The sequence below is a fragment of the Lactobacillus sp. ESL0791 genome (assembly GCF_029433255.1).
Taxonomy (GTDB): domain Bacteria; phylum Bacillota; class Bacilli; order Lactobacillales; family Lactobacillaceae; genus Lactobacillus.
Genome location: NZ_JAQTHU010000001.1, coordinates 1959382 through 2017052, shown reverse-complemented (window position 1 = coordinate 2017052; position 57671 = coordinate 1959382). Strand labels below are relative to the sequence as shown.

General features: G+C 38.1%; 44 protein-coding genes and 1 pseudogene (1 of these 45 running past the window's edge). 34 read left to right on the top strand and 11 right to left on the bottom strand.

The window, feature by feature from the left end:
- The 4 genes from PT285_RS09670 to PT285_RS09655 form a co-directional block, all read left to right on the top strand.
- Positions 1-1307, top strand: the 3' portion of a protein-coding gene (locus PT285_RS09670; RefSeq protein ID WP_277150078.1) for an aryl-sulfate sulfotransferase. Its footprint begins 118 nt before the window's first position; the window shows 1307 of its 1425 coding nt (coding positions 119-1425); the start codon falls outside the window, past its left edge; its stop codon occupies positions 1305-1307.
- Positions 1308-1328: 21 nt separating this feature from the next.
- Positions 1329-2213 (top strand): LysR family transcriptional regulator, encoded by an 885-nt coding sequence (locus PT285_RS09665; protein ID WP_277150076.1) that lies wholly within the window; start codon positions 1329-1331, stop codon positions 2211-2213.
- Positions 2214-2362: 149 nt separating this feature from the next.
- Positions 2363-3583 (top strand): nitrate/nitrite transporter, encoded by a 1221-nt coding sequence (locus tag PT285_RS09660; protein ID WP_277150074.1) that lies wholly within the window; start codon positions 2363-2365, stop codon positions 3581-3583.
- Between the two features lie 154 nt (positions 3584-3737).
- Positions 3738-4646 (top strand): LysR family transcriptional regulator, encoded by a 909-nt coding sequence (locus PT285_RS09655; protein WP_277150072.1) that lies wholly within the window; start codon positions 3738-3740, stop codon positions 4644-4646.
- Positions 4647-4902: 256 nt separating this feature from the next.
- Here PT285_RS09655 and PT285_RS09650 read toward each other — a convergent pair whose 3' ends face one another.
- Complete coding sequence (locus PT285_RS09650; RefSeq protein WP_277150070.1) at positions 4903-5547, bottom strand: transcriptional regulator; 645 nt, start codon at positions 5545-5547, stop codon at positions 4903-4905.
- 168 nt (positions 5548-5715) lie between these two features.
- On the opposite strand from PT285_RS09650, the gene PT285_RS09645 reads away from it, so the two are divergent.
- The 8 genes from PT285_RS09645 to PT285_RS09610 all read left to right on the top strand — a co-directional run bounded on the left by PT285_RS09645 (position 5716) and on the right by PT285_RS09610 (position 16382).
- A complete protein-coding gene (locus PT285_RS09645; protein WP_277150069.1) occupies positions 5716-6057 on the top strand; it encodes a Rid family hydrolase in 342 nt (113 codons plus the stop codon).
- 12 nt (positions 6058-6069) lie between these two features.
- Positions 6070-7269: a MalY/PatB family protein gene (locus tag PT285_RS09640; protein WP_277150067.1), complete on the top strand. Its 1200-nt coding sequence runs from the start codon at positions 6070-6072 to the stop codon at positions 7267-7269.
- A gap of 22 nt (positions 7270-7291) precedes the next feature.
- The gene (locus PT285_RS09635; RefSeq protein WP_277150065.1) at positions 7292-8620 is read left to right on the top strand and encodes a Na+/H+ antiporter NhaC family protein; all 1329 of its coding nucleotides are present in this window, start codon (positions 7292-7294) and stop codon (positions 8618-8620) included.
- A gap of 34 nt (positions 8621-8654) precedes the next feature.
- Positions 8655-9839 carry a MalY/PatB family protein gene (locus PT285_RS09630; protein ID WP_277150063.1) on the top strand — a complete coding sequence of 395 codons (1185 nt, stop codon included), beginning with the start codon at positions 8655-8657 and terminating at the stop codon, positions 9837-9839.
- A gap of 398 nt (positions 9840-10237) precedes the next feature.
- Complete coding sequence (locus tag PT285_RS09625; RefSeq protein WP_277150061.1) at positions 10238-11722, top strand: FAD-binding protein; 1485 nt, start codon at positions 10238-10240, stop codon at positions 11720-11722.
- A gap of 29 nt (positions 11723-11751) precedes the next feature.
- Positions 11752-12963 carry a nitrate/nitrite transporter gene (locus PT285_RS09620; protein WP_277150059.1) on the top strand — a complete coding sequence of 404 codons (1212 nt, stop codon included), beginning with the start codon at positions 11752-11754 and terminating at the stop codon, positions 12961-12963.
- 40 nt (positions 12964-13003) lie between these two features.
- The gene (locus tag PT285_RS09615) at positions 13004-14866 is read left to right on the top strand and encodes an FAD-dependent oxidoreductase (protein ID WP_277150057.1); all 1863 of its coding nucleotides are present in this window, start codon (positions 13004-13006) and stop codon (positions 14864-14866) included.
- Between the two features lie 73 nt (positions 14867-14939).
- The gene (locus PT285_RS09610) at positions 14940-16382 is read left to right on the top strand and encodes an FAD-dependent oxidoreductase (protein ID WP_277150055.1); all 1443 of its coding nucleotides are present in this window, start codon (positions 14940-14942) and stop codon (positions 16380-16382) included.
- Between the two features lie 137 nt (positions 16383-16519).
- Here the strand turns inward: PT285_RS09610 and PT285_RS09605 are convergent, their stop codons facing one another.
- Positions 16520-17638 carry a hypothetical protein gene (locus PT285_RS09605; RefSeq protein WP_277150053.1) on the bottom strand — a complete coding sequence of 373 codons (1119 nt, stop codon included), beginning with the start codon at positions 17636-17638 and terminating at the stop codon, positions 16520-16522.
- Positions 17639-18064: 426 nt separating this feature from the next.
- Entirely contained in the window at positions 18065-18862 is a 798-nt protein-coding gene (locus tag PT285_RS09600; protein WP_277150051.1) for a hypothetical protein, read from the bottom strand.
- A gap of 139 nt (positions 18863-19001) precedes the next feature.
- On the opposite strand from PT285_RS09600, the gene PT285_RS09595 reads away from it, so the two are divergent.
- The 8 genes from PT285_RS09595 to PT285_RS09560 all read left to right on the top strand — a co-directional run bounded on the left by PT285_RS09595 (position 19002) and on the right by PT285_RS09560 (position 28427).
- Entirely contained in the window at positions 19002-20390 is a 1389-nt protein-coding gene (locus PT285_RS09595; RefSeq protein ID WP_277150050.1) for an MFS transporter, read from the top strand.
- Positions 20391-20623: 233 nt separating this feature from the next.
- Positions 20624-22243 (top strand): ABC transporter ATP-binding protein, encoded by a 1620-nt coding sequence (locus tag PT285_RS09590; protein WP_277150048.1) that lies wholly within the window; start codon positions 20624-20626, stop codon positions 22241-22243.
- A gap of 180 nt (positions 22244-22423) precedes the next feature.
- Positions 22424-24031, top strand: a complete 1608-nt coding sequence (locus PT285_RS09585) for an ABC transporter ATP-binding protein (protein ID WP_277150046.1) — start codon at positions 22424-22426, stop codon at positions 24029-24031.
- 348 nt (positions 24032-24379) lie between these two features.
- Entirely contained in the window at positions 24380-24766 is a 387-nt protein-coding gene (locus PT285_RS09580; RefSeq protein ID WP_277150044.1) for a PTS sugar transporter subunit IIA, read from the top strand.
- Positions 24767-24780: 14 nt separating this feature from the next.
- On the top strand, positions 24781-25272 hold the full coding sequence (locus PT285_RS09575) for a PTS sugar transporter subunit IIB (RefSeq protein ID WP_277150042.1): 492 nt from the start codon (positions 24781-24783) through the stop codon (positions 25270-25272).
- A gap of 4 nt (positions 25273-25276) precedes the next feature.
- Positions 25277-26050, top strand: a complete 774-nt coding sequence (locus PT285_RS09570; protein WP_277150040.1) for a PTS sugar transporter subunit IIC — start codon at positions 25277-25279, stop codon at positions 26048-26050.
- A 22-nt stretch (positions 26051-26072) separates the two neighbouring features.
- On the top strand, positions 26073-26888 hold the full coding sequence (locus PT285_RS09565; RefSeq protein WP_277150038.1) for a PTS system mannose/fructose/sorbose family transporter subunit IID: 816 nt from the start codon (positions 26073-26075) through the stop codon (positions 26886-26888).
- 27 nt (positions 26889-26915) lie between these two features.
- A complete protein-coding gene (locus PT285_RS09560) occupies positions 26916-28427 on the top strand; it encodes a carboxylesterase/lipase family protein (RefSeq protein ID WP_277150036.1) in 1512 nt (503 codons plus the stop codon).
- A 233-nt stretch (positions 28428-28660) separates the two neighbouring features.
- Here PT285_RS09560 and PT285_RS09555 read toward each other — a convergent pair whose 3' ends face one another.
- On the bottom strand, positions 28661-29362 hold the full coding sequence (locus PT285_RS09555; protein WP_277150034.1) for an IS30 family transposase: 702 nt from the start codon (positions 29360-29362) through the stop codon (positions 28661-28663).
- Positions 29363-29494, bottom strand: a pseudogene (locus PT285_RS09550) (helix-turn-helix domain-containing protein); the annotation flags it as partial.
- Between the two features lie 432 nt (positions 29495-29926).
- On the opposite strand from PT285_RS09550, the gene PT285_RS09545 reads away from it, so the two are divergent.
- The 4 genes from PT285_RS09545 to PT285_RS09530 all read left to right on the top strand — a co-directional run bounded on the left by PT285_RS09545 (position 29927) and on the right by PT285_RS09530 (position 36644).
- Positions 29927-32680, top strand: coding sequence for a sigma 54-interacting transcriptional regulator (locus tag PT285_RS09545; protein WP_277150032.1), 2754 nt, complete (start codon positions 29927-29929; stop codon positions 32678-32680).
- Positions 32681-33237: 557 nt separating this feature from the next.
- Entirely contained in the window at positions 33238-34404 is a 1167-nt protein-coding gene (locus PT285_RS09540) for a galactokinase (RefSeq protein ID WP_277150030.1), read from the top strand.
- 15 nt (positions 34405-34419) lie between these two features.
- On the top strand, positions 34420-35895 hold the full coding sequence (gene galT / locus PT285_RS09535; protein WP_277150684.1) for a UDP-glucose--hexose-1-phosphate uridylyltransferase: 1476 nt from the start codon (positions 34420-34422) through the stop codon (positions 35893-35895).
- 92 nt (positions 35896-35987) lie between these two features.
- On the top strand, positions 35988-36644 hold the full coding sequence (locus PT285_RS09530) for a BspA family leucine-rich repeat surface protein (protein WP_277150028.1): 657 nt from the start codon (positions 35988-35990) through the stop codon (positions 36642-36644).
- A gap of 47 nt (positions 36645-36691) precedes the next feature.
- Here PT285_RS09530 and PT285_RS09525 read toward each other — a convergent pair whose 3' ends face one another.
- A complete protein-coding gene (locus tag PT285_RS09525) occupies positions 36692-38134 on the bottom strand; it encodes an SLAP domain-containing protein (protein WP_277150027.1) in 1443 nt (480 codons plus the stop codon).
- 14 nt (positions 38135-38148) lie between these two features.
- Positions 38149-39114, bottom strand: coding sequence for an SLAP domain-containing protein (locus PT285_RS09520; RefSeq protein WP_277150025.1), 966 nt, complete (start codon positions 39112-39114; stop codon positions 38149-38151).
- A gap of 224 nt (positions 39115-39338) precedes the next feature.
- On the opposite strand from PT285_RS09520, the gene PT285_RS09515 reads away from it, so the two are divergent.
- The 4 genes from PT285_RS09515 to PT285_RS09500 all read left to right on the top strand — a co-directional run bounded on the left by PT285_RS09515 (position 39339) and on the right by PT285_RS09500 (position 44823).
- Complete coding sequence (locus PT285_RS09515) at positions 39339-40916, top strand: ABC transporter ATP-binding protein (protein WP_277150023.1); 1578 nt, start codon at positions 39339-39341, stop codon at positions 40914-40916.
- A 70-nt stretch (positions 40917-40986) separates the two neighbouring features.
- On the top strand, positions 40987-42558 hold the full coding sequence (locus PT285_RS09510) for an ABC transporter ATP-binding protein (RefSeq protein WP_277150021.1): 1572 nt from the start codon (positions 40987-40989) through the stop codon (positions 42556-42558).
- Positions 42559-42617: 59 nt separating this feature from the next.
- Positions 42618-44210: an ABC transporter ATP-binding protein gene (locus PT285_RS09505; protein ID WP_277150019.1), complete on the top strand. Its 1593-nt coding sequence runs from the start codon at positions 42618-42620 to the stop codon at positions 44208-44210.
- Entirely contained in the window at positions 44203-44823 is a 621-nt protein-coding gene (locus tag PT285_RS09500) for a Type 1 glutamine amidotransferase-like domain-containing protein (RefSeq protein WP_277150017.1), read from the top strand. The genes PT285_RS09505 and PT285_RS09500 overlap by 8 nt, the downstream gene beginning before the upstream one ends.
- 88 nt (positions 44824-44911) lie before the next feature.
- On the opposite strand, the gene PT285_RS09495 is transcribed toward PT285_RS09500, so the two are convergent.
- Positions 44912-45793: a helix-turn-helix domain-containing protein gene (locus PT285_RS09495; RefSeq protein WP_277150015.1), complete on the bottom strand. Its 882-nt coding sequence runs from the start codon at positions 45791-45793 to the stop codon at positions 44912-44914.
- Positions 45794-45897: 104 nt separating this feature from the next.
- Between PT285_RS09495 and PT285_RS09490 the strand changes: the two genes are divergently transcribed.
- The gene (locus PT285_RS09490; RefSeq protein ID WP_277150014.1) at positions 45898-47511 is read left to right on the top strand and encodes an ABC transporter ATP-binding protein; all 1614 of its coding nucleotides are present in this window, start codon (positions 45898-45900) and stop codon (positions 47509-47511) included.
- A 920-nt stretch (positions 47512-48431) separates the two neighbouring features.
- Here PT285_RS09490 and PT285_RS09485 read toward each other — a convergent pair.
- Entirely contained in the window at positions 48432-49352 is a 921-nt protein-coding gene (locus PT285_RS09485) for a LacI family DNA-binding transcriptional regulator (RefSeq protein ID WP_277150012.1), read from the bottom strand.
- Positions 49353-49463: 111 nt separating this feature from the next.
- Between PT285_RS09485 and PT285_RS09480 the strand changes: the two genes are divergently transcribed.
- The gene (locus PT285_RS09480; protein ID WP_277150010.1) at positions 49464-50096 is read left to right on the top strand and encodes an HAD family hydrolase; all 633 of its coding nucleotides are present in this window, start codon (positions 49464-49466) and stop codon (positions 50094-50096) included.
- A gap of 82 nt (positions 50097-50178) precedes the next feature.
- Here PT285_RS09480 and pepC read toward each other — a convergent pair whose 3' ends face one another.
- A complete protein-coding gene (gene pepC / locus PT285_RS09475) occupies positions 50179-51528 on the bottom strand; it encodes an aminopeptidase C (RefSeq protein WP_277150008.1) in 1350 nt (449 codons plus the stop codon).
- Positions 51529-51694: 166 nt separating this feature from the next.
- The gene (locus PT285_RS09470; protein WP_277150006.1) at positions 51695-52453 is read right to left on the bottom strand and encodes a MurR/RpiR family transcriptional regulator; all 759 of its coding nucleotides are present in this window, start codon (positions 52451-52453) and stop codon (positions 51695-51697) included.
- A 154-nt stretch (positions 52454-52607) separates the two neighbouring features.
- Between PT285_RS09470 and PT285_RS09465 the strand changes: the two genes are divergently transcribed.
- From PT285_RS09465 to PT285_RS09450, 4 genes are all read left to right on the top strand, one after another.
- Positions 52608-53924: a 6-phospho-alpha-glucosidase gene (locus tag PT285_RS09465; protein WP_277150004.1), complete on the top strand. Its 1317-nt coding sequence runs from the start codon at positions 52608-52610 to the stop codon at positions 53922-53924.
- A 12-nt stretch (positions 53925-53936) separates the two neighbouring features.
- The gene (locus PT285_RS09460; protein ID WP_277150002.1) at positions 53937-54683 is read left to right on the top strand and encodes a carbohydrate deacetylase; all 747 of its coding nucleotides are present in this window, start codon (positions 53937-53939) and stop codon (positions 54681-54683) included.
- A gap of 66 nt (positions 54684-54749) precedes the next feature.
- Positions 54750-56315, top strand: a complete 1566-nt coding sequence (locus tag PT285_RS09455; protein WP_277150000.1) for a PTS transporter subunit EIIC — start codon at positions 54750-54752, stop codon at positions 56313-56315.
- A 13-nt stretch (positions 56316-56328) separates the two neighbouring features.
- Positions 56329-56805 (top strand): PTS glucose transporter subunit IIA, encoded by a 477-nt coding sequence (locus PT285_RS09450; RefSeq protein WP_277149998.1) that lies wholly within the window; start codon positions 56329-56331, stop codon positions 56803-56805.
- Positions 56806-57671 lie beyond the last annotated feature (866 nt).

Below are 57671 nucleotides of genomic sequence, written 5' to 3'. Positions count from 1 at the left end.
GTAAGGTTGTCCATGAGTGGAAAGATTTTCAGGGTTTCCCGAATAAAATGGTTCCGGGCGGCAAAATTTTTGGTTCATTGCGTTGCCGCGATCGTTATGCTGCGTACCAAGATTATGCCGACCTAACTGAAGTAGATTTTGATGGTAAAACTATTTGGAGTTTTAATCATAATCAAGAAGTTACTGATGAAGACGTAGGCAAAGGTTGGGTTGCCCGCCAGCACCACGATTACCAAATAGAGGGTAATCCGGTGGGGTACTATGTACCAGGCCAAGAATCAAAAGATAATTTCAATAAGGTTTTGCTATTAACACATAATAATGTGAAAAAAGCGAAGATTTCACCGCAGTCGTTGCTGGAAGACGTTCTGCTTGAAGTTGACCGCTCGGGCAAAGAATTGTGGTCATGGCACATCATGGATCATTTCCGTGAATTTCATTTAGACAATATTGCAAAAAATGCCATGTTCCGTGATCCAAATACTCAGCAAAGCGGTAAGGATGGTGAAGGAGATATTTTCCACGTTAATTGTGCCAGCTACTTGGGACCAAATCATTGGTATGATGAAGGCGATGAGCGCTTTAATCCGAATAACATCATTATGGATTCGCGTGAAGCAAATATTATGTGGATTGTTGACCATGAAAGCGGTAAAATAGTTTGGCAAATAGGGCCTGATTATACAACAACCCTTGCCTTGCGAATGCTTGGACCACTGGTTGGGATGCACCATTCTCATATGATTCCTAAAGGCTTGCCGGGTGCAGGCAATATCATGGTCTTTAATAATGGTGGCTGGGCCGGCTATGGTTTGCCTGACCAAACTTCAAAGACGGGAATGAAGACCGCGAGAGTCGATACCTCAAAAGTGATTGAATTTAATCCAATTACGTTAGAAGTTGTCTGGTCATTTGGTACCGCTGATTTTGACAGTAAAACGCCATTTCATGAGCACCACTTCTATTCACCACTGGTTAGTGATGCACAACGTTTGCCAAATGGTAATACCTTAATCGACGAAGGGACCGAAGGACGTTTCTTGGAAGTTACGAAAGATAAAGAAGTTGTTTGGGAATATATTTATCCACATGTTGATGATTACTTGGTTTATCGTGCTTATCGTGTTCCTTACGAGTGGGTTCCGCAGCTTACTAAAGAAGAACCGAAAGCAATCACGCCGCCGGCAATTGCCGATTTCCAAGTACCGGGCGCTGAAAATCCTAACTTTAAGGATGATGTGACCGTTTCGGTTCCGGGTACTGCTGGTTATGGTAAAGGTTCAGCTTTTTGTGTTGATAAACTTTAATTAGTAATAGGGGTTAAGCCAATGAAGCTCGTCCAATTACAATACTTTCTCAAAGTTGCTGAATGTCACTCAATTTCTAAAGCCAGCTGTGAATTGTTTGTTTCTCAGCCGGCCTTAAGTGAATCAATTAAGGCATTTGAAACTGAAATGGGTTTGCAAATTTTTGAACGTACACGTAAGGGCGTAAAGCTGACAGAAAAGGGTAAAAAAGTTTACAGCATTGTTCAGAAAGTTCAACGTGATGTGGATGAGTTGCAGCGGTTCGCAATTAATAATGAAGATGTCAGGGCAATTGATTTAGCAGTTGTCCCGATGGTTTCAGGAACAATTTTTCTGGAAATCATTAATAAGATTTACCAACAATTTCCAAAATTGGAAATTTCTCCAGAAGAGCTACGGCCGCGGGAATTATTAGAACGCTTACGCGATGGCAAGGTCGATATTGCTTTATGCAGCAAGCGTAAAGATGATGCAGCTTTGTTCGATACGATTGTTACAGAAATGCACCTGCAGCATAAGAAGCTGCTAGATATTCCTTTACGGGTTTATGCGGCAAAGGATAGTCCACTAGCAAGCAAGGCAGTTATTGGTAAAGAAGATGTCAAAGGTTTAACTTGTTTTGTTCTTAATGGCTATAAAAATTGGGCAGAGCATAAACAACAATATGTGTTATCAAGTCGGGATATTATTTTTAACGCGGTTGCACATAATCGCGGATATACAGTAATGCCGGAAATGGCATCAATTGGGAATAATTATTTTGTTTCTGGTCAAATTTGTATAATTCCTTTAAAAGAAGAAGAAACTGTTCCTCTTGAGCTGATCTATCCTGCTAAGAATAATGTCACAAGTTTAGATAAAAAAATTTGTTCAGTCATTGAACAATCTATTCTTGATAGCTATTAAAATTCAATATGATGAGGGGATCTAATTCTAAGTTTTATTGGGTTAGATCCTTCTTTTTGCAGTTTTACAATTAATATAATCATAACTTTTGACTATTTTGAAAAACAAAAAATTTTCTAATTTTAGCATTTTAAGTGAGGAAGGTAATTATGAACGAACAAAAAAGAGAGGTTAAACTTATGAACGAAGGGAAACGTCCGCCGCTATCAAGTTACCGCTGGGTAATTCTTGGTATTATTGCGTTGATGGACATGATCAGCAATTATGTCCAATTTCAAATATCTGCCTTAGCTACCCAAATTATGCCAGCACTACATATTTCACAGGCGCAATTTTCTAGTTTATTAATGGCACCAATGCTGGTTGCTGTATTTTTAAGCATTCCTAGTGGGATGTTGGCAGATAAATTTGGTGCTAAACGCGTTGTGACCGTCGGCTGCATCGTTTCAGTAATTGGTGCTTATGGCCGGCTGGTTGCCCACAATTTTATCAGTATGATGTTAATGCTGATGCTGTTTGGCATTTATATGGCACTTCTTAACGCCAATACAATTAAAATTTTTAGTACATGGTTTAAACAGGATACCAATATTGCAATGGGCATCTTTTTTGCTTCAGCTAGTGTAGGAATTACGTTGTCTCAGTTGACGAGTTCGTTGTTTGCCAGTGTTAATGCCGCTTATCTTTTTTCTTCAACTGTCTTGTTAGTTCTAACGGTTTTGTGGATTATTTTTGTTAAAGATACACCGAAAGGTGAAGTTGTTCCTAAAGGCGAACCTGTTACTAAATATTTGAAAATTGTTGTCAAAAGCAAAAAAACTTGGCTTGTTGGTATCTCTGGAGGAATTGGTTCGGCGGCAACGATGTCATTTACCGGTATTTTGCCGCAAGCCTTGATTAATGGTAAGGCAATTGCCGTTGCGTCGGCAGGAGCGATTGCTTCTGTTGCAACAATAGGAAGTTTGATTGGCTCACTAGTTGCACCCGCTGTTACCCATAAGTTAAATAGAGCAAAACCGTTTATGGTGTTGACGAGAATTGTTGCTGCCATTTCTATCTTCATTACTTGGTTTATGCCAGCGGGCGGTTTGATGGTGACTAACCTAGTAATCGGCGGCTTATTTGGTGCTGCTAATGGGCCGTTGATGCAGGGTATGGTTGCGGAGTTTCCAGAAATTGGTTCTAAATATGCTGGCAGTGCTGGCGGCTTAGTCGGCACAGTTCAATTATTATTGTCATATGTAGTTACAGTTGCTATTTCAGCGATTGCGGGACAAAATTACCTTATTACTTTTGCCATTCAGGCAATACTAACGGCTAGCACGATGGTCTTTATTCTGCTTTTACCGGATGCTAATCATGTACAGTGATCTTAGCAATTGAAAAATAAATATGTATAAAGCGGTCTATTATTTTAGAACGCTTTTTTTGAAGTTGGAGCTAAATAATCTAGCAAGTTATATATAAGTGGTTTTCTAGTAAGTATGATAATGATAAACTAGTAATTAAGGGAAGTGGCTGAAAATGAACTTTACGCAACTACGTTGTTTTATTAGTGCAATTGATAATTCAAGTTTTACGATTGCTGCTGAGCGGCTGAATTTTTCGCAGTCGGCCGTTTCTAAAAATATTAAGGACCTAGAAAACACGATTGGTGTGCCGTTGATTAACCGCGCGCACCACCGCATCTCACTGACCAATGCCGGCAGATATTTTTATAAAGTTGCACGCAATGTTGTTGATGATATGGATTACACGATTGCCTATTTGCAGAGTAAAAAAGGTAAAACCGATAATTTGGTAAAAATCGGCTTTTGTAACACGCCATTAGAACAAAAAATCATGCCGCTTTTTCTTGATAATCTGAAGAAGGCGGACAGCAGATTAGACGTGCAGCTCGTTTTTGCCTTGAATAATTCCATTTCCGAACTGCTGAACCACCATATTGATCTGTGCTTCATTGCCCGTGATAGTGTTGATTCCGTTGCCGATATTGAATTTGAGCCGATAATTCCCGGCCGCTTTGTGATTGCCTGTCCCCAAGGGTCACCATTAGCGCAAAAAACAATGATTAGCATGAATGATTTAAAGGGACAGGACCTATTTATGATTGATCCCAACGGTTCGTTAAGTTTTCAGGCCAAGTTCCAAAACTTTTTGATTCCGGAACTAGGCATTGAAAAAATCAAATTTGTTCAGGATTTCTTTGCCATGGGTATTTATGTGAAGGCAGGCTGGGGTGTTGGCTTATTGCCGAATTTCATTGCTGATTACCAAACACCGGGAATTATCCACGTGCCCTTTGATTATGGGGAGATTCCCCCGTATGGCATTGCCCACATGGCCTTGACCGACAGTCAAATTGAGATTGCACCGATTATTAGTGCTTATAAAAAAGCCGTTACAAGTTTTACGGGAAATAAGGACTGTTAATAACGATAAAAAGTAAAAAGCGCAGTAGATCAATTTTTATGATCTGCTGCCTTTTTATTCTATAAAAATAAAATATAACTTACTATTCGCCCTAATATCATATTTGTAACTTAATTCTTTTAAATCACAGCCACAGTTTTCTATAGATTATAAATTTTAATTTTGTCCTATTAAGATAATTTAGTCATGATAAAACTTCGAAGCTAATTACTTTACTTTCAAGGTTCAGATTAGTTTTTTTAAAAAGTAATTTTGTTTATTTGAAATTTTTAAGATAGCGATAAATTGTTGGCTCTGAAATACCTAAAATTTTTGCTACCGTTGAAACAGCTCCTTTCATAGAAAAAACACCATTTTGATAAAGTTTACCGATAATTTCTTGCTTTTTCTCAGGACTAATGATTATGTCAGAATTGATTAAATTAGGATTGATTACAGAGTAAATAATATCTTCAATTGAATTGGATAAAGATTCTGAAGAAGGTTTATCATCTTTATTATTTAATAAATTAGGTATATCTAAAGAATTTAACAAATCTACTATGGCACGTTTTATGTTGGAGATACTATGATTAATACATAATAGTCCTTCTAAATTTCCTAATTTATCTTTTATAAAGAAAGTTGCACCAACGATATCATTATTAGTTTTAGTAGTTGTTAAATATTTAACCTTATAATTATATTTCTCATACTCTTTATTTTTAATCATTTTTAAGGCCAAATTCGTTAAAGGTGAATCAAAATTTCGTCCACTAATATTACTGTTTACTAAAGCGATAACATGTGCGTTCTCTCCATTTTTATCAACTGCATGAATAATTATTTCATAGTCTTTTCCTAAAGCTGCGCCAAGAAATTCAGCTAAATCTTTTAAAAATATTTTCTTATATTGGTCCATTACAATAGCTCCTTATATTTATTTTACGCGTTGACTTGATAAAAAACAATTACGTTAAGAATATTATTAATCATATTGACAATAAATTATTATCGTGATAAATTATATTTGCAATTGCAATATAGCGCTTACAACAAAAGCATGCATATTAAAAAAGAAGGGAATTTTATGGCAGCATTTGAAAATGTTCGAAGTGTGGATAACCTGATTATTGTCTCAGGCCAACTTCCTATCGATGAACAAGGAAAGACTGATAAAGCAGGTTCATACCATAATCAAGCTTTAGAATCTTTAAGAGAAATTGAAAAAGTAGCTTTAAAAGAGGGACTTAATAAAAACAATATAGTAAAAACCACCTTATTTTTAACTGATATAAACAAGTTATCTGAAGTTAATGATGCATACAATGAATTTTTTGATGAAAGAAAACCGGCTCGTAGTGCTTTACAGGTTGTTGCATTGGCACAAGGAGTCAGTGTAGAAATTGATGCAATATTAAAGAAAGATTGAGGTACTAATTAAATGAAATATAATTTTGAAACTTGTATTTCGCGTAAGGGAAAGGGCTCATATAAATGGGATGAGATGAGTCAGCAAAATCCGAATTTACCTGATGACGTTTCACCTTTATCAGTAGCGGATATGGAATTTAGTGTAGCACCAGAAATACTCGATGGATTAAAACAAAGATTGGAAGATAATCCAATTTTAGGTTATGAAGTTCCAACTAATGATTATTATGATGCAGTAATAGGATGGATGAAAAAAATTCATAATTGGCAAATAAAAAAAGAGTGGATAGTTCCGAATGGTTCTGTAGTTCCGGCTCTTGTTACATCAATCAAAGCTTTTACAAAGCCTGAAGACAGTATTCTAATAATGACGCCTGTTTACTATCCTTTCTATGATGTAATTAATTATACGCATAGGAAGATTATTACTAGCCCATTAAAATTTAACGGCGAAAAATATACAATAGATTTTACTGATCTTGCGGCAAAAGCATCTGATATTAATGTTAAAATGTTAATTTTATGTAGCCCACACAATCCTGTAGGAAGAGTATGGACTAAGGAAGAACTCAAAAAAATAGCTAATATTTGTTTAACAAATAAAGTTTTAGTTTTGTCTGATGAAATTCATAGTGATTTGTTAATGCCTGGAAGTATACATACACCGTATGCTACTATTTCTGAAAATGCTGCGGATAACTCGGTTATATGTACAGCACCAAGTAAAACATTCAATACAGCAGGCATGCAGGCTGCTAATATTATTATAAAAAATCCATATTTACGAAATCTGTTCGAAGATCAACAACGCCGAAAGGGCGATAGTGGTATGCCAGTAAATTTGATGGGATTACAAACTGTACAGCTTGCTTATTCTAAAGGTGAACCTTGGTATCATGAAATGCTTAAAGTGATAGATAGTAATAGACAATACTTAGAAGACTATATTGGAAATAATATACCTGAAATTAAAGTTTTACCAATGGAAGGAACATATTTACAATGGTGGGATTGTACAGGCCTAGGCTTTAGTGATTATCAAACACTAAATAAATTTATGAAGCAAAAAGCATTTCTCTTTTTTGATGATGGTTACATGTTTGGTGAAGCAGGTTCACAATTTGAGCGAATTAATATCGCATGTCCGCAAGCTACGTTACAAAAAGCTATGGAACGATTGACAAAAGCAGTTAAAAAATTGAGAAACTAGAGTTATATCAGGAGAAAAGGCGATGAATGAATCAAGATCGGAGAAGAATTATAAAGGTTGGGCTTTTATTCCGTTACTTATATTTTTAATTTTATATGTTGGAATTGGAATTTTTTTTACAATTAAGGGCGCTGAAAATCCGTTCGATATGATGCCTCGATGTGTGGCTGCCGCCGCTGCAATTGGATTTGCATTGCTTTGTTATGACCGCAAAACGGCAACAGATAAAAAAATAACTATTTATACCAAAGGAGCCGGTAGAGAAGGTGTAATGACCTTAGCTCTGATTGTTTTATTAGCAGGTGGTTTTCAGGCTGCTGCTGAAAAAATTGGTGCCCAATCAGCTATTGTAAATATGGGAATAAATTATATTCCACAACATTTTTTAGTACCGGGTATTTTTATTATAGCTGTAATTATTTCTACATGTACTGGTACATCTTTAGGAACTCAAGTAACTGTTATTCCAGTTGCAGTTGCATTAGCAAATAGTGCACATTTAAATGTTGCAATGGCTGGTGCTGCAGCAATTGCAGGAGCATATTTTGGTGACTCTACTTCTTTCATTTCAAGTACTTTAATTTGCGCAGTTAGTGAAGTAAATGCAAAAATTAAAAATGTTGTAAAATATGATATTTTAACGGTAATGCCAGCTTTTATTCTAACGATAATTTTATATGCATTAGTTAGTGGGAATGGTTCTACTATTGAAACTATACATAGAGGATATAATTTACTCAACATTTTACCATATGCGATAATTATTGTAGCTTCAATAATTGGATTAAGTGTAGTTTATACGTTAATGCTGGGAATTATTTCGACTGGAGTAATTGGAATCATAAACGGAAATATTTCATTTTTTGAATTAACTAAATCTGTAGGTTCTGGTATGGAAAAAATGTATTTTTTAGTAGTATTCTCTTGCCTTATTTCTGGCTTAATTCAATTGATTGAATATTATGGCGGTATTGATTGGCTTGTGAATACAATGCAAAGTAAAGTTAAAACCTCTAAAGGTTGTGAGTATCTGATAACTTTTTTGACTGCTTTTATTTCAGGTTCTACATTAAACAATACAGTAGCTGTTATTATTACTGCTCCAATTGCAGATCGATTACGTAAAATTTATTATATCTCTTCTACAAGAGTAGCCAGTTTGTTAACTGTGTTGGCAAGTGCAATATTATCGTTAATTCCATATGATAGCAGTGTATTGTTAGCAGGACAATATGGAAATGTTTCATATTTAGATTTAATGAAATATTCATATTATCCTGTACTTGTTATAGTAGTAGTTATTGTGATGATCCAATTTGGAATAGGAAATAAAAAATCTGATAGCAAATGAATAGTATTAAGTAAATTAAAAAAAGGAAAATATAATGAATAAACAAGAATTTTTAGATGAATATTTAGTTGATAGACATAATACAAACTCGATGAAATGGGATACATTAAAAGATACATATGGTGATTCAAATTTAATTTCAATGTGGATTGCCGATACTGAGTTTAAGCCAGCACAACGTGTTACGGATGCTATGATTCAGCGTGTACTCCATGGGCCAATGGGGTATTCGATAGTGCCTGATAGTTACTACAAAGCATTTTCAGATTGGATGGAGATAAGATATAATTTTCCAATAAAGAAAGATTGGATTAGATTTTCAACTGGAGTAGTTACAGGTATAGCATATTGTGTAAATGCCTTTACACAAGTTGGTGAATCCATTATGATTTTAAGTCCAGTTTATTATCCATTTGCAGATGTTATTAAGAAGAACCGTCGTAATCTAGTAGAAGTTGATTTGAATTACGATAATAAGGGTCATTTTTCAATGAATTATGATAATATTGAAAAAACAATTGTCGATAATGATGTAAAGATGTTTTTACAGTGCTCGCCACACAATCCTGCAGGACGAGTATGGACTGAAGATGAGTTAGCTAAAGTTTTAGAAATTTGTAAAAAGCATAATGTATTAGTTGTATCTGATGAAATTCATCAAGATTTAGTGTTATCAGGACACAAGTTTATACCTTCTGCAACTGTGGCAAATGGTAAATATCGAGATAATCTTGTTACTTTAAATTCTGGCTCCAAGAGCTTTAACTTAGCTGCTTTAAATCATTCACATATTATTATTACAAACCAAAAATTAATGGAGCAATATGATCAACTAGCTCATGCTATTAATAGAACAGAAGTAGATGAAATGGGAGTTGTTGCAACTGAAGCGGCATACAGATATGCATCATCATGGCTTGCACATGTTTTAGAAATCGTTGAAGACAATTATAATTATTTAAAGAAAGAATTGAGAAATAGAGCACCTAAGATTACAGTTTGTGACTTAGAAGGAACCTATTTGGTAATGATTGATTTAAGAAAATATGTTGCTCTGGATGAAGTTCATGATTTTGTTGTAAAAAAATGTCATTTAGCAGTAGATTATGGCGAACAATTTGGTGAGAAATATTTGGGCTTTGTACGATTAAATATGGCAACCGATCCAAGATATGTTAAAGCTGCTGTTGATAATATTGTTTCGGCTGTAGCTGAATAAACAAAAAGTCTATATTTAAAATAGATCATTTTTAAGAAGTGAGGATACCCTAATTATAGTTTTACTGCTAGCTTTATGATTGGACAGTAATTATATGCTGACAATTATTATCATGCTAATAAAAGTAAAGAATGCTTTTTAATCACAGAAACTATATTATAAATCATAAAAACCGTTACAAGTTTTACAGGAAATAAGGACTGTTAATAAAATTTTAAAAATGTTTTTTAATTTGCACATTGCTGTTTACTGATAAATGTAAGCGTGATGTGCTTTTTTATTGCAGCATTCCATTTAGTAATGCTTGATTCTGGATTTAGTGCAAAGATTCACTTTAATTATGTTATCTTAAATGCGGATGAAAAATGCAACCTTTGTAAATGAAGTGAGGAAGCAAAATGGAAAAAACTTATGATGTAGTTGTTGCCGGTGCCAGCAATGCCGGTGCGATGGCAGCAATGGCAGCCGCAGAAAAGGGCGCCAAGGTCTTGTTGATTGATAAAATGGGCAGTTCAGAGTACCTATTTCGTTCATTCTTTGCTGCATTAGACAGCAATGCGCAAAGAAGAGCCGGAATTAAGGTTGACAAAGCTAAGTTAATGAACTTTTTAACATTGTTTTATCAAGGAAATGTTGATGAGCGTCTGCTCTGGACGTGGGCCAACCATACCGATGAAACGGCGAACTGGCTGGAAGACAACATTATGAAGCCGCATGGGGCAGTTCTTAAAACGCAGCCCGATTCACACTACGAAACAATTGTCAACACGGCTTTCAATACCGAATTGGCACTGGCCACACCGGAAGACGATTGGGCACATTACGGTGCCTGGATGATTGCCAAGGTCAAGGAATTGGGCGTAACCCTTAAGTACAATACCAAGCTGGAAGAGCTGGTAACTGATGCTGGCGGCAAAGTGACGGGGATCATTGCCAGTGACCGGAACTCCGGAGCAAAAACTGAATACCAGGCAAGTAAAGGTGTTATTATTTGTACCGGCGGTTACGGCGCCAACGTGGAACTGATGAAGAAGTGGGATCCGCTTGGCTACAAGAAAAACGTTTATTCAGATGGCCCGCGTGACGACGGTTCCGGTATTTTAGCCGGTTTAAAAGTGGGCGCGGCTCGTGATGAGGAACCAGCCGAAATCATCTTCGATCGCGGGGCAGTTCCTGTTGGCACTGATGCAGAAGACCATTACGTGATTGACTTCAAGGACAATGGCTATTTCTGGATGGGTGCCTACCCGCTGCTTAAGGTTAATTTGAATGGTGAACGGTTCGAGAATGAGAGTGTTCCTTACCAATTTGACACCAACGCCGCTGCTAAGCAGCCGGGCTACCTTGAGGCCGCAATTTGGTCGGAAGAAACCATGGATCATTTGGCACAATTCAGAACCCAGGGTTGCTCGCGTTTAGGCTTCCCCGGCATTTATAATACTGAAGAAAATAAGGCAGAAATTCAGCGCCGGATTGATGACGGTATGGTGCAGAAGGCCGACACAATTGAAGAATTAGCTGAAAAGCTGAACTTGCCCAAAGACCAACTGTCTGCGACTGTCAAGGAATTTAACAAGATGTGCAGTCAGGGCCAAGATACTGACCTGGGTAAAGAAAAATTCCGGCTGTTTCCAGTTGAAAACGGTCCGTATTACGGCGTGATTTTTGGCGGGCGTTTGCTAGCAACGTTAGACGGTTTACGGATCAACACCAAGATGGAAGTAATTGACAAGAAGGGCCACGCCATTCCGCATCTGTATGCAGCTGGTAATGCCAGCGGCGGCTTCTTCTGGGGCAGCTACCCAGACCGGGTTCCGGGTCTTACCTGCAGCCACGCTCAGACTTTTGGGCGCTTGGCTGGTCAATCTGCTGCAGAAAATTAATGATAAATAAAAAGGAGTTTTAAAAAAAGATGGATCAACAAAAACAATTACCGAAGCTTTCGAATTATCGCTGGGTGATTTTGGCGATTGCAGCACTGCTTGATGTCATCAGCAGTTACGTTCAATTTCAGATTTCCGCGCTAGCAACGCAGATTATGCCAGAATTGCATATTTCGATGGCGCAATTTTCCAGTTTGACAATGGCGCCCATGCTGATTGCGGTTTTCCTCAGTATTCCTGCGGGAACGCTGGCTGATAAATTCGGGGCTAAGAAAATTGTGACAGTTGGCTTGATAATCTCTGTTATCGGTGCGTTTGGCCGTCTGTGGGCCAAGAACTTCGGTACAATGATGATCATGCTGCTGATGTTTGGTGTGTATATGGCATTATTGAATGCCAATACGCTGAAGATTTTTGGTACTTGGTTTAAGCAAGATACTAATTTTGCTATGGGCATTTTCTTTGCCTCAGCGAGTGTCGGGATTATGCTTTCCCAAATTACAGGGCCGATGTTTCCGAGTGTGCAATCAGCTTATATCTTTTCGTCAGTCGTGTTACTTATCTTAGCTGTCTGCTGGATATTATTTGTTAGGGACACACCTAAAGGTGAAGAGATTCCCAAGCAGGAAGTTCAGGCTGATAAGTCTGCATCATCATTCAGTTTCTTCAAGAATGCCGCTAAGAGTAAGAATACGTGGATTGTTGCTCTTTGTGTTGGCTGTGGCATGGGTGCTAGTGAAGCCTTCTCAAGTGTTTTACCGCAAGCCTTTGTTGCCAAAGGAATGACGCTGGGACAAGCGGGCTTTGTTGCTGCGGTTGCGACTGTCGGCAGTATGTTCGGTAGTGCCTTTGGCCCGGCAGTGATTAATAAACCTAAGCGGGCTAAGCCATTAATGGTGCTCATCACTGTTTTAGGCGGACTTTCCATGGCAATTACTTGGTACCTGACCGGTTCAGTTTTGACTGTTAACTTGGTGATTGGTGGCCTTCTTGGCGCCATGACCGGCCCAATTATGCAGGCGATGCCGATTACTTTCCCAGAAATTGGGCCTAAGTATGCTGGTTCTGCTGGTGGGTTAGTTGGTACTGTTTCACTACTTCTTTCATATTGTGTTCCAGTAATTATTTCTGCTATTTCCGGAAGAAATTACCTGCTGATCTTTATCATTCAAGGTGTGGTCTTTGCTTTAACCTCGATCTTCATGATCATGTTGCCGGATCCGAACAGAAATAGAAAATAGTTATGGTTGTCGATTTTTTACTAAAAAGGAATTTATGAGTATGTTAAAGAAAATCACGTCAAAACCGGGTAAATACACCGGCTCAGGCCAAGGCAAGGAACACCAGATTAACGTTGAAGTTGATCTGAACAAGGACAAAATTAATAGCGTTAAGGCGCTGAATAATTTTGCCCCAGACAGTTTGGCCGATAATACGTTTAAAAAGATGGCGCAGAAAATTGTTAACCAGCAATCAGTGGACGTCGATGTAGTTTCGGGAGCTTCGGAGACCTCGCGCGGAATTATTGCGGGAGTTAAGGATGCCTTGACCAAGGCAGATGTTGACTTTGCTGCCTTAAAGGAAAACAGCGCCCAGGGTGCTGCTTCTGCTAAAGAAGTCATCACTGTTGATGTTGCGGTTGTCGGTGCCGGTTCTGCCGGTGCGGCTGCAGCCCTTGCTGCCCAGCAGCACGGCGCAAGTGTTGCCTTGCTGGAAAAGACCATCTCACCGCTTGGCGCCGGGACTTTTGCTGGCGGAATGTTTGCAGCTGACAGCCAGCAGCAGAAAGACCTGCATAAGGTTGTTTCCAAGAAGTGGCTCTATCACGAATACATGGATGCTTCGCAAGGCTACATGAATTCCATTTTGGTTCGCCGCATTATTGATGAAGCCGGCAAAACGGTTGACTGGCTGAACGAAAACGGCTGTATCATGAAGCTCGTTGATGCCGGAACCGGCGGCAGTTATGACCACATTGGCATGCCTGCAACCCTGCACGGCTATCAAGAAGGCGGCACCAAGGCAATTACGAAGCTGATTGAAAAATTTAAGTCAATCGGCGGCAAGATGTACTTTGGTTTTGCTGCGAAAAAGTTGTTGCAGGACGCTGCTGGTGCAGTTACCGGCCTTCTTGCACAGGGCGATGACAGTGAACTGGAAGTTCATGCTAAAAAAGTCATCATTGCAACCGGCGGCTTTGGCGGTAATCCAGCGATGCGCAAGGAATATTTGGGTGATGTCAGCACCCAGGGACAGGTTCTGCAAAATACCGGTGACGGCTTGAACATGGCCTGGAATGCCGGAACGGCCCACCACCTTAACGGCTCGACCCACTACTTCTGGCAGACCTTCAGCAATGAAGATATTGGTGACATGGTCAAGCTGGTTGGACCAGGCTGGATGCCGATGAATGCCCTGGGTGATTTCCCGAACCTGCGGGTCAATAATCGCGGTCAGCGTTATGCAAGTGAAACCCACGCTTTGGACTTTGCTGTTCACGGTGCCGAATTGTCGGAGCAGCCTAAGCAGACTGAGTACGTTATTTTTGATCAGGCAATGCTTGATAAAATCAAAGAGGGCGGCACGGCGGCAATTGAGGCCCACTATGATAAGTGGAAGAACCACCGTGAATTTTACATGGAGTTCAATTACCCGACCGATACCGAAGAAAACATTAAGCGGGAACACGAAAAGACCGATTTTACAGCTTTGCTGAATAAACTTGAACCAACCAATGTTGTTTTCATTGCTGATTCAATTGCCGAATTGGCAGACAAGATGGGTGTTGACAAGGATAATCTGCAAAATTCGGTTGTGCAATACAACGGTGCGAAAAAGAGCGGTGAAGACGACCTCTTCTTTTCCGATACCAAACGGATGATTCCGGTTGAACAAGGTCCGTTTTATGCTGTTAAATATATTGCCCGCAATTTGGGCACGCTTGGCGGTGCCACGATTGATGAAAAAATGCATGCCTTAACGCCAGAGGGCGAGCCGGTTCCTAATTTATACGTAACCGGTGCCGATGCCTCGGGGATGTATGGCAAGGCCTACGTTGATTTTGAAGGCGGGACCCTAGGTTTTGCTTACATTTCAGGACGTTTAGCCGGAATTGACGCAGCGGAAACTGTTAAGGATAAGTAATTAGATTAAAAAACATGTACGGATTAACAAAATTGTGATTTGTACGTGTTTTTTACTAGAAAGAAGGTAAATTATGACAGAAGAAAGATATGATGTTGTGATTGTCGGTGCCGGTCTTGCCGGATTTGCGGCGGCAACCGAGGCCGTGGACAACAATCTAAAAACTTTGCTGGTTGAAAAGGGTCACACCACCGGCGGCACCGGTAATTATGTCGAAGGTGTTTTTGCTGCTGATTCCGAAATGCAGAAAAAAGACAATGCGGTGATTGATAAGCAGGAATTACTGGAAGAAGAGCTGAATTACTCGCACTACAAGGGTGACGGCAGAATGTGGCAAAAATATATTGCCGAAGCCGGTAAAAATGTTTCTTGGCTCGAGGAGCACGGCGTTAAATTTTGGATGGTGGTCAATATGGGGACCAGCGCCCGTACCTGGCACCTCTTTAAGGGTAAGGGCCACGATGCGATTCATCAGGGCTTAGAACCGTATGCAGTTAAAAAGGGCTTGGCAGTTAAAACCTTGACGCGGGTCACTAAACTTACACCTAAAGATGATCATACTTATGATGTGACTTTAACCCAGGTTGAAGATGGTACATCTGAAATAGTTAATGCCAAAAACGTGGTTTTGGCAGCCGGCGGTTACCTAAATGACACGGAATTATTCGGCAAGACGCCGCACCAAAATCCGGACAACGTGATTCCGGTTAATTCCGGCAAAAGTACCGGTGACGGTTTGCGTTTAGCCTGGGATTTAGGTGCCAAAAAATACTTTACCGGAATGTCAATGATGTTTGGTGGTCAGCTAAAGGATAAAACGGTTCCGGCCTTTAAGCTCTGGGGCACGGCACTGTGGAGCTCGGTTTGTGATCAGCCGCAAATGTGGGTGAATGAACTTGGTGAACGCTTTGTTAATGAGGCAGCCTGTGTTGTTAACTGGGCCAACGAAGGCAACGCCATGAACCGTCAGGACCGAGTTTTCTGTATTTTCAGTCAAAAAATTCTGGATGATTTTACCGATAAAGCTTATCCGCGTTCGATGAAACCGATGGTGCCGGAAGATCGCTACCCAACCCTGCGTGCGGATATCGAGCAAGCGGAAAAGGACGGCCGCAAGTTTCTGCACAAGGCGGCAACGATTGAGGAACTGGCTAAAGAAATTGACACACCGAACCTGCCGCAATACGTTAAGCATTACAATGAAATGGCGGCTAAGGGTGAGGATACAGATTTTCATAAGCCTGCTAAGTACATGCTCCCGGTTGCTGGGGATGGTCCGTTTTATGCGGTTGAATTAGGTGTTGGGGCCTATACAACTGGTGACGGCCTGCGCGTCAATATTGATAATCAGGTTCTGGACGCGAAAGGGCGGCCAATCCCCGGTCTCTATGCAATTGGCAGTGACGGCTCCGCTGTTCTTTACGGTGACACTTACGGCGTCAATGTTCCCGGAACGCATGCTGGTTATTGTATCTTTTCCGGCAGGAATGCTGTTCAGGCGATTGTCAAAGGTTGATTAATTTTTGATGTTAGGAAATAATATAAAAATATCCTGTAACTTAACTGGTTACGGGATTTTTTGATAGCTGAAAATCATTTAAAGGCTGGTTATTAGCTTGATTAGTCTTTTTGATTGTAAATTTAACTCGTTAATTATTTGCGTTCTTTTTTCAGTTTTTTGGACATAGTAATACCGTTGGGATCGACAATGTAGTCATAGCCATAAGAAGTTTTGATTTTACGTAAACGGCTGGAAAACCTTAGTGAATTATCCTGATTAATGTAGCCGGTGGCCTGATGGGTCTTTTTATCAAGATAGTAGCTGTCGAGATCAATTCTTTTAATAAAATTGGCTTTTTTCCAATGATATTTGGCAAAAATCTTTTGATAAACATCATCACTATCTTCCAAGCAAACTTCTACACGATCATGAGACAGATACCCAATTGAATACTTATTATATTCATCCACATGATAGTCTGGATAATCCTTTAATTCCGCCTTGATTTGTGGTGCAACCACAAAATCATCTTTATCCCATTTGTATATTTTTTGGACATTTTCCGACCATAAGTTGCCATTTTTGTTTAGAAAATAATACTGGTGGCTTTTCCTTAGCCCGACTGAAAAAGCCAAGTGCTCATCGCCGTTTAGGTAGCCTTGAATGACGTTGCCATAAGCACCACTATCGGCGGCGGTTTCATAGCGGAAATTAATTTTTTTGACAAAATTAGGTTTTTTCCAGGCAAAATTGTTAATGATTTTTTGTAAACTTTGCTTATTATGATAAGCATAGGCTTCAAGCCGCTGTGAGTTGGTGATTCTGCGATAATACTTTTGCAAGTGCAATTTTTCGGATATGATATGCAGACAAAATTGCTGCTGCTTGACCTTAAAGTTTCCGCTTGTCGAATCATTAATTCCGGTATAAGGATCGCTTTTGTCTTTGTCAATTTCGATCTTTAAGTTGGGATCATTGTTGATATAACCCGTGACGCTAAAACTGGGGCCAATATCATGATACCAGTCACTAAAAACTTCAGCTGTGGCGTAGTTAAGGGTAACGGATTTAACGTAATTCTTTTTTAACCAGTGATAACTGCGCAATTTTTTGAGAATCGCCCGCTGGCCAGTCTGATTTTTCAATTCTGTAACTGCTTTATTTTTATAAGCCCAATCGCGGCTATTATCACAAGCAGAAAGCGGCATAACTAGGCAGAACAAAATGGTGATTAAAATTAATTTTTGCGCGGATAATTTAAAGTGCTTCATTTAGACTTCTTTCAAAATTTTTGCAAATTGTTAGGCAGCGCTTTGCTGTAATCAAATAGGCGTTGTGATTAATTATTTAAGCTCTTTTTTTAATTTCTTGGACAAAGTGACACCGTTGGGATCCACGATGTAGTCATAACCGTAGGAAGTTTTGATCTTACGTAAACGACTGTAAAATTTCAGTGAATCATCTTGGTTAATAGAGCCAATGGCCCTGTGAGCCTTTTTATCAACAGGGCTGCTGTAAACGTCAAAACTTTCAACAAAGTTAGGTTTTTTCCAATGATATTTAGCAAAGATTTTTCGATAAACGTCATCGCTATTTTCTAGGTAAACGTCAATGCGATCATGTTCAAGATTACCAACGCTATCGTCACTATTTTCGTTTGCATGATAATGTGGGTAATCTTTAAGTTTTGCTTTGATTTAAGTTGCTACTACAAAATCATTCTTTTTCCACTTGTATGTTTTTTGGACATTTTTTGACCAAAGATTGCCGTTTTTATTCAAAATGTAAACCTTTGGACTTTTACTTAGTCCGACTGAAAAAGCTAGCTCCTTATCACCATTTATATAGCCGTTAATAATATTTCCATAATTAATGTCATCCATGGCAGTATCGTAATCAAAATTGATTTTTTTGACAAAATCAGTTTTTTTCCAAGCAAACTGACTAATTATTTTTTGTAAACTCTGCTTATTATGGTAAGCGTAGGCTTCAAGCCGTTGTGAATTTGTAATTTTATAATAAAATCTCTGCAAGTACAATTTTTCGGACGTAATATGTAGCCAAAATTGATGATGGTTAATCTTAAAGCTGCCACTAGTTAAGTCTCTGCTATCGGTTTTGTGATCACTATTATCGCCTTTGACGATCTCAATTTTTAGGCCGGGGTCGTTGTTTATGTAACCCTGAATGCTGAAATTAGGGCCAATGGCGTGATACCAATCACTGTATACCCTAGCGGTAGAGTAGTTAAGGGTAACAGATTTAGCGTAATTCTTTTTTAACCAATGATATCTGCGCAGCTTTTTGAGAACCGCCTGCTTTCCGGCTGGTTTTTTTAATTCTGTAATTGCGTTATCTTTATATGATAAATCGCGGTTCTTATTGTGATTAGAAAACGTGAAAAACGGAATAACCAGAAAGAACAAAATAAAGAGCAAAATAGTGATTAAAATTAATTTCTTCAATTTTGGTAGGGGTGATTTATAGTGCTTCATGCGGACTTCTTTCAAAATTTTGGTAAATTATGATATAAAGCTTTATTGATAAAAATATTATAGGCTACTATTATGAATTTGACGAGCTGCTGAAGATGCTATGCTATAATTTTTACTAGCAAAGGAAAGGAGCCTTCTTTTGAAAAACAATAAATTAGTCGCTTCGATTTTGGCGATTGGCTTGCTTAGCTTCTTAGGAATCGTCATTGAAACTTCCCTCAACATCGCCTTTCCGCAGCTGATGCAGCAATTCAAAATTTCTGCCGGTACGGTGCAATGGCTGACCACGGGTTATATGCTGGTTTCAACAATAATTATTCCTTTTGGTTCCTTTTTACGAAAAAGATTCCGGGCAATTAGTCTGTTTCGTGTTGCCGCTGTAACTTTTTTGCTTGGTACGCTTTGTGCTGCTTTTACGCGCAATTTTAGTATTTTGCTCTGCGGCCGGCTTTTGCAGGGAGTTGCTGATGGTATTTGCCTGCCATTGATGTTTTCGCTGATTTTGGAACAGGCGCCTAAATCCAAGCTTGGCACTTTTATGGGATTAGGAAATTTGGTAATTGCATTTGCTCCTGCAGTTGGACCGGTCTACGGCGGAATAATTTTAAAGTATTTTGCTTGGAATTATTTGTTTGCTTTGATCGTTCCCGTAATTATTTTTGCTTGGCTGCTGGGTGAAATAAGCATTAGGCAGGAAAAGCCGCTGGAAAGAGTTCCTTTTGATTTAACGGGCGGCATAATGCTGGCAATTTTTCTAGTTTCTTCATTATTATTGGTTATTGGCCTAACGTCCGGTGCGGGGGTAGGCGAACTGGTTGCCTTGCTCGTTCTTGTTGCAGGCAGCTGTTTGATGTTCATTGCTGCTGAGAAAAAAAGCACCAAGTCCGTTCTTGACCTTAATTTATTTAAAAAGCGGAAATTTGTTTTTTTCTTGCTGGCATTTTTTCTATTGCAACTAATGTCCCTCAGCATGTCATATCTAATTCCTAATTCCTTACAGTTAGCCTTTAACGAGTCTTCTGCGGCTACCGGCTTGCTGGTCTTGCCAGCAGCGGTGATTGATGCGGTCATGTCGATTGTGGCGGGAATAATTTACGATAAAGTGAGCCAGAGCTTGCCGATAATCGCTGGTATCGGCATTATTATCGGTGCCTTTGTGCTGGCGAAAATTATGCGGCCGTCATCTGTTAGTGCAGTTCTTACCTACATTATTTTTATGGTGGGGCTTGGCCTGAGCTATGGCAATATTATGACATTGAGTTTGTCCAAATTAGATAAATGGGTGGCAAATGATGGCAACGCCATTTATATGACGGTTCAGCCGTATTCGGGCGCGGTGGGAACAGCTGTCGCTGCTTCGATCATGGGTGTTGCTCAGAAGCAGGCAGGAAATTTGGCAGCAGGAACACTGACTGGTTTTAGTGCAGTGATGCTGCTATTAATGGTGATTGCAATAATTGCTTTTGTTCTTTGCTTAGTAAATGTTGGAGCAGAAAGATATGGCAGCAAGACTGGAAAAAATCGTTGATAAAAAGGTAAAAGAAACTAAACACATGACAGGAATCGTATCGCGTGAGCAAGTGATGAAAGAAGTTTTTGAGAACAAAAATGAATAAGTTCAAGAAATAATTTGAGTATTACTGATAAGTAATACTTTTTATTTTTAACTAATTTTTAATTATTTACAAATTATTGGTAAATGATATTATTAAAGTGTATTGGTAAAAAGATTAAGCGTAACTTGCTATGGAGATTTAAAGTATGAATTTGAAAAAATTGGTTTCACTTGTGCCTAAGAGCCTGCTGCTTCTGCTGTTGGTTACCTTAGTCTTGAGTTCATTTGAAGGTGTTGTTAACTCCGCCGTCATCGGGTATTTGCCGAATTTTTCGCAAAACTCTACTGTGACACAATTTGTTCGCTTTGTAATTATTTCATTAACGGCATTTGTTATCGTTTACGTGTCAATTTGGCTGTTTTCGCGAATTGAAAATCGCGTGGTTTATCTGCTTAATACCAACTTAAAGTCAGAATATATCGCCAAAGCAACTTTTCAAAAAATTGATACTAATAAGGAAATCTCAACTCTGATTAATGATTTCAAATTAATTGAAACCAACTACTTTACCTTAATTGTCCAAATTATTTTAGATTTTTGTATGGCACTTTTTTCAACGTTGTTTGTTTTAAAACTCAATTTGCTGCTGGGAATCGTTTTTATTGTTTTGGTAATTCCGCAATTATTTGTTCCCAACCTTTTTCAAATTGTCTTATCAAGACGCTCTAAGAAGTGGTCGCAAAATAACAGCAGTTTTGTTGAAAAATTGCGTGATTTAATGGGCGGCCGGGATACCTTGCTCCGTTATCATGCATTTAAGCCAGCATATGAAAAAATCAAACGGCAGTTGTTTGCAACAGAAGATTCTTACCGCACGATGAATAATTCACGAATGAGTGTCCAGCTGATTTCTTGGCTCTGGTCGTTAGTGGCCACCTTTGTCCCGATTAGTTTAGGTTTTTATTTGATGATAACCTATAAAGAAGTTAATGCTTCAATTATTTCTTCAATGTATTTGGCGAGCAACCAGATAATGCAGCCTTTAAGGGAGGCAATTAATGGCGTGGCCTCTGTCAAAACAACTAAGTCTTTACGAGAAGAAATTGAAAGTGTATTTGAAAAAGGAGCTCAAACAGACAATGAGATTCATAGTGCTGAAGATCAAACACTGGTTTTAAACCAAATTTTCGGTAAACAAGTCAACTTTGCCTTTGGGAGCAAACAGATTCTTAGAGATGCGTCATTTGTGATCAATAAAAACGACAAAATTCTCCTGACCGGGGCATCGGGGATGGGGAAGAGCACCATTTTTAATTTGTTAATGGGCGCATTCCGTCCCGCAAGTGGGCAAATAATTTATCAAGTAAATGGTCAAGATGAACAAACGGCTGATCCGAATATGTTTGCCCTGATTCAGCAGGCGCCGTATGTCTTTAACGAAACGATTCGTTTTAATTTGGGATTAGGACTCGATTTTCCTGATAAGGTTCTGCTTACTTGCCTGAAAGAAGTTGGCCTTGACCATGAACTAGGCAGTGATCCGTTGAATTATTTTTGTCAAGATGGCGGCAGCAATCTGTCTGGTGGACAGCGTGAGCGGTTGGAAATCGCACGGGCACTTGCTTTTGACAGGCAGGTAATTTTAGCAGATGAAATTGATGCTAATTTGGATCCCAAGAATGCCTTTCAAGTGGAAAATTTGCTGGCCAAGATTGATAAGACGGTGGTGATGATCTCGCACCACATGGGTGCGGAGCAGGCAGAAAAATTTGGTTTTCGGCAGTGGCGGTTAAATAATGGTGACCTGACAGAAATAGAAAAGTAAAAAACGTAATTGAGCTGATCATTTTCAATTATTCTGATTGTAGATGTTGGCTTTTTTCTTTTACCTAGCTTTTGGCTACCACTTAGCCAGCAAAATTGACCACTTGGTAAAATTCTATTGTGCTTTCTTAAAAATTAGTTTTAAATAAAACAAAGATTAGATAACTGAGAGGGAGAAAATATGAATTTTAAAACAATTATCAAGTGGCTGCCAAATTGGCTGATTATTGCAATCTTGCTGACCACCTTTATTTCGTCATTTGATGGCGTGGTGCTGGCACAAATTCTTTCTGGAATCACTAGCTTCAACCGTAATTCTATGGCAAGTGAAGTTATTAAGTATGCATTATTAAGTTTTGCCGCGCTAGCAATTGTTTATTTGGCGATGTCGCTAAAACAAGGGCTACTCAATCATGCCGTTAAAAGAATGAATGTGAATTTAAAGAGCAACTTTTTGTACCAGCAGTTAATGCAGCCGAATTTTAATGATGATGCGTCGGCTAACGTTTCGAAAATTTTTAATGATTTTAAGCTGGTTGAAACCAATTATTTTAGCCTGATTTTTGAACTGCTTTCATACTTATTAATGGCGCTGGTTTCGGCAATTTATATTTTTGCGCTAAATGTGCCGGTGGGTCTCTTATTTATTGTTTGTTCGCTCTTGCCGATGCTTGTACCCAAAATCTTTGGCAAAGTTTTAACTAAGTCGTCAGCGACATGGGAAAAAGACAGCAGCACCTTTTTAGGCAAAGTGACGGATTTGTTCAAAGGGATGCACACGATTAAAACCTATCTGGCGGAAAAGTCGCTGTTTCATGATGCGGATCATTACTTGGATCAAGTGGAGACTTCTTACCAGACGATGAATGACTGGCAGGCCGTGGCCCTTTTTGTCACGGCAATTTTTTCGACGATTAGCTATATTTTACCGATCGGCTTTGGCGCCTTTTTGATTGGCAAAGGGCAAACAACACCAGCTGCTTTAATTGCGATTTTTATGGCAAGTGACCGCGTGGTGGGGCCGCTGAGAAATGTTGCCGAAGACCTGAACCGGATGAAGACAACCAAAAATGTGCGTGATACTTTACAGGAACAGGTCATTCAATTTACCCAGCAGCCAGAAATTCCAGCAGCTGCTGAACCGGCAATTTGTTTTGATCATGTTGCTTTCAATTACGATGCGGATAAACCGATTATTGCCAACCTAAATTTAACCATTCCCTTTGGTAAGAAGGTTTTAATTACTGGGGCATCCGGTGCCGGCAAGTCGACCATTCTTAACTTGATTCAGGGTTTTATTAAGCCGACAAACGGCCAGCTTTATCTGCAGGATAGCAAAACTAAAATTACCAATATTCTTAAATCCGGCATGATTGCCTATATTGAGCAGAGCCCATATCTACTGAATGATACCCTGCGTTTCAACTTGACGTTAGGTGAAGATTTTACCGATGCAGAATGCCTTGCTGTCTTAGAAAAAGTTGGTTTGCTTGCTGAGTTAGGGCAGGATATCTTGAATAAGTCCTATGGTGAAGCGGGCAAGGATCTGTCCGGCGGTCAAAGACAGCGAGTGGAAATCGCGCGGGCACTTTTGTTCAATAAGAAAATTATTCTGCTTGATGAAGCAACTTCGGCTTTGGATCCAAAGATGACGACCAAAGTTAGAGCAGTCATTCATGAGCTTCAGTGTACAGTAATTGAGGTGGCACACCATTATGATGAACAGGAAATGAAACATTACAACTTTAACCATTATGTGCTTGCGGATCAGACTTTGAAAGAAGTATAGACTAAAAGTTATATTTATATTTATTTTTGTTTTTGTAAGTGAGACTTAAAAGCAATAAAACTAGCCAAATTCCTTGTCGAATTTGGTTTTTTAAGTATTCAATTTCTAACTTTTAAATTTCAATTTAAAAAAATAAGTTTAAATATGTATGTTGATATCACGAATAAGCATATATAGAAATTTACCTTTTTTGACACAGATTAACACAGTAATTTAGTTTTTTGAATTATTGTAATTATTTCTTGATATATCAGTATTTTAGTTGATTATTTTTGGAAAAAACAGTTGGTACGAAACTTGCTATTAAATTTGTGGGTAATAAATTTTAAAAATTAAGGAAGTGAAAAAATGAAATCTAGCATTTTTGTGTTAAGTCATGGAAATTTTTGTCAAGAACTAGTAAATAGCGCAGAGTTTATCTATGGGGTTATTGATAATATCTATACCTTTCCATTAGAAAAGGAGGTTTCGTTGGAGAGTTACATGGGAACGATTGAAAAAAAGATCAACGAGATAGGAGGCAATATTATATTTTTAACGGATATATTTGGTGGCACTCCTTCAAATGTATCTACTGCTTTAATAAAAAAGTATGGGTTTTTGGGATTTACTGGAATGAGTATGCCAATGTTAATTTATATTGTTGAGAGTATATCTCAAGAAAAAAGTAACGACGAAATTTTGAATAATTGTAAAAAGATTTATGACGACAGCTTTCACATATTGACTAAATAATTGGAGGAATAAAAATGAATGTAAAATTAATTCGGATTGATTATCGCTTGATACATGGTCAAGTTGTAACAAAGTGGGTCAAGCAAAAAAATATTAATCATATTATAGTTATTAATAACGAGTTGGCATCTGACAGTTTTATGTCAGATATTTATGAAATGGCTGCACCTTCTGAAGTTAGTGTTGACATTCTACATGTAGATCAAGCTATCGCTAATAAAGATGATTTGGGCGATGGGAATATCTTGATTATATTAAAAGATGTTAAAACAGCGTATGACCTAATTAATAATGGTTTTAATATTGAAGAACTACAAATTGGTGGCCTTGGAGGAGAAAATGATTCAGTTACTATTTTGCCAGGTATCTCTGTAAGTCAAAATGATATTAATCTTTTAGAAGAAATAAAAAATAGTTGTAAACGAATTTATTTTAATACTCTTCCTTCAGAACCGGTGATGGAAATAGACGATGTGATAAATAAATACAATAAGAATAGGAAGTAATAATATGAATAATCTTGTTTTAGTTGCCACAGTTTGTGGTTTATTACAATTTCTTTCTTTTTCTGAATTTGGATATACTTTTTCGGAAAAAATAACTTCGGCTGTTGTGATAGGAACTATTGTTGGTTTGATGATGGGGGATCCCAAGACTGGCTTACTAATTGGAGCTCAAATAGAGTTGCTTTATATAGGAATGATCTATCCAGGAGGAATTGTTCCAGCTGATGGGGGATTAGCAGCTGTAGTAGCAATTCCTATAGCAATAAAAACCGGATTAGATCCTAAGGCTGCAGTTTCACTGGGTATTCCTTTTGGAATAATTGGTGGATTGCTGTATGAATTAAAAAAGACAATAAATATATTTGGCCTTCATAAGCTAGAAGACATGATAAATAAATCGGGAGATCCCAAAACAATTAGAAAATATCAAGATGTTTTTCCAGTTTTGGTAGCATTTCTTTTATCGTTCCCTTTAGTTTTTCTTAGTGTGTACTTTGGACCATCAGTAGTCGGCGCAATAATTAGTGATATACCCCAATGGATAATGCATGGAATGGAAGTTGCTGGTGGTATTTTACCCGCGTTAGGATTTGCAATTGCTGTATCAGTAATAATGAAACGAAAATATATGCCATTATTTTTTGCAGGCTTCTTTTTAGTAGAATACTTCAAAATAACTCCAATGGGAGCTTCAATTTTTGGCGCATGTATTGCTGTATATTTGTTTATGAATAATAAATCTAGTAAAAAAGGGAAAAAAGAAGAACAAACTAATTGATTATTTATAAGGAGCATAAATAATGGAAAACACAGAAACCAAATTAACCAAAAAGGATTTAAGAAAAACCTTTTTTAGATATTACACTTTTTGTGAACTTGGAAGTAATTATGAACGAATGCAGGCAGTACCTTTTGCTGCCAGCATAAGTTACTGTCTTGAAAAATTGTATAAAACCAAAAAAGACAGGCTTGATGCAATGCATAGACAACTTCAGTTTTTTAATACTGAAGGTACATTCGGATCAATGATTATGGGTGCCACTGTTTCTATGGAAGAGCAAAAAGCAAATGGGATGCCAATACCAAGTGAAACAATAACGGGCTTAAAAACTGGGCTAATGGGACCTGTTGCAGGTATAGGTGATACACTTATATGGGGAACTTTTAAAACAATAATTGGTTCACTCGCAGTAACATTGGCATTACAGGGAAATTATCTTAGCTCTTTAATTGAAATGCTTTTTCCAATCGTGACCTATGTAATTGCATATAATTTATTTTTTTCAGGATATAATTTAGGAACAAAATCCATTAAAGATATTATGAAGGGTGGGTTACTGAATCAATTAATAGATGCCTCTTCGGCAATGGGATTATTTATGATGGGTGCATTATCCTCATCATATGTAACATTTAAATTAATAACCAAAATAAAAATGCCGCATTCTGATCCTATAGTTTTACAAAAGGTTCTTGATGATATCGTTCCTGGATTATTACCGCTTTTGACAATATTTGCTATATACTTTTATTTAAAGAAAAAACAAAATTATATAGCTGTTGTACTAGCAGTATTAGTTTTGTCTTTAATTGGTGCATATTTTGGAATATTGTAATTTGTTTTAAACAGAAAAGAGATTTTAATGTTGGACTCTTTAATTAGAAAAACAGAAAAGGGTAAAGTACAAGGCATTAATTCTAATGGTGTCAATAAATTCTTAGGTATTCCTTTTGCCAAACCGCCTATTGGGAAAAGAAGATTTATGCCTCCCGAAGAAAATGATCCATGGAATGGTACATATGATGCTACTGAGTTTAAAAATAGCCCTATGCAATTAAGCCTTAATGAAAGCGAAGAGTACCCTCCTGAAGATATGACGCCCATGAGCGAGGATTGCTTATATTTAAATGTATATACACCTGAAAATACAGCAGAAAAAAATTTACCAGTTATGGTTTGGTTTTATGGCGGCCATTACACTGAAGGTACTTCTATGTCTTCCAGCTGTGATGGAAGTAATTTTTCCAAAAATCAGAATGTTATAGTTGTTACTTTTAATTATAGATTGGGTATTTTCGGATTTATGGCTCATCAATCTTTGAAAAATAGTACTAAACCTGCTACCAATGCGGGAGTCTATGATATGCTCGCTGCTCTCAAATGGATACACAAAAACATTTCCTATTTTGGAGGTGATCCGAATAATGTTACTTTATTTGGGGTATCTGCTGGATCATCTGCCATCAATGTCTTAATGACCTGCCCAGCTGCTAATGGCTTGTATCATGCTGTTATCACTCAAAGTGGATCACCTTTCAACCATGATGAGTGGGACGTTGATGAAAAGCAAGAACAGGCAAGGTGTGAAAGGTATTTAAAAAGTGTAAATATTACACCAGAAGAGCTTTTAACAGCGCCTACCGAAAAATTTTTATCTAATCCAGAAGGCTATGAAGAAGCACAATTTTGTCCTTATGTTGATAAAACTTTAATTCCTGATAGATTGGAACAATCTTTTTTAAAGGGAAATATTAATGATGTACCTGTTATCGTAGGCTGTACTTCAGATGAGGCTTTCATTTTGTTGGGGCCAGAAGAAAAAGTCACTAAAGAATGGTTTGACGAAACGGTACATACTAAGTATCCTGAGGATTCAGATTATATTTATTATAAATATGGTCCATATTTAAAACAATCGCCTGCCTACGCTTTGGGACGTTTTCGTTCTGATAATACAATCGCTAATATGAGATACTTCGCGACTTGTTTGACCAAATGTCGTAAATCAGCAACATATTTTTATATTTTTAAGCATGTCACTCCGGGTAAAAATCCATACTACTTTGGTGCATATCATGCAAGTGAGAATCCATATCATTTTCAAAATTTGGATAGCAAGTATGTTAATTATGGAAACATTGATAAGAAAGTTAGCGATACTATTGCCAAATATTGGGCGACGTTTGCTAAAAATCATATTCCTGGTGAAAAGAACATGCCCAAATGGAACAAATTTACCCGTGAATCTGATATGGTAATGTATATCGATGAGCCTAGCGAATGTGTTCCTTTACAGTCAAAGGCTATTACTGATAAATTGCAGCAGTTATTAGCCAGACGTACTGAAACGAATAATCCTGGATTAAGAGTTTAATCGAATAAAATGTAGAAGCTTAATTTTAAAAGTAGCAATATTAGCGAGGAATTTAAAATTATTTCATTTAAAGTTAAACTTATAAAAATTTTAATTGATATTTTTAACTGAAATAATTCGCTGAATTGTCAAATCAAGTGCAGCACCTGGATTAAAGACTAAACTGAATAATATGTTTTTGTTGCTAGTTGGTGCAGATGGAGCGTAGCGAAATCTGCACCAACTTTTTTCTGTCAGGCTGTCTCTGCCATAAAAACTTCCCTTGCTGTTTGATATCCGAGAATTCTCCGATGTTTGTTATTCAAGGCATTTTGTGCCCGTTTTACATATTTATCAGTCACCTTTGACATTGTCTTGCCCTTAGGGAAAAATTCTTGCAGCAAGCCATTGGCATTCTCGTTACTGCCACGCTCACTTGGTGTGTAAGGATGGGCAAAATAAGCATTTACTCCCTTCACTTCATCAATGCGGGCAAATTCTGAACCATTATCAAACGTAATCGTTTTAAACCAGCTAGAATGCTCATTAACTGCCTTTTGGACTGCTTTAAAACAAGTATCTGCTTTGTAATCAGGTATCTTAATCACGATTTCAAAGCGGCCAGCTACTTTAGGTCTTTGCTCAATAGAATTGCTAAGACATTTCTTGTGTTGGCGGGTACGCTTACGATGATGTCCTAAGTGCCTTAGTCGAACTTTACGAGGAAGATCATAGTTCTTAATTGCCAATTGGTCTTGATCAATTAAGCGGTAAACCGTTGGAGTTGAGGGACAGAGACAACTAGGATACATTCGCTTGTAATTAGCAATAAAACCATCAATACCATCATCACGAAAGGGATTCTTGATAATCATTGTCTGCTGATTAAAAAAATCCTGTGCCTTAAGGCAATAATCTTTAGAATGACAAGTTTGTCGCCGCTTATGATAATGCATTTACGCTGTATCAGCGAAGTAAGCACCGAAATACTTACCTTGATAATCTAGCTGAGTCGTGCGATTACGCTTTAATTCACGGGAAATAGTACTGGCATTGCGCTCAAGTTTAAGAGCAATTTTACGCATAGATAAACTAGCTTCAGATAAAGCTTAAATTTGACCGCGTTCAGCAAGAGATAAATGAATATATGTGTTAGAACTAACTGAAGTCATAAAAGACACCTTTCTGTTATTGGAGTAAATAATTAACAGTTTAGTCTTTATGGCTTTTTTGTCGCGCTTTATCAACTGTTGCACTTAGATTGTAAACTCGGCAACTGAAATAATTCTGAATTAGGCTAAAAAATTTATTTTTTAGAATAAGACTGTGGTCAAACTTATTTAAATCAAGTAAGATTTTTAAAATAAGCTCTTATATCATTTTATAACTAGTTTGCTTTAAGTAGAATTGTAATGAGACATAAATTGTTTAAAGACATTGTCAAGTATAGTATAATCAAATTAAGAAAATGGAATTTAAAATTTGTTAATCTAGTATTATATAATGGGAAGGGATAACGTATGTATAGAAAGGAAAAAATTTATCAAGCTTTAACTGAGTATACATCTAATGTAGATAATCTGAGCTTAACTAATACAAAAAGTGCCATGAGTACAGCTGATTTAGCAGATTTATTGCATATGGATAGGGCAAATTGTAGTAAAGAATTGAATGAATTATTTAAGGAAAAATTAATAATAAAAGTTGATGGGCGACCAATTAGATATTTTCCAGTAAAAAAAATAGAGTCACTTTTAAATATTACTGTTAAAAATTTTGAAGTTGCCGAATTAGGTGAATTTCTTAAACAAAAAAAAGAGGATAGCTTTGATACACTCATAGGAAATAACGAAAGTCTAAAACTTGCGGTTGATAAAGCTAAAGCTGCTATGATATATCCTAAACATGGGTTGAATACAATATTGTCAGGTGAAACGGGTGTGGGTAAAACAATGTTTGCCCAATTGATGTATAAGTTTGCTAAAAGCAACGGTGTTCTGGATACTGATGCTCCTTTTGTAACATTTAATTGTTCCGAATATGCTGATAACCCTCAGCTATTAGTGTCAACACTTTTTGGTTATACTAAAGGAGCGTATACAGGGGCAGATCAATCTCATGAAGGTCTTGTAGATAAAGCAAACAAGGGGATTTTATTTCTTGATGAAATTCATCGTTTACCAGCCCAAGGACAAGAAATGCTCTTTCATTTAATTGATTTTGGTCAATATCGTCGTTTGGGAGATAGTGAAAATTATCATTCGGCTCAAGTTCTTATTATTGCTGCCACAACTGAATCAATAGAATCGGTGTTGCTTGATACGTTTTTGCGTCGAATTCCGATGACAATTAATATTCCAAGATTGCAAGATCGTACGATTAATGAAAGATTTGAATTGATTTGTACATTTTTTAATGAAGAATATAAGAAAATAAATAAGGAGATAGTGGTTCAACGCAGTGTCGTTAAGTCTTTATTAGGGTATCAATGTTTAGGCAATATTGGACAACTAAAAGCAGATATTAATTTGATCTGTGCTCGCGCGTATCTTGATTCAATCGTAGAAAATTCACCAAATTTGACAATTAGAAAAAAGTTTTTACCTAATTATGTTTTGGATGGTATGCTAACTGCTTCTAAAAAAGAGGGTATTAGTGCATTTTTAGCGGAATCGAATACCGATATTGTCTTTAACGGCGAAAATATTCAACATGATATTATTACGAATGATATATATCCATCTTTACTTTCAGCTAATTCTTTAACTGAAATAAAAAAACGCCTTGAAACTAATATTTTGGAAACGTATCCTTCATCTAAGGGAAGTAGAATTGAAAATGCAGAAATATTTAAAGTGATTGAACCCAGCGTTTATTATGCAACTATTGAAGCTTTAAAATTAGCTGAAAATGAATTGAATAAAAAATTTTCCAAGCAAACTATCATTGCTTTTGCTATGCATATTAACTCATTGATTAATGGCAATGGAGGGAAAAGCACGTTAAATGAACTTAATTTTCTAGAGCTTGAAAAAAAGCACATGGATATTTTGAACATTGCAAAATTAGTTAAAAACGATATTGAAAAAGAATTAAACGTTACTTTTTCAGCTAAAGAAACATATATATTTGCTTTATTTTTGATGATGGATGAAAATTCCAAAGAAAAAAAACATGTCGGCTTAATAATATTGGCACATGGTAATGGAATTGCTAAGAATATTGCCTATGTGGTAAATACTTTACTTGATTGTAAAAGGGCGTATGCGTTAGATATGAATCTTGAACAGAATGTTAATGAATTTTACAAGTCTTTTGAGTCTGTTGCAGTTAACATAGATGAAGGCCACGGTATTTTGTTAATGACTGACATGGGATCTCTAAATTCCTTTGGAGAAATGCTTACAGAAAAAACGGGAATTCTTACTAAAACTATTACACTAATTTCTACGCCTTTTGTTTTAGAAGCGCTTCGAAAAACTATGATTTCAGGGTATAGTTTAGAAGAAATTTACAGAGACTTAAAAAGCGAAATAGCAGAGTCATTATTCGAAAAAAATGAAATTAATTCTAATATACGCACAGGTAGAAAATACCATGATAACGTGATCGTTACAACTTGTATAACTGGTAAAGGTGCAGCAGTAACTTTGGCTAATTTCTTAAAAAATTCTTTGCCATTAATTGCTCAATATAATATTGAAATAATTCCTGTGAACAGAAAAGATTTTTTTAAAATAGATTTTGGTAAAAAAAATTTATTGGCAATAGTTGGCTCGTATGATTTACATGTAAAAGATGTCCCTTTTATTTCTGCTGAACGAGTGTTGCTTACTGATGGTTTGCCAAAATTAACAGAAATTATTAAAAAACTTCTTTTAAATAATAATCAATCTCTGCATAAAAATATAAAATTAAGTAATAATGAAATATTAATTGGCTTAGAGGGAATCTTAAATGAATCGCTTACTTTTTTAAATCCCCAGAAAACACTAAGTTGCGTTTTAAAATCGTTTTTTGAGATTAGTAACTCACTTTCAATGAAAAATGAAAGTCATTATATGATTGCATATACGCTACATGCTGCGACTATGATAGAAAGGATTGCTAAAAAACAGGCTTTTTCTTATCCAGAAATTGGTAGATATATTCAGGCGCATCAAGAACTATATATTTCTGTTAAATCTGGTACCAAAATTATTGAAAAATATTTTAATATTAAAATTCCTGATTCTGAATTAGGATATATCATTGAAATCTTTGATACTCTTTAGATATACTTAAAATATGGAAGTCGTATTTCAGCTAGTAAACGTATCATAAAAATCATTCTGCTTGATGAAGCAATTTTGACTTTAGATTCAAAGATGACGACTAAAGTAAAATTAGGGAGATCGTTCACGGACTATAGTGTATAGTAATTGCTGTTGTGTACCATTATGATAAAATTGAAATGAAATATTACCACTTAAACCATCACTCGCTTACAGATCACACTTTGAAAGAAGTATAAGCCAAAGACATTTATTTCATTTTAATGAAATAGTCTTACCAAATTAGAGATTTTTTCTGAAATTGTTGAATCTTGGGAAACAGGCAAAAGTAGGCCTGCGGGGATCTGTTTGCAGGTTGATAGAAATCCTTATTAATCATCCTGAACTGGCAGCAGAGTATAAGTAAAAGTCACATAATTAAAAATAATATTTATAAAAAATAGTAATTAAGCAAAACGTTACTGCAAAGTAATGTTTTTTTGCTTGCAGGCTATTCGTTAAATGAAGTATAGTTATGTGAAAAGGCTTTAATTATATTTCTAAAAGGAGTTTAGGCCATGAATAAAGAAGAATTAACCGCTGCTTTTACTGCGGTTTATCACGAGCAGCCGCAAGGCTTTTATTTTTCACCGGGACGGATTAACTTGATTGGCGAGCATACCGATTATAATGGCGGTCATGTTTTTCCTTGTGCGATTTCGCTGGGAATTTATGGAGCAGCTAGTCCCAGAAAAGACGAGCAATTTCACTTTTATTCTGCAAATTTTGCCAAACTCGGTGTGGTCACTGCAAACTTGCATGATTTAAAATATGTCAAAGAAGATTCATGGGCTAACTATGCTAAAGGGATGATTCACTTTTTGCAAGAAATTGGGGCGCAATTTTCTCATGGTCTCAATATTTATGTTTCCGGCAACATCCCCGATGGTGCGGGTTTGTCATCGTCTGCCGCTTTGGAAATGCTGATTGGGGTCATCATGCAGGATCAATTTAACCTGCCGTTGAAACGGCTGGATTTAGTCAAGCTGGGTGTCAAAACTGAAAATGATTTTATCGGCGTTAATTCCGGGATCATGGATCAATTTGCCGTAGGCATGGGACAAGAAAATCGGGCAATTTTGCTCGACACCAATACACTGGATTACCAAATGGTGCCGCTGGACTTGCAGGATAATGTCATTGTCATTATGAATACGAATAAGCGGCGGGAATTAGCCGATTCCAAATATAACGAACGTCGCAGCGAGTGTGAGCGAGCACTAGTCCAGCTGCAAGCAGGAGTAAAAATCAAAACATTAGGCGAGTTAACCCCAAGCCAGTTTGATGAATATACTTATTTAATTGCTGATGAAACTTTATTGAAGCGCGCTCGTCATGCTGTCTGGGAAAATGAGCGGACACTGCGTGCGGAAAAATTGCTGCAGCAGGGGCAATTAGCCGAGTTTGGCCGCTTGGTTAATGCGTCCCATGTTTCGCTAGAATATGATTATGAAGTAACCGGCAAAGAACTGGATACATTGGTACACACAGCATGGCAGCAGCAGGGGGTATTAGGTGCCCGGATGACCGGTGCCGGTTTTGGCGGCTGTGCGATTGCGCTGGTCAACAAGGCAAATGTCGCTGAATTTGAGCAGCGGGTTGGCAATAAGTATGAGCAGGTCATTGGGTATGCACCGTCATTTTATTTAGCAGAAATTTCCGCTGGCACCAGCGTTTTAAAGTAGGAGAATAATTTGCAAATAGCAAAGTTTAATTTAGTTGACCAGTTTATCAGTCAAGTGATTAGTCAAAGTGACTACGCCGAACTGGACCGAAGATATTTGGTGAATTATGTGTTGCGGCTTGTCGGCGATGAGGCGCGGCAACTACAAACAAGCAAGACAGACTTATTGGAATTAAAAGATGAATTAGTCAAGGCAGCACAGGATAACGGCAAATGCGGTACAACTAATGATGAAGCAGAAATTTTGGCGAGCCAACTAATGGAACTCATTGTCCCGCGTCCTAGTCTTGTCAATCAGCGCTTTTGGCAAACTTATCAAAAAAATCCCAAACAAGCAATCAGCGATTTCTATGCCCTGAGCAGGCGCAGCAATTATATTAAAACTAAAGCGATTGCCAAGAATATTTATTTTGTTACACCCAGTGATTATGGTGACCTGGAAATCACGATTAATCTGTCAAAACCGGAAAAAGATCCCAAGCAGATTGCCTTGGCAAAGAAAAAGAAGCCGACGGGCTATCCGCTTTGCCAATTATGTATGGAAAATGAGGGTTATCTAGGCCGGATTGGTTACCCTGCCCGCAGTAACCACCGGATCATCCGCTTTAAAATTGGTGATCAGACTTGGGGCTTTCAGTATTCGCCTTACGCCTATTTTAATGAACACTGTATTTTTCTAGCGGAAAAACACGCAGCAATGAAAATTAACCGGGCAACTTTTACCAGGCTGCTGGCAATTGTTGAGCAATTTCCCGGATATTTTGTGGGCAGCAACGCTGATCTGCCAATTGTCGGCGGCTCAATTTTGATTCATGAGCATTATCAGGGCGGCCGCCATGTTTTTGCCATGGAGAAGGCCCCTGTGCAAACGAAATTGCATTTTGCAGATTTTCCGGAAGTTAAAGCAGGGATTGTGCATTGGCCGTTGTCCGTGATTCGCCTTCAGAGCAAAAATCAGGAGCAATTAGTTAATTTGGCTGATCGTATTTTGCAGAAGTGGCAGAGTTATAGCGACGAGCGTGTAGATGTACGCGCCTTTACCGATAATGAGCCGCACCACACGGTTACGCCGATTGCGCGCAGGCGCAGGGAAGCGCTTGAACTTGACTTGGTCTTACGGGACAACCAGACCTCGGCAAAATATCCGGACGGAATTTTTCACCCTCACAAAGATGTCCAGCACATTAAAAAGGAAAATATAGGCCTGATTGAGGTGATGGGCCTGGCAATTTTACCGCCGCGGCTGCAGCCGGAAATGCAGGAAGTTAAAAAATATTTATTGGGACAAGCGAATAAAATTGCGTCAATACATTTGCCGTGGGCGCAGCAGATTAAGCGGAAGCAGCAAGTTACTTCAAGCAATGTTGACCAAATTTTACAGGCAGAAATCGGCAAGGTCTTTGTCCGGGTACTGGAAGATGCCGGTGTGTTCAAGCAGACGCCAGAAGGGCAGGCTGCATTCATGCGCTTTGTTCAAAGTGTGGGCCGTTAAAATTAACAAGATTATTAAATTTGTGGGTTATTTAGTGATTGCCAGCATTTAGACTTATAATTAAGGTGAATTTTGATTAAGAGGAAGACAAAATGAAGAAAGCAACTAATTTTCGGAAAAATAACAGAATTATTTCGTTGACGCTGATTGCATTGCTAGGTATAAGCGGTTTTGTTGTTAATACAGCCGCTGTCCATGCCGATACCACGACCGCCAGTGATAATACTTTTTCCGCTTTGTGGACCGGCAAAGACGGCGACTGCACCTGGTCTTACGACATTATCACCCGTACTTTGACGATCAGCAGCAGTGCAGCTGGCCAGCAGCTGGGAACTAAGACAATTAGCGGACTGATTCCTTGGTACCGTACAATTGAACATATTGATTTTGCGACTCCGGTTAGCTTGGCGATTAATTCCGGCAGCAAGTTCAGTTCCTTGGATAATTTAAAGACGATCGATCATTTTGACCGGGTGGACACCAGCCGCGTGGTTAATATGGCCGAATTATTCAGCGGTAACCGCAATTTAACCACGATTGATTTGAGTAAGATCAATACCGCAAAAGTTGCCAATATGACCAATATGTTCGCCGGCGATGAAAAATTAACTGGAGTTGATTTACACAATTTGGATACCAGCCATGTTGCGAAAAAGAACGGTATGTTTACTGGCACTAATTTATCTACCAGCACAAATACTGTTGAGAAATCGCAGCCAGGCGGTGCGACGGCTAAACCAAATAAGTAATGCAAAACAAAAAGGAGCTTTAAGCTCCTTTTTGCATACCTGCTTTTTTAACTCCATGGTTCAAAGTACAGAGAATTCAACTGTTCTTTGGTGTTCTTGACCAGCCAAGTGATCTCTTTAACTTCTCCGCGGCTGACGGTGGTTGACCTGAGGGCGGCTGCGGTGTCCGCCAAGGCATTGTCATAGTTATTTGTGAGTGCATCATCAGTGCGAGTGCCCAGACCCTTTTGCCCATCCGTAAATAATTGCTGCAGTTCTTGCTTGTCGGCAGCAGTTGCAGTTACTTGATCCGCTTGGGCATCTTCCGGGCTGTTTACCGGCTTCAATTTAATGTAGTTGTTGGTAAATTTAATATCACTTGCCTTTACAAAGCTGTTGCTGAAAGTCATGCGTTCGGGATCGGAAGCCGAAATTTGGTCTTCATTTTGCCGCAGGACATGGTAGAAGAGTTCGGCTTTTTGCGTGCTGGAATCCCAAATGTAAAATAAACCGTCGGCGCTGATGGCTTCGTCCTTGAGGGCGGTTAATGGTTTATCCAGTTCTTTGCCTGTGTTTGAGTAAAGCTTGAGCGGGCTTGCTGCGATTGGTGTGAATGTCCGGTAAGCCATTTCATCATAGCCGGTGATTGGCAAATCGTTTCTGAGCTTGGCCACACCATCATAAATATATTCGTTAGGGTAATCGTGCAGATGGTAGATGTAACCGTCAAAGTCTTCTGACCACGGAATAACCGCGCGGTCGATTCGCACCTTTTGCCGCTTCTTGAGCTGATGACCAGTCGAACCATTAGAAATATACATTGTGGTTACGCCGCTGGTGAGGATGCCAGTGGTAGTGCCGTTGTAACGTGCGGTTTTGCCATTAATTCTGGCAACGTTTTTGGCGTTGACATACTGATTGCGACCTACCGTGTAATAATCTTTGCCCTTGATTTTTCGAGTTGGCAAATATCCCTGTTTTTTATTATTAATGTAATAAAAATATTTTGGGATCTTGCTGGTAGTTTTGATTTTACCGGCATACCTGACGAGAGCACCTTTGGCGAATGTCTTTTTCGTCTTTTTGCCGTTCTTGGCATAAATGCTGGAAGCGTGGTTGAGCATCAGCATCCCTTTTTGGATATTTCTGCCGTTGACACTGTAAACGGCACTTGCCTTGATGTAGACGTTTTTACCGATGCCGTAGTATTTTTTGCCCTTGATGGTTATGGTTTTTCCTGTGTAGCTAACCGTTTCGTTGTCACCTTGGGTGTCAATGTAAGTATAGCCGTCATCGTCGGTCTCGCCAAGATTGCCGAGACCGGGGATATTATCATAGTATCTGTAACGTTTGCCGTTGCTCTTATAGACATATGGGGCTCCCGTGATCACCAATTTGTTTTGTTTTCTCTTGGCAGCTGCTTGGACAGGCTGGGAGTTTAGCGGCGTTAAAATGGGGCTGACACTGAGCAGCATTGCTGACAGAAGACCGATTTTTTTCTTTATGTTCATTATTAATACCTCGTTTAGCCTATAGACGCACTTATTAATTTGTTTTTGCCGATAATGTCGTACGGCTTTCCCTTAATCCTGATGGGATCACCATAAGTTTTGTATGGCGTGTGGGCCGGCAGTTTGCCAATTTTCTTGCCTTTGTTGTTGTAAAGCGTGAGCGCCTTATTCTGCCATTCGGTCTCTAAGCCGGTGATATTGCGCACAGGGGCGTAAAGATCGTTACCGATGGCGTAGAACATCCGACCGGCCGCGTTATTGATATTGTTGTCTTGCGGAATCTTTTGAATCGTGACGCGTGAACCGACGGCCAAGATTAAGCCGTTAGCCTGGCGGCCTTTGACGTCATACAAGTAGGTACTGTGCATGACGCGCTTAGACCCCTTAGCAGCTTTAACTTGCATTTTCTTAGGAACCTTAAAATTGGTGACGGGCAGGTAATACTGGTTGTCCAGCGTGTAAAATTGGTGACCGTTAATCTCTGTTGTATCGTTGACGTTGACAATGGAACCAGTTTTGAGAATCAAGCTGTTGAGCTGCTGCCCGTTTTCATTAAACAGGTGGGTCTTGTGCGTGAGCTTAATCTGCTGCCGTCCAGCAATTTTGACTGTGACGTAAACGCTTTTCAATGTCCCATCGGGTAAAGTCACGCCCACATTGCCTTTGGCCAAGCCGTTAATTATGGTGAGCGGTTTGCCGTTCCAAGTATAAGTGGTGCCTTCGGGCATGTCCTTCCAGTTGGCGATGCTTAATTTTGCATAGTCAGAGTTGTTTCTGGTTAAAACCGTGCCGGTAGGAATGACCACCTCTTGACCTGCTGGTTGGGCAACCGGAGTGATTTTGCTGTAATCAATTACGTCGGCTGCCGGAGTAGTGGAATCCGCCTGAATGGTTTGGCTGGAAATGGATACACAGCCAAGCGCCATAAGACCGGCACTGAGTGCAAATTCACACCATTTTTTCGTATGTTTTTCTTGCATTGTTTTTTCCTTGCTTTTTATTATTAATGATGAATTTGCATTCATCATAATTCTTTGCTTTCTTTGTGTAAAGGCTTTTAAAAGAAGTGTAACTTTTGGTATGAAAAATTGACCACTTAGTAGCTCTCAGCGACCACTTAGTCATAAGCTATTGTTTTCAATTAAAACTTAGTTTTAAATAATAATTGTCAAATAAATATTTAATGGAAAGCGAAGTAAACCAAATGATTGCGAAATATTATTCCAAGTGGAAATTTGTCTTGATGAATGTCTTAGGACTGATCTCGTGTGCCGAGAACATTGTGATGGCGTACATGGTCGGTACTCTAACGAACATTGCTTCTAGCGGCAAGATTTCACGCCTGCCCAAATTTATCCTGCTGGTAGTTATTTTCTTTGTAATAGTCTTTCTTGCCAAGATTGCCTATAACTATTTGAAAAATGACGCAATCAAGCAAACCAACAGCACGCTCAGAACCAAAGTTTTTGCGGGGATGATGCGCGAGTCAACCGCGGATAATACCTCTGCCTTGGGTTTTCTGACCAATGATTTTAAACTGCTGGAAACCAACCGTTTCGGCGCGGAAATCAACATCATCATGTACGCTTGCACGCTGGTTCTGTCAATGGGCTATGCACTTTACATCAACTGGCTTTTAACGCTGCTCTTTTTTATCGGTTCTGTAATTCCCATGGCCGCTTCGAGTTTCTTCCAGAAACCGATTCAGAACGCCTCAACTAAATGGACTGACGCCAACGATACCTACGTTAACCAGACCAAAAACTTTTTGGCGGGAACGGATTCGGTTAAATTATACGACCGGGAACAACAGGCCGTTGCCAAAAATGGCGGCTTTGTTAAACGGCTTGAGCGGGCATTAGCCAAAATGAATCTGCTTAGCGATGATTCGCAGGCGGTTGTCATGGTGGTTGCCGAAGTTGGTACCTTTTTGGTTCCTTTCGTAGTTGGTGTTTACCTAATTGCGCAGAAACAAACGACAATTGGGGCCCTGTTTTCAATTGTGCAGTTGTCAAATTCCTTCGTTAACCCAATTTTAGCTATTTTGGATGAGCGTAATCATTTATCCACAACAAAAGGGATTGTCGCCAAAGTTAAGAAGTATATTGCGAAAGCCGATGAGAAGCAGCCCGCTGCCGTGACCGATTTTCAACAAGACGTTGCGTTTACGGGAATTGATCTTGCGCGGAACAAAGAAAAGCTGGCTAATGGCATTAATTTGGAAATTACCAAAGGACAAAAGACGGCGGTGGTTGGACCATCCGGCAGCGGCAAGTCAACGCTCTTCCAGTTTATGATGTATGGCAAATTTGGCCAGGCAGATAAAATTATGGTCGATGGTAAGGAATATCAGGCAGGAGAAATTACCAAATTGTTTGCTTATGCCAGTCAGGCGCCAGTTATTTTTGCGGATAACCTGTGGTTCAATTTAACTTTGGGTGCCGACATTCCAAAAGAGCGGGTAAATGAAGTTTGTGGCGCTTTGGAATTAGGTGAAATTGTGCAAGACAAAGGCTATGACTACAATTTGGGTGATAATGCCGATCAGCTTTCCGGCGGGCAGCTGGCGCGGATTGAGTTAGCCCGGGCAATTTTATCTAAGCGGCCGGTTCTGCTGCTCGATGAAATCAATGCTTCATTAGATAAGGTAACTTCCGATGCCATTCACAAGTATCTGTTAGATTCGGATTTGACTTTTGTTGAAGTAATTCACCACTATGAACCAGGAGAATTAGCTAATTACGATCAGGTAGTTGATTTTAAAAATTATCCGGCACAATAAATGAATAAATTCAGAACGTGGGTTTCAGTTTTGCGACCCGCGTTTTTTAGTTAAGACAAGGGGGTCTAGCATGGTCGCAAAATATTATTCTAAAGGAAAATTTTTTCTGTTAGTCGTTCTGGGGATTTTTGCCAGCGGCGAAAATATTTTAGGAGCATATATTGTTGAGTCATTGACTAACATGGCAACTGCAGGAAAAATGAATGAACTGCCGCGTTTTCTCCTCACTGCTTTGGTAATGGCTGTCTTTTTTCTTGCGGCAATGGTTGGCTACGATTATTTTTATAATGATGCCATCAGGTCGACTAACAATTACTTGCGCCGGGAAATTTTTGCCGGGATGCTGGAAGACACAAGCGAAGAAAATGCTTCTGCTTTAGGCTTCCTGACTGGGGACTTTAAGCTGCTGGAAACCAATCGTTTTGGCGCCGAACTTAACATGATTTACTACTGTTCAATGCTAGTGATTTCCCTTGGCTATGCGCTTTACATTAATTGGCTGTTAACGCTTATTTTCTTTCTTGGCTCTGGTTTTTCAATGCTCGTTTCAAGCTTTTTTCAAAAGTCGCTGCAAAAAGCTTCTGATAAGTGGACTGCCGCCAATAAGCATTATGTCAGCCAAACCAAAAATTTCCTGGCGGGTACGGATTCTCTGCGCCTGTACCGCCGCCAAAGCAGTGCCGTTAATAAGAATCAGACTTGGATTGGCCGTTTGGAGCAGGCATTGTTTAGAATGAATTTCTTAAACATGACCACGCAAAGTGTGCTCAGTATTATTGCGGGTGCCGGAAGCTTTTTGCTGCCATTCATCTTGGGCGTTTATCTGATCGTCAAAGGTCAGACAACGATTGGCGCCTTGATGGCGGTAATCCAACTATCGAATACCTTTTTTAGTCCAATTATGGGGATGCTGGATGAACGCAATCACTTGTCTACTACGAAAAATATTGTTGTCAAGGTTAACAAGTACCTTGCTAAAGCTAATGAGAAGCAACCTGCTGCCATAACTGCTTTTCGGCAAGAGCTTGCTTTTGCAGGAATTGAGCTTGAAAGAGGGAAGCAGACCTTGGCTCAGGGCATCAACTTGCAGATTAAGCCCGGACAAAAAATTGCCGTCATTGGTGCTTCCGGCAGCGGTAAGTCGACGCTTTTGCGGTTTATGATGACCGGAAAATTTGGCAGGGCTGAAAAAATTACGGTTGACGGTAAGGCTTATCAAGCTGGGCAACTGACTGATTTATTTGCTTATGCCAGCCAGGCACCCGTAATTTTTGCTGATGATTTATGGTTTAACTTGACTCTTGGCGCAAATCTTCCTAAAGTTAAGGTTACTGAAATTTGCGCTGAATTGCAGTTGGGCGATGTGGTAAAGGATAAAGGCTTTGCTTACCAGCTGGGTGACAATGCCGATCAGTTGTCTGGCGGCCAGCTGGCCCGGATTGAATTAGCCCGAGCACTTTTGTCTGGGCGGCCAGTGCTGCTGCTTGATGAATTTAATGCTTCTCTGGATAAGTCAACCTCTGCTGCCATTCACAAGTATTTGCTAGCTTCCGACTTAACTTTTGTTGAAGTGATTCACCATTATGAACCAGGTGAACTGGCAAATTATGATCAGGTGTTAGATTTTACAAATTACCGGTAAGGTCACTCTAGCAGGCAGCGCATAATTTTAGAAATAAATTAAGGATAAAAATAATTTTGATGATTGCTAAATATTATTCACGCTGGAAGTTCGTCTTGCTGAACCTTCTGGGGCTCATTACCAGTACCCGTAATATTGTCATGGCTTATGTTTTGGGGATGATGACCAACGCCTTAGCTGAACGGAACATTCATGCCCTGCCCCAAATTTTTATGATAACTTTCTGTCTATTTTTCATAGTTTTGCTGGCCGAGCTGGGCTATAATTATTTGAAAAATGATGCGGTGCAGGAAGTTAATACGCTGCTGCGGACAAAAATTTTGGCGGGAATGCTGCAAGACACGACCGAAAAAAATGCTTCAACTCTAGGTTTTTTAACTAATGATTTTAAATTGCTGGAGACCAACCGCTTTGGCGCGGAAATCAGCATTGTCTTTAATGCAGCGACAATCGTGATTTCCCTTGCCTACGCAGTTTACATTAATTGGCTGCTGACAATTTTCTTTTTGCTGGGGGCAACTATTCCGGTGCTTTTTTCCACTTTGTTTCAAAAAGAGATCCGCTTTGCATCAACTAAGTGGACGAAGGCCAATTCCGCCTATGTCAACCAAACAAAAAATATTTTGGCAGGTACGGATTCGCTGAAACTCTACAAACAGTCGCAGGTAGCGGTTAAAAAGAACCAGCGCAAGGTGACGCAGCTGGAAAGTGCACTGCGCAAGATGAATTTGCTTAGCGATAATACGCAGACCTTGGCTAATTTTATCGGCATGTTTAGCACCTTTATTATTCCAGCTTTCTTGGGCGGACTGATGGTTTTACATGGTCAAACGACGATCGGCACCTTGTTTGCGGTGGTGCAGCTGGCCAATTCCTTTATTAATCCGACCATGCAGGTCTTGAACGACCGCAACCATTTGTCAGCGACCAAAAATATTGTCCTTAAGGTTAAGCAGTATGTGCGGCAAGCAGATGCGGTTCAGGCGCAGCCGGTAACGGATTTTAAACAGGAAGTAGCTTTTATAAAAATCAACCTTGAGCGCGACCAGCATAACTTGGCCCAGGGAATAAACCTGCAAGTTAAAAAAGGACAGAAGATTGCACTGATTGGGCCATCGGGCAGCGGCAAGTCAACCTTGCTGCAGTTTATGATGTATGGCGATTTTGGCAGCGCTGATAAAATTACGGTCGATGGTCAAGAATGTGCACGGGGCACCATTACTGACTTGTTTGCCTATGCCAGCCAGGCGCCGATAATTTTTGCTGATGATTTGTGGTTTAACTTGACTCTGGGAGCAAATATTCCTAAAGTTAGGGTCAAAGAAATTTGTGCGGCACTGCAGCTAGAAGACCTGATTGCCGAAAAGGGCTTTGATTACCAGTTAGGGAATAATGCCGATCAGTTATCGGGTGGGCAGTTGGCCCGAATTGAATTAGCGCGGGCCTTGTTGTCGCAGCGGCCGATTTTACTGCTTGATGAAATCAATGCTTCGCTTGACAAGAAAACAGCAGCGGCGATTCACCAGTATTTGCTAGCTTCAGAGCTGACTTTTGTCGAAGTGATTCACCATTATGATCAGGGTGAATTAGCGCAGTATGATCAGGTAATCGATTTTGCCGACTATCTGCCTGAGGAGGGAAAAAATGACTAAAAAAATGTTTTTGTGTTCGATGTTTCATAACGTCAGAAAGTTGCTGCCCCAGTTTGCGGGTGAGTTAACAGGAAAAAGAGTCACCTATATTCCTACGGCAAGCATTGCCGAAACGGGTGGTCGTTTCATGAGCAGGACTGAAGGCCGGGCGTTAGCCAAATTAGGTTTAACGGTGGACGAACTTGAATTATCTAAGGCAACACCTGCAGAAGCGGCAGATAAACTGAAGCACAACGATATGATTTACGTGGCAGGTGGCAACACCTTTTTCTTGCTCCAGGAATTGAAGCGGACGGGCGCCGATAAAGTAATTGTGCAGGAAGTTAATGCGGGCAAGCTCTATATCGGTGAATCAGCCGGCTCGGTGATCACGGCACCGGATATTAAATATATTGGGTTGATGGACAGTGCGGCTAAAGCTCCCGAATTAACGGATTATTCCGCTTTGCACCTGCTGGATTTTTATGTGCTACCGCATTATATTAGTTTTCCTTATAAAAAACAGGCGCGGCATATCTATGAAGTCTATGCTAATAAAATTCCTCTAAAGCCGATTAGCAATAATCAAGTAGTTTTGGTTAATGGCGAACAAATCAAGATTGCTGAGAAATAATTTTTATCAACAATTTTTTGAAGAAGTTTGATTGACTTTAATTCATTCTTTGGCTTGAAAACAGAATGTATAAAAAAGAAGCGTTACATTATCGTAGCGCTTTTTTTGCTTCTTCCTTAGTTAAGCCGACGTATTCCTGCAGCATCCATTCAAGTCCGTGACCATAATATGGCAGACCTAAATAAGTGAAATTTTTGATAGCACAAATCACTTTGTTTAGATACTTTTTCTGAGGGTCATAATGATAATTAATTAGGTTTTCAAACAGCAGCAGAAAGTTTTTATCAAAAAAGAGTTCAGGTCGGGTAGGAATGCTGTCAGCAACTTGGATAAAATATTTGGTTTGTGTGAATTTACCAGAGGCAATACAGTTGGAAAGAATGTTAATAATAATTGCTAACAGTTTATCTTGAATTTCAACATCCGCTGTATCCGTTAATTTTTCAATGATTTTCTGTGCCATTAGAATATAATCATCTAAATCATAAAAGCCAATTAAATTAGTGAATAAAGTTAGTTTTTCTTTGTTAAGGTCGGGGATGTCTAATAGCATCTCGCGAATTTTGCGTCTTTTTTGTTCATCCAGATCTTCTATGTTGTGTTCGCCGTCAGCAATTAGTGCATCCAGATAAAGCAGAATATTCTTTTTATTTGGTAAGTTACTTTGTGAAATCGTCTTTTTTAATTCTTGTTTACCTTTGATTGAGCCGTTGTAATGGTCGTGAACAATGATGTTGTTGAATAACATTTTTTCTTCTTTTTCATTGGCTGCGGGATTTAGCTGATTGAAAAAACTACTTAAGTTTACCTGATTATAATTGAGCAGAGCGATTAAGTCGTCGGCACTAATGTGATTTTTTCCTTTTTCAACGCGAGCATAGTAGGATTGGCTGATAATATCACCAGCCCACTCAGCCTGCGTTTTTTTCTGCTTTAAGCGCTCATTTTTAAGTAATTCAGCAATGGTCATTTTTTTACTCTCAAAATTTTTATGCAAATACGTCTAAAAAATATTTTAACAAAATTTTTGACTATAACAAAGATATCGTTAATTAGGAAAGAAGGGACAAAAACATGACTGAGAAAAAATTTACACTTAAAGCGTATATCCTGCGTAATTGGCGGCAGTATCTTCTCTTAGCAATTTTGCTGGCAGTTTGGCAAGTAGCCCAAGTTGCTGGCAGCGTGTATTCTGGTAATGCGATTACGGCACTGACCAAATTTCATTTGCCGGATTTTGTTACTAACGAACTGCTTTCGATTGGGAGTTACATTTGTTATGCGGCTTTGGTCTATGTTGTCCAAAAATATGAAGCAGTTGTGCAAAAGACAGTTGATAATCTCATTAGAGGCGATATCTCTACCGAAATTTCCCAACAAGAATTTGAAAATTTTAACGCGCACACAGAAGCTGATTATGTTTCTTGGTTTACGAATGATATTAACCAGATTAATGATAACGGGCTGACTAGCATTTGTAGCTTATTTCAAGACGGCATATTGTCGCTTTATTCAGCGATATTATTGTTTTCATATAATCCGTTCTTATTAGTAACCACAATTATTTTTGCCATCATCATGGTTTTATTTCCGAGGATATTTCGTAAAAAATTGGCTGATTTATCGACGAAAATGAGCAAGCAAAATCAAGTTTTAACAGCCAGACTAACCGACATTTTAGAGGGATTTACTAATTTACTGATGTTGGGGCAAAGAAAACTAATCGTACAAAAAACACTGGCGGCTTCTGAAGATTCTGGTCAGGCGACCGTAGACTATATGGCTGTGAATGGTGTGTCTAGCGCTTTAGTTAATATTATTAGCTTACTTGCACAAGCTAGTTTGACAATTCAAGCGGGGATTTTGGCGTACCAGCACCAATTACCGATTGGTGCAATTTTAATTGTGGGCTCAATGGCTGGCAATATTTTTGGCAGTCTTACCATGGTCAGCTATTGCTTGACTTGGATTAGATCTGTTCAAGCAGTTTTTGAAAAATATCACATTGCGAAGAAGAAACTGACTAAGCAAGTTAAAGTTAGCCCTCTGTCAACCAGCATTGATTTTGAAAATCTATCCTTTAGCTATGATGAAAAAAGTAAACCAATTTTCACTAATTTTTCGGGAACAATCAAAAGGGGCGAACGGGTCGCGATTGTCGGTCCGTCAGGCTGCGGCAAGTCAACTTTTGTTAAACTGCTCGCGGGACTTCTGACAGGTTATCACGGCAAGCTAGCTTGGGACGGCATTGATTACGCTACAATTGATAAAAATTCTTTGCGTCAGCAGTTGGCTTATGTTGACCAGACCGCCTATATTTTTGATGGCAGTCTGCGGTTTAATATTACGCTGGGACGTAGTGTTACAGACCAAGCTTTGCAAACAGCAATTAACCAAGCTGGTTTAGAAGATTTTATTGCGGCTAGCCCGCAAGGCTTGGATACCATGCTGAAACACGCTGGCAATAATATTTCTGGTGGCCAGAAGCAGCGTATTGCTTTAGCAAGAAATCTGTTGACTGAACCGGCGGTAATTTTGGCGGATGAAATTACTTCAGCAATTGATGAAAAAGACGGGCAGAAGATTGAACAGGGATTACTTGATCTGCAAGGCGTGACACTAGTTTATATTTCTCACCACTTGCGCCCAGAAATTGAACGACAATTTGACCGGATAATTAGGCTTTGAAATTTTTTTTAGTTATTCTATATTAACAACAATTTATTGATAGAAAATATTAAAGTGTCTGGAAAAAACTATACTTTTGAAAAATATTGTTTAAGAGCAATTATTAAAGTTGAATATTATTGTAAATATCTTTAAATTTTGTATCTTTTTGTAGTGTAATCTAGGCAAAAGACCGTATCCAAAAAGGAATATTAGTTTTTTATTCTAACATTCCTTTTTGAGTTGAGTTTTTTCTCAGCCACTTTGTTTTTATAAATAATAATCTTAAAAAATACAGCTAAATTTCTTATTAAAATTTAGCTGGAATAATCAGTGGTTCGTATTCTTCATCTTAAGAATCCAATGCTCACCCCAGAAGGTGTCATTATAGATAGGGGGATGTTTAATTGGCGTGCGGTTTTACGGTATTTACCAAATGATGCACAATGCGCTTTTGAATTTGCTATCCCAAATGACCAGGTAATCAAGGAGGAAATGAATAAATTTCATAATTATTTTAATAATATGAGATAATATACAGTTTGATTTTTACATTTGTGCAGAGTTTATTTTATTAAAAGTTTTTAACTGGGTTCTTAAACTAAAAAAACAGATCAAGAATTTCTTTTTTAAAAAGCTTGATCTGTTTTTATCTATATGAAGCCAGTGCTTTTTATATTTAAATATTTGCTTAAATTCATCGTGAATATTAACCTGATATCATTTTTTAATTTACTAGTACTCCGAAGATGTATCCTGCGCTTGCCAATGCATTCTTTATATGTCCAAAGAGTGATTTTGCAGCATAGATTCGTCTGCTTTCTTTGCGTTGCTAGCTAATATAATAATATGAGCAAGACGATTTTTAGGGATAGAAAAAACTAGATTAAGCGTCAAAGAAATTTGATTGCAATCAATCCCTATAAATTTAAAAGAAATAATTAACGTTTAATAAATTGGGGGGTAAGTTTAATTTTCTTATTTTGGGGGTTGAGAAATAAGGAAACAGCAGTTTTGCCAATAGCTGTCACCTGATTATCAATGGTTGAGAAATTCATGATTTTACTGAATAACAAATTGTCTTGACCTACGATAAATGGTAATTTTAAGTCTTTATAAGCTCGAATAATTCCAGCCGCAACTTCGTCACCATTTGTTAAGATACCATCATACTTATTTTTAGAAAAATATTTTCCGGCTTTAATACCGTCTTCATAAGAAGTGCAATTATAAATTATGTCTTTCTCTTTAAAAAATGGGAAATGTTCTTTAATGCATTTGAGTAAAATATTAGTGCTACTGCTGTGATCATGGCGATTAGCAGTGAATCCGATATGTTTTAAATTTTGTTGAGCAAAGTATGCAAACAGGTTGTTATAACTGCTTGCACGGTCCAGGTATACGCAGGACACGTCATGCTCATTAATATTTTCACAAAAAATAATAGGGCCGTACTTAATATAAGGGATAATTGTACTAATTTCATTAGACTTTGAAGTAATAATTAGGCCATCATATAGCTTAGCTGCAAACTCTTCCAAATATTCTAATTCGACTTTTTTGTTATAGTTAGTTGGTAAAAGAGTGATTTTATAATTACTTTTAAAAGCTTCCGTTAGAATACTGTTAAGTAATTTGTCGAAATATGGGTTATTAACATAGGGAACAATTATTCCCAGATTGTAGGTTTTACTAAAACTTAGGTTACGAGCAATTAAATTGGGTCGATATGATAACTCTTTGATTATTTTTTCGACATTTTTTCTTTTTTCTTCAGTGACGTGTGGGCGCTTATTGATTACTCGTGATACGGTTGCAACTGAACAATTTGCCAATTTGGCTATCTCTTTAATTGAAGTCATTTGTTTAAATTTCCATTTATACTAATTTATTTAAAATAATCATTGACATAAAACGCGTTTCATAAATTAAGATGATTAAAGAAATTATAGCATTGATTAAGGAGACTGATGATGATTAATACGATTTTATTTGATATGGATGGTACATTGATTGATACAAGAAAAGTAACAGTAACTTCTTTGCAGTTTGTTTTAAAAAAATATCAAAAGCAAAAATTTTCAACAAAAGAATTAGAATTTGTTTTGGGAATCCCAGGAAAAGAAGCGATTCAGCACTTTGGTTTTACCACTAAAGAGAACCAGTTTTTACTAGCCAAATGGGATCAGATGATTGCTGCAAATTTTGCTCAAGTCCATACTTTTTTTGGAATTACCGGATTATTGAATAAACTATACAAAAAAAGCATTAAATTGGGAATTGTTACCTCAGAAACAAAGAAAGAACTTGCATTATCGTTTAGAACTGTAAAAATTGAACAATATTTTATGCAGGTAATTACCGTTGAAGATACTATTGCGCATAAACCTAATCCAGAACCAATTCTTAAAGCTATGGATTTATTATGTTCACCTCCCCAAGAAACTCTATTTGTTGGAGATACGATTTATGATTATGAATGTGCACGAAGAAGTGCGGTTGCATTTATGGCTGCTTTGTGGGGACAGCAAGATAATAGTTTTTCATTTCCTTCAAAAGTTGAGACTGCAAATACACCCAATGAAGTATTGCAAATTTTTGCTTGATAGCAGCTTTAGCTTATACTGCTTGAAAAATATCAAACAAAAAATGCGCTACCTTTTAGTAACGCATTTTTCATAAATTCAATTAATACTTAAAAGCCAAAGCGCCCATTGGGTCCCACGGAAGTAATTCGATTGGGTTCTTAGAACCCTCATCGAAGGCCTTCTTTAAGTCGTCGGACAGGAACTTCTTATTGATAACTGCTTGGTAAACAAAGGAGTCAAACCAAGCATCGCTCATGATGAAGTAACCCTTGAAACCAGGTTTGTCGCCCCATGAATTTTCAATCTTCCACTTGGTTGGCTTGCCGTTAACGACATCAACCCCAGTAATTACCATGGCATGGTTCATCATACTCTCGCTGGAATCAAGCTGGTCGCCCTTGGACATTGAAAAATCAACATCAAACAGTTCATCACGTCTATAAATGTTAGTGTCAAGCAGTCCTAACTGTCTTTCGGAATCCTTGCTGACATTTGAGCCGAACCAGACAACTTCGCCCGACTTCAATTGTTTAATGATTAGGTCCTTCATTTCGTCAATTTTGAGGTTAAGGTGCCGAACCTGACGTCCGCCTTCAACATTGCCTAGATATTCAACTGAGAAAACCTTGTGGTAAGGTTTGTCATCAGTTGGTGAGTTGATGGTTGAAACATGTTCTTCAAGATTCATGCCCACATACTTGTCGAAAAATTCTTTTGGTGTAATGCCATCTTCGCGGTGGTAATCGCCGTTATCATCTGTGTATTCAAAATCAAATTTCTTTGGCGGCACCCCAAGTGAGATTGCCAGAATCCGGAATACATCATTCAGCATTTCGTTCTTGCGCTTTTCAACTTCGTCTTTAGACTTGCCGTCATTAACCAGCCTACGCAATTCCAAACCGTCTTTACGCAGAAGTGTGTTCAAAGTGTCGTTTAAAGCGCCAGAGTTAGTTGCATTAGCTGTTTCTGGATAAACGCTCTTAGGAACAATGCCGTATTTTTCAATAATACCGCAGAGCATGTCCCATTGGCCACCATCTTGCTGCGGGGTTGTGAACAAGAAGGCAACTTTACGATCACCAAGCGGTTTGTTGCTGCTTGCAATTACATTTTCCAAGAAAAAGTTGGATTTTTCAATCTTGTCCCAGAAGTTAGTGTAGTTCTGCGATAATTCAAAATCCTTGATCTTGTATTTCTTTTGTACAGGGTGACGCATCGTGTTCAGGGCTGAGAACATCCAGCAGCGGCCCGATTGCTTTTGATCGGCTGGCTTGCCCGTATCAATTTCAATTGAAAAATTAGGGGTTAGGTCAATCTGTGACTGCAGATTTTGACTTGCCTTAAAAATACCATTTTCTTGAGCAGCATGGCTGGCAATGTTCACACCAGGGTGCTTTGCCAGGTCTGAAGTAAACTTAGCAATGTCATCATTTGTAATTTCTTTTGCCATAAATATTCCTCCTTAGATTAAGTACTAAATTTGAAATGATAGTACATAATAACCATTCTAGCTTATAAAAATGCTTGCGTCTATCTTTGAACAATTACTTTTTATCAATTCATTAATAAATTGCTTGCTGATTTTACTGTAATTATGCTAAAAAGAGCAAAAATATTTAGCCTGCATTCTTATTATTAACAATATAATAAATTAATAAATTTAATAAATATGTCAAAGTTTGCGCAGACCAGTGAATATTGGGAATTGTTAAGTTATGATCCACAAAAAATAATGAAATATCACTAATTCTTGCCAGTTCACAGTCTTGCTGATGAGTAATTGAAATTATTTTTACTTTTTTGAGCTTCAACAGCTCAATCGCTTCTCTATATGTTGAAATATTACCAGAAACAGAAGCAATTATGACAGTCATATTTTCATTCATAGATTTTGTCGAATTAATCAAGTCTTCCTTAGTGCGTAGGGAATACAAATTTTCGTCATAATAAACCAAATCTGTAGAAAAGTTATTAAGAAGTTGTAACTGCTTCCATCCAGTACCGAAGGTGTAACACTTTGCAGAATTAAGAATGAGTTGAGCTGCAGAATTCATTTTTGCTTGATTTAGTGTATGCGTTAGTTTTATTTCATCGATTGTAGTTGAAAGATAATCTTGAGGATTGCCAGTCTGCTGCTTGTTTTGGTTCAAGAAATCTTTAATGCGAAATTTGAATTCTGAAAAACTGGAAAACCCCATTTTTTTAACAAGTCTGGAAAGACTGGCCTGCGATGTGAAGGAAATGGCTGCCAATTCCTTGATGTTACTTTTAGGAACTAAATTAATGTTCTTATCAAGCTGTTTAATAATTTCAAGATCACTTTTTGATAAAGATAACTGGCCGATATTGATTGCTGTAACGAAAAAATCTGGCATATAAATTCCTCCTGAAAATATTTTCACAAAATGTAATAAAAGTGCAACGCTTGGAACCGGTTTCCATATATATGATACCGCATTCAAGTATGCTTGTGATTGTGCTTAAATAAAATTGTTTCAAGAAATTATTTTATTTTTGGAGGTATAAATTATGAAGAAAAATGTCGTAACAATTGCTGGTGGGGGAAGTGGCTATACGCCAGGGATTTTGTTAACGGTATTGAAATTTAAAGAGGAGTTTCCGCTCAAAGAAATTCGGTTGTATGACATTGACGAGCAGCGCAATTCAGATATGGGAATTATAGTAGACTTTTTACTAAAAAAGCAACGCCCTGATGTTAAATTGACTGTTACTCAAGATCCAGAAACTGCTTTTACTGGCTGTGACTTTGTATTTTCACAAATTCGCGCTGGCGGCATGAAGATGCGGGAAAAAGATGAGAAAATTCCGTTAAAGTACGGCTTAGTTGGTCAAGAAACTTGTGGCTTGGGCGGCTTTTCTTACGGAATGCGCTCAATGAAGAGTTTTTTGGAAATGGTCGGCTTTATCGAGAAGTATGCACCAAATGCCTGGATTCTGAATTATACCAATCCAGAATCAATTATTGCCGAATCTGTCAGAAGAAAATTCCCTAATATCAAAATTATCAACGCTTGTGACCAGACAATCTCAATTGAAGAACTGCTTGATAAGTCATTTGGTTATGATCGAAAGAACTTTATTGCGCAATATTATGGCTTGAATCACTTTGGCTGGTACAAGGAAATTTATGATGTTACCCGAGGCAAAGATATTCTACCGGAAATCATTGAAAAAATTAAAAAGCAAGGATTGGATGTTTCAGGTATGGAACCATCTTGGGCACATACTTATAACGTTATGACCGATATGGTACGGGAATTCTTCCCTAAGTATTTGCCAAACAATTATCTGCAATATTATTTGTATGAAGACCGTGCTTTGGAGAAAGAAAATCCCAATTACACTCGTGCAAATGAAGTTATGGATAGTCGACTTAAGAAGATTAAGGATACTGTGGCAGAAATTAAGGCTAATCCAAACCTCGATACAATTGATTACGCTACTGAGAGCCACGGCTTGTACATTGTAGAAATGGCCATTTCTATTTTACATAATAAGAATGACAGATTTATGCTCATCGTGCCAAACAAAGGTGCGATTCCTAATTTACGGCCAGATGCTGTGGTTGAAATTCCATGTTATGTGAATGCTAAAGGTGTTGAGCCGGTTTCAATGCGTGAGGGCATTCCAGATCTCCATAAAGGGATGATGGAAGCACAAGTAGCAGCTGAAAAATTGCTGGTAGATGCTTTCTTTGAACATTCTTACCAAAAAGCCTTAGAAGCTTTCGCCTTGAATCAGACTGTACCAAATGCAACGATTGCAAAGAAGATACTGAATGAATTCATAGAAGTAAACGGCGATTACTGGGTTGAGCTGAAATAGGAGATCTTGAATATGGGAATGTTAATAGTAAATGCTGACGATTTTGGCTATTGTCCAGCAGTAAACAAAGGTGTCATTGAATCTTATCAACAAGGAATTGTAACCTCAGCGACAATCATGGTTGGCATGCCAGGCTTTGATCAAGCGATTGAGCTCGCTAAAGCAAATCCTGGAATGGGTTTAGGTGTACATTTAACGCTGACTTGCCGTAAACCGATTAGAAATGATGTACCAAGTTTAGTTGATGAGCATGGTGATTTTCACAAAATCACCTTTTATGAAAAAGATTTTTCAGTGGACCTGGATGAAGTCTACCAGGAATGGAAAGCCCAGATCAATAAAGTAATTGCAAGCGGCATTCAGCCGGACCATCTGGACAGTCACCATCACGTGCATACGATCAAAGGAATTACCCAAGTGTTTGATCAACTGGCTAAGGAATATCAGCTGCCAGTTCGGGGAAATTATTCTAAGTCTAAGGGAATTAAGAGTCCAGCTTACTTCTTTACTAATTTTGATTCTGTAGCAAGAACTAAAGATATTTGGAAGCCATATGATATTCATAATTTAATTGAAAATACTAATAAGTTTGGCTCAGTTGAAATTATGTGTCACCCTGGTTACCTTGATACAACTATCTATGAAGGCTCAAGCCTAAACATTAATCGGATGTATACCATGCGTGAATTACAGAATAAACATTATCCAAAATTACTCCAAGAAAATGGTGTAACACTGGGCACTTTTAAGGACTTATAAAAAGCAAGTTGCTATTTATTAATTGTTTTCTCAAACAATTTAAATAGATATAAGGAGGGTAGTAGTATGGTTAAAGACAAAATACAAGCTGCGATGCAGACGTTTGCTCGTGCGATTATACAGCCTGTAATGTTTATGGCAGTAACTGGGATTATCATAGCTTTGTCGGCAATTCTGAAAATGGATTCAATGCCTGCCGTTTTTAAGACAATCGGGAATTTATTCTTTACAACACTTCAGAGTGGTATCATTGGTCAATTATCATTAATTTTCTGTGTAGGAATTGCGGCAGCGATGGCCAAAAAGCATAAGACGGATGCTGCAATTTTGGGTGTGAGCGTATACCTGATTTTTCTGTATTCAAACAATTTTTGGCTTAATTTAACACATCGTTTAGCCAAAGCTGGCAGCCAAGGCTTAGCTGGAACTGGACAAGCCGAAGTTTTAGGCGTTCAGGTAACCGACATGGGTGTGTTTTTAGGAATTATTCTTGGCTGTATCACCGGCTATTTTGTTAATAAGTTGGGTAATATAAAATTTCATAAATATCTCGCTTCGTATGAAGGAACAAAGTTTGTATATTTGATACTTATTTTTGGCGTTATTTTGTTTGGAATTTTAATAACATATATTTGGCCGCCGATTAATCATGTGGTTTCAGCAACTGTTAGCATGATGGGTAAATCAGGATCGATTGGGTTGTTTGCGTATGGCTTTTTGAACCGAATGCTGTTACCGTTTGGGATGCACCATTTGTTGTGGATGCCTCTGTACTACACGCCACTTGGTGGAACAGCAAAAATTCTTGGCAAGACATATAGCGGAGCAATGAATATTTTCTTAGCAGAATTAGGAAATATTGGAAAAATTCATTCGATGCATTGGTCGATTGGCTTTTTATGTAATTTTGGATATATCTTTTTGCCGATTGGCATTGGACTTGCCTTCATTAATACTGCAAAACCAGAAAATAAGGATCGTGTTAAAGGGTTAGTTATTCCGGCAGTTATCTCAGCAGTTGTAGCTGGTATCACAGAACCAATTGAATTTATGTTTTTGTTCACTGCTCCACTGCTTTGGGTAGCACACGGTATTATATACGGTCTCGGACTAGTTATTCCACATTTGCTGGGAATAAATATTATGGTTGAAAATATAATCAATACTATTATGTACAGCATAGTTGTACCAAATTCTCTCGGTCATCAGTGGTTAATTATACCAGTCGGCTTATTATTGATGGCAATGGAATACTATACATTTAAGTTCTTGATTTTGAAATTTAATTTAAAGACAGTTGGACGTGAAGATGAAGAACCTGAACTAGCTGGAGAACAGTCTGGCTCTGGTCAAAATGTAGTTGTAGGAACAAGTGATGAAGTGCAATTTTCACATTTGGTTAAAGGTCTTGGCGGAGCCAGCAATATTAAAGATGTTGAGAACTGTTACAGCCGAATAAGAATTAATGTAATTGATGCTTCTAAAATTGATTTAGCTGAAATTAAAAAGTTTCCTTCTTCTGGTGTGATTAATAAGAAGAACAATGTTCAAATCGTAATCGGACCGGGCGTTGAAAGTACTAAGGAAAAGTTGGATGACTTTATTGCTGGATTAGGCACTAAGGAATATTAAATGAGGTAATAAGATGTTTGGATTGCATCGAAAAAATTCGTGTCGGCTTTATGCTCCAGTTAGTGGAGAAGTAATTCCGGTAGAGCAAGTTGCGGATGACGTATTTTCCCAAAAAATGATGGGCGATGGCTTTGCTGTAGTACCGACTGAGAGTCAAATATATGCGCCGGTTACGGGCAAAATTGTTTCAGTTTTTCCGACTAAGCATGCTATCGGAATAAAAACTGATAGTGGCCTTGAAGTGCTGGTTCATTTGGGCTTAGACACCGTTGAATTAAAGGGTGAACCGTTTAAAAATATGGTAGCAGTTGACCAAAGGGTTACTGAAAAAACGATTATTTCACAAATGGATATAGACGCAATTAAGAAGGCTGGCTATGACCCAACTGTAGTAGTCGTTTTCACTAACATGAAAATTGTAAAAGAAATGACTCCGTTGAAAATGGGGAAAACCACTCATTCAAGTGTCATTGGGGAAATCAAAATTTGATTTTAATATTTAATGTGGTTATTTGTAGATTTTTATTAATAAATTTCAATCATTAATTCATTAATTATAAATTATTTAAACAAGATGATTTTGAATTCTAGAATTATGCAATGTCATTAAGCTAAAAGCTCAGTTAATCTATTTTAACTGAGTTTTTGCGTGCGTCTGTAACTGGGGACTGCGCTCAACACAGAAAACAGAGAAATTTGTCTACCAGTAGAGAGCAGCCTTGAAAATATGCAGGAGCGTGCAGCACTCAGTACAAGAGAAAGTGCTAGACCGCAATAAGGCTTACCAAAGGGTAAAAAGTAATCAAGGTAGAGCAGATTTTGTCTTGATCTAGCAGGTTATTATTTGTTGAAGCTAGAAATCCCATGTCTTTTTATCTTTTTAATTACTACAAGTAACATTTTTATGAGTAAATCTAGCACATTTCTAAACAATTAATAAAACACACTAGCAAAATTTTCTTGTTAGTATTAGTTAAAAAGTGTGTCTGAGAAAAAACTCGAATTTTATTGAAAACATCTTTAACTTAAATAAAGTTTTTGTAGTGTAATCCGACCCAATTATTTGTATTCAAAAAGAACGGTAATTTTCTATCTAATGCTCTTTTTTGGGCTAAATTTTTTCCAAGATACATTTTTTTGTCTAATAATTATTAAGTTATATAGATCGTTTTATTTTATATGATTTGGTGCAAATTTTATTTTTATTGTTAATCAAATAATCAGTAATTGTTTTTTAATTTAGGTAGAATTGTTGTCTTGTTTTGCGATTGTGGTCCATTTTGAAGAATTTAAAATTTTAATTTTTATAAGTTATGCAGTAGTTATATTTTTTGCTATATAATAAAAAAATTATGT

Excerpts from the sequence above, each read along its gene's own strand:
- PT285_RS09665 (WP_277150076.1), top strand. The coding sequence starts at position 1,329 with ATGAAGCTCGTCCAATTACAATACTTTCTCAAAGTTGCTGAATGTCAC.
- PT285_RS09660 (WP_277150074.1), top strand. The coding sequence starts at position 2,363 with ATGAACGAACAAAAAAGAGAGGTTAAACTTATGAACGAAGGGAAACGT.
- PT285_RS09655 (WP_277150072.1), top strand. The coding sequence starts at position 3,738 with ATGAACTTTACGCAACTACGTTGTTTTATTAGTGCAATTGATAATTCA.
- PT285_RS09650 (WP_277150070.1), bottom strand. The coding sequence starts at position 5,547 with ATGGACCAATATAAGAAAATATTTTTAAAAGATTTAGCTGAATTTCTT.
- PT285_RS09645 (WP_277150069.1), top strand. The coding sequence starts at position 5,716 with ATGGCAGCATTTGAAAATGTTCGAAGTGTGGATAACCTGATTATTGTC.
- PT285_RS09640 (WP_277150067.1), top strand. The coding sequence starts at position 6,070 with ATGAAATATAATTTTGAAACTTGTATTTCGCGTAAGGGAAAGGGCTCA.
- PT285_RS09635 (WP_277150065.1), top strand. The coding sequence starts at position 7,292 with ATGAATGAATCAAGATCGGAGAAGAATTATAAAGGTTGGGCTTTTATT.
- PT285_RS09630 (WP_277150063.1), top strand. The coding sequence starts at position 8,655 with ATGAATAAACAAGAATTTTTAGATGAATATTTAGTTGATAGACATAAT.
- PT285_RS09625 (WP_277150061.1), top strand. The coding sequence starts at position 10,238 with ATGGAAAAAACTTATGATGTAGTTGTTGCCGGTGCCAGCAATGCCGGT.
- PT285_RS09620 (WP_277150059.1), top strand. The coding sequence starts at position 11,752 with ATGGATCAACAAAAACAATTACCGAAGCTTTCGAATTATCGCTGGGTG.
- PT285_RS09615 (WP_277150057.1), top strand. The coding sequence starts at position 13,004 with ATGTTAAAGAAAATCACGTCAAAACCGGGTAAATACACCGGCTCAGGC.
- PT285_RS09610 (WP_277150055.1), top strand. The coding sequence starts at position 14,940 with ATGACAGAAGAAAGATATGATGTTGTGATTGTCGGTGCCGGTCTTGCC.
- PT285_RS09605 (WP_277150053.1), bottom strand. The coding sequence starts at position 17,638 with ATGAAGCACTTTAAATTATCCGCGCAAAAATTAATTTTAATCACCATT.
- PT285_RS09600 (WP_277150051.1), bottom strand. The coding sequence starts at position 18,862 with ATGAAGCACTATAAATCACCCCTACCAAAATTGAAGAAATTAATTTTA.
- PT285_RS09590 (WP_277150048.1), top strand. The coding sequence starts at position 20,624 with ATGAATTTGAAAAAATTGGTTTCACTTGTGCCTAAGAGCCTGCTGCTT.
- PT285_RS09585 (WP_277150046.1), top strand. The coding sequence starts at position 22,424 with ATGAATTTTAAAACAATTATCAAGTGGCTGCCAAATTGGCTGATTATT.
- PT285_RS09580 (WP_277150044.1), top strand. The coding sequence starts at position 24,380 with ATGAAATCTAGCATTTTTGTGTTAAGTCATGGAAATTTTTGTCAAGAA.
- PT285_RS09575 (WP_277150042.1), top strand. The coding sequence starts at position 24,781 with ATGAATGTAAAATTAATTCGGATTGATTATCGCTTGATACATGGTCAA.
- PT285_RS09570 (WP_277150040.1), top strand. The coding sequence starts at position 25,277 with ATGAATAATCTTGTTTTAGTTGCCACAGTTTGTGGTTTATTACAATTT.
- PT285_RS09565 (WP_277150038.1), top strand. The coding sequence starts at position 26,073 with ATGGAAAACACAGAAACCAAATTAACCAAAAAGGATTTAAGAAAAACC.
- PT285_RS09560 (WP_277150036.1), top strand. The coding sequence starts at position 26,916 with ATGTTGGACTCTTTAATTAGAAAAACAGAAAAGGGTAAAGTACAAGGC.
- PT285_RS09555 (WP_277150034.1), bottom strand. The coding sequence starts at position 29,362 with ATGCATTATCATAAGCGGCGACAAACTTGTCATTCTAAAGATTATTGC.
- PT285_RS09545 (WP_277150032.1), top strand. The coding sequence starts at position 29,927 with ATGTATAGAAAGGAAAAAATTTATCAAGCTTTAACTGAGTATACATCT.
- PT285_RS09540 (WP_277150030.1), top strand. The coding sequence starts at position 33,238 with ATGAATAAAGAAGAATTAACCGCTGCTTTTACTGCGGTTTATCACGAG.
- PT285_RS09530 (WP_277150028.1), top strand. The coding sequence starts at position 35,988 with ATGAAGAAAGCAACTAATTTTCGGAAAAATAACAGAATTATTTCGTTG.
- PT285_RS09525 (WP_277150027.1), bottom strand. The coding sequence starts at position 38,134 with ATGAACATAAAGAAAAAAATCGGTCTTCTGTCAGCAATGCTGCTCAGT.
- PT285_RS09520 (WP_277150025.1), bottom strand. The coding sequence starts at position 39,114 with ATGCAAGAAAAACATACGAAAAAATGGTGTGAATTTGCACTCAGTGCC.
- PT285_RS09515 (WP_277150023.1), top strand. The coding sequence starts at position 39,339 with ATGATTGCGAAATATTATTCCAAGTGGAAATTTGTCTTGATGAATGTC.
- PT285_RS09510 (WP_277150021.1), top strand. The coding sequence starts at position 40,987 with ATGGTCGCAAAATATTATTCTAAAGGAAAATTTTTTCTGTTAGTCGTT.
- PT285_RS09505 (WP_277150019.1), top strand. The coding sequence starts at position 42,618 with ATGATTGCTAAATATTATTCACGCTGGAAGTTCGTCTTGCTGAACCTT.
- PT285_RS09500 (WP_277150017.1), top strand. The coding sequence starts at position 44,203 with ATGACTAAAAAAATGTTTTTGTGTTCGATGTTTCATAACGTCAGAAAG.
- PT285_RS09495 (WP_277150015.1), bottom strand. The coding sequence starts at position 45,793 with ATGACCATTGCTGAATTACTTAAAAATGAGCGCTTAAAGCAGAAAAAA.
- PT285_RS09490 (WP_277150014.1), top strand. The coding sequence starts at position 45,898 with ATGACTGAGAAAAAATTTACACTTAAAGCGTATATCCTGCGTAATTGG.
- PT285_RS09485 (WP_277150012.1), bottom strand. The coding sequence starts at position 49,352 with ATGACTTCAATTAAAGAGATAGCCAAATTGGCAAATTGTTCAGTTGCA.
- PT285_RS09480 (WP_277150010.1), top strand. The coding sequence starts at position 49,464 with ATGATTAATACGATTTTATTTGATATGGATGGTACATTGATTGATACA.
- pepC (WP_277150008.1), bottom strand. The coding sequence starts at position 51,528 with ATGGCAAAAGAAATTACAAATGATGACATTGCTAAGTTTACTTCAGAC.
- PT285_RS09470 (WP_277150006.1), bottom strand. The coding sequence starts at position 52,453 with ATGCCAGATTTTTTCGTTACAGCAATCAATATCGGCCAGTTATCTTTA.
- PT285_RS09465 (WP_277150004.1), top strand. The coding sequence starts at position 52,608 with ATGAAGAAAAATGTCGTAACAATTGCTGGTGGGGGAAGTGGCTATACG.
- PT285_RS09460 (WP_277150002.1), top strand. The coding sequence starts at position 53,937 with ATGGGAATGTTAATAGTAAATGCTGACGATTTTGGCTATTGTCCAGCA.
- PT285_RS09455 (WP_277150000.1), top strand. The coding sequence starts at position 54,750 with ATGGTTAAAGACAAAATACAAGCTGCGATGCAGACGTTTGCTCGTGCG.
- PT285_RS09450 (WP_277149998.1), top strand. The coding sequence starts at position 56,329 with ATGTTTGGATTGCATCGAAAAAATTCGTGTCGGCTTTATGCTCCAGTT.